The sequence below is a fragment of the Patescibacteria group bacterium genome (genome assembly GCA_040387855.1).
In the GTDB taxonomy this organism is placed as follows: domain Bacteria; phylum Patescibacteriota; class Minisyncoccia; order Phycocordibacterales; family JAKAEA01; genus JAZKCY01.
The window spans coordinates 803,341-861,011 of the sequence record JAZKCY010000001.1 but is presented as its reverse complement, the minus strand read 5'-3'; the positions used below and the strand labels follow the sequence as shown (position 1 = coordinate 861,011).

Sequence of the window (57,671 nt, the reverse complement as noted above, 5' to 3'; positions counted from 1 at the left end):
GATATTTTATCGCGACATCCAGGAATATCTATATTTGTCGTAGATGACAATTCACCCGATGGTACCAGAGATGTAGTTACTGCACTGAAAATAAAATATCCAACTATAGAATTATTAAATCGCTCAGCAAAAGATGGTCTAGGAAATGCTTATAAAGCTGCATATCAGATAATCTTGCAACGACCTCATATACAAAAAATAATTACGATGGATGCAGATGGCTCACATCATCCAATGTATATAAAAGATATATTTGAAAAGGCTTTTACGCATGATCTTGTTGTCGGATCTCGGTATGTGCGTCATGGCGGTATATCCAACTGGAATTGGCGGCGAAAAATGCTTAGTAAGTGGGGGAATGTGTATGTCCGAGCATTGTGCCTTATTGGAATTAAAGACTTAACAGCTGGTTTTATATGTATTTCTACTGATATTGCAAAAAAGATAGATATTGGTTCTATTGCTTCTGCTGGATATTCATATCAAATTGAATTTAAATATAGATGCGTAAAACAACATGCAAAGCATATAGAATTACCTATTATGTTTAGTGAACGAAAAGTTGGTCAATCAAAAATGTCTGGAAAGATAATTAAAGAAGGTCTGATTACACCGATTAAGATTTTTGGAGATAGAGCGCTGATGTTTGTTCGATCATTTTTGAACTACTAAATTCACTTTGTACTTTATGTAAAAGGGCAGATCCGTGCTCTCGAGCTTTTACGGGGTTTTCACTATATGTCTTAAGCGCGTGTACTATTTCAGATGCAGATCGGTGCTGTATGAGTGTGCCTGTTTTTTGATCCTCAATAATTTCAGCAATACCTCCAATATACGTAGCTACTGTTGGTAATTCTGCAAAGCCTGCTTCAATAAGCACATAGGGAAGACCTTCTTTAATTGATGGTAAAAGAAAGATATCAGCTGCGTGTAAATACTGTGCCGCGTTTTTTACAAAGCCTGCTAGAAACACTCTGTTTTCAAGAGTATGCTCGTGAATATAGGCTCTAAACGCTTGCTCGCACTCTCCACCGCCAATAATAATGTAGATATGCTCGGGAAGATCACGCATAGCTTCAAGTGCATAGATAAGCCCTTTATTATGGGTTAGTTCAGCAATGGTAAGTACAACTGGTTTACCATCAAGTGTGTCTTGAGAGATCGCAAGTGTAGATGCCATCAGTGATCGAGCTGTGGTGCGATCATAAAATTCAGGTGTCTCTATACCATTGTAGATAATCTTGCCTTTATGAGACACAAGCGGCCATTTCGCTATTTGGGCATGTTCGGTTTTTGAAATAAAAATTACATCTGTGCATAAAAACATTGTTATCCAACTTATGCATTTTATTACTAATTTTTGCCACTGAGGTCGGTCTTCATTAAATGCAAAACCGTGAACAGTAAAAATGATTTTTGGAATACCAGCAATTCGCGCTGCGAGAGCTCCAAGACCACCAATCTTAGAACTATTAAGGTGAACTATGTCTGGACGTTCTGCTCGTAGTAGAGAAACCAATTTAAAGAATGCCTTAACATCTTCAATAAAGTTGATATCTCGCCACATTTTTTCAAATGAAAGTGTTCGAACTTTTTTCTCAACTAGTTTATCAGCAAGAACCCCATGACCTCCAAAAAGGACAGAGACATCGAAATCAGTAGGGGAAAGTCTAGTCGCAAGATCAAAAACATAGCGTTGCGCACCGCCCCAATTTGATTTTGTTATTATAAAAAGAATCTTCTTTTGGCTCATATAATTCTATAATCGCTACTATACCATATGTTGCCATATGCTCATCGATAATTTCTTGATACACTTTAGGATGTGAAAAAGACAATAATACTATACGCTTCATTACTCATTGGAGGTGCAATCCTTTTATTTTTTCTTAATTTTCAATTATTCGTAACATATATTCGCGTTCCTGTGCCTTCTGGTAATGATTCGTATGGGCACGTTGCTATAGGTGAATATTATGCAAAGAATATATTCCCAAGTACCTGGGGATGGACACAAAAATGGTTTGATGGGATGCCATTTCCTCAGTTTTATCCTCCAATGTTTTATTTTGTGGCAGCTTTTGTATATATGCTTCTGCCGCTTAGTTATGCCGCAGTATTCAAACTATGTATTTTAGTATCAACATTAGCAATCCCTGGATTATTAGGATTTATATTATATAAATATACCAAGAATATATGGGCTGCTTCTTCTACAGTTGCTACTGCAGCAGTATTACTTTCAATGTTTTATCCCAAATACGGAAATATGGGGGTAACACTTCAGGGAACTTTTCATGTTGGATTAGCCCCGCACTTGTTTGGTTTCATATGTCTCATTATATGGCTCTATTTCTTTTTAAATGCCACTAAATCGATACGAGACTATTATCTTTCGATAGTTGCATTGTTTTTCACATTGCTTGCTAGTGTTCATGTGTTACCGGTAGCTCTTGTTGTCTATATCGTTCAGTTTGTAGCACTTGAGCGTCGAGCTTTCACTCATCCGAAAAAATGGTTACAAGACCCGCATCTTACCAAAAGACTTGTTCGATTTTTTGCTTTAGGTGCACTGCCACTGGGTGCTTCCTTGTTTTGGTATTTACCAATGCTCGCATATTTTGGAAATATGGCGGGTAGATCACTGGGAATTGATACTGGCCCTGGTGCATCAGGAATAGGATTATTTTTGTTGAGATGGTCACATCTTGTTGTATTTACTGTAGGTGCCGGCCTTCTTGCATATCGGAAAAGACATATGCCTATACTTGTATTGAGTATTTCGTCATTGCTTCTATTTATTCCAGTTGCATTCCATGTAGAACGGTTGTTTCCACGATTTCCAATACACATTTACCGGGCCTTGCCATGCTTTTATATGTTGAGTGCGATATGTGTGGGCTATTGTCTCTATAGAATAATATTTTACCTTCCAAGTATATTTTATAAAGTGTTTTTCACGCTTATATTTTCAACCCCATTTATCTTGGCTTGGGTTCCAATTATGAATAGCAATAAAATTTCCGATTTTTATTTTGGCTATAATCGTGACCGAGCAGAAGACATAGCTGACTATTTAAAAGATAAGAAGGGGACCTTTAATGTGGAAGTTACATCTGGTGCCCGTGCATTAGAATATGTAATATCACGCAAAGCAGGGGACTCTATGAAAAGTACTTACAATATTCTTGTAGAATCAGCTATTCAATCACCATTTATGGTGCCTGTACGAGGCGCATATTCGACTCGAGATGAACGAATGTCGGTAGATGCATATCTCAGATCAAATTCTGTATTTCGTAACCAAGGATTCGATAAAGATGCAGTTCGTGCACAAATACTTGGTATCAATTTCTTTATTGTTTCTTCAGGACAAATGAAAGCTCAGATGGAAAAGGATCCTCATATGGAGCTTGAAAAAGATTTTGGTCATTGGAGAATATATCATCTAAAGGATCCAGTACGTAAAGAAGTACACGCTTTGGAATATGAGCCAACAATTGTATTTGCACCAGCAGATTTTAAAAAGAGAACCACGACTACATTTGATTTTGTCAGATTTCAGGAAGAATTGTTCCTTCGAGCAGATCCTACGATGGTCTTAGCACGTGGGGAAGACCAATATCTTGATACTACACCTGATTTAGATCGTTTTAAGAGTGCTATTATCGTAGATTATACATATAAAAATTATGATAAAGCTTTAGCTCGCATCACTGAGTTTGCTAAGACACATCCGCTAGTACTCATTCAAGATAAAAGTGAATTATTTGTTGGGTTAGAAAAGAAACTAAGAGGTTCTAAGAATGTAAGGTTTGTAGCAGAGCAAATAACCCGAGATGGAGATCAAAAGGTAATCCGAACCGCTATGGGGTTTATATTTGAATTTCTTAAAGAGACTCAACAACCAATTAAAAACATTCCTACAATTGATTCTTATTTAATTACTGATTCAAAAATAGAGGTAAAATTTGCCTCATCTACACCGCAGGCAGTACCAGTTCTTATTACATCCACATATTTTCCAGCTTGGAAAAGAACGGATGGGGAATCAACCTACATGGCTAGTCCTGTATATACACTTACATACATAAAAGACTCAGCAACAATAACGTTTGCTAAGCCTTTATCATTAATTATAGGGTATATTCTTTCTCTACTGGCTTTAGGAGCTGCTGTATATTCTCTTAGAAGAGATCTAAAGAAGTAATATTACCACCACCACCAACCTCCGCCAGAATCAGATCCAGAATCACTTTGTGACTCTGATTCGCTTGGACTCTCTGATTCACTAGGTGAGCCAGAATCAGAATAACTTTCAGAATATGACTCTGAGTAGCTTTCAGATTCTGAAGATGATGAAGCTGGATTTTCGTTGTAGCACATATCCATAGAGCTATAACGACCGGTTTCACATGCGTACACGTATGTATCATAGCATCGAGATGATGGATCATATGTATCATAGTAAGGGTTGTAGGTAATATATCCGCATGAACCAGATGGTTCTTCAGTTGGGCAATCTTCTAGTGTTGGTGCTGTAGATAAATCACTACAGTACACAAAACCACCTCCACCACCGCCACTACCAGAATCACTAGGACTACCAGAGTCACTTGGTGAACCTGAATCACTAGGACTACCAGAGTCGCTTGGTGAACCTGAATCACTAGGGCTACCTGAGTCGCTTGGTGAGCCAGAATCACTAGGACTACCAGAGTCACTTGGTGAACCTGAATCACTTGGAGAGTCAGATTCGCTTGGACTACCTGAATCACTCGGAGAATCAGAGTCACTAGGTGTTACTGATACATCACATAATGGATTATCACCAACGCCATCAAAGTTACATAAGAATCCTGTTACACATGAATTTGATACGGTGTAATTGGTTTCAGCACAGGGTCCAAATCCACGTTCCCAGCCAATACTATAATCATACGTTGAAGCTGATCCAGATGTTGATCCGCTTGGATCATATGGAGTTGCAAACCAAGGATATCCACAACCTCCGATAGCAAACCACATAAAATTGAAGAGGGCATTGTACTGACCACAACTTACTTCAAATTGAGATCCTTCAGGTACGGTGCCACCAGCATTTGGATCTTGAATAGTTTCTCCCGCAGGGCTACTTATGAGAGTATCCGTCTCAGCCCAAATAACTTCCTCTGTTTCTGTATCATAAATATATCCCCAAAAATTTTGACCTCCAACTGTGCGAACCGGTCTTATATTTAGATCAATTGTTGGAATAAGTTTAAACGCTCCCAAAGCTTGTGCCATAAGAGTTTCTACTCCTGCAGGATTTGTTTTTGGCTTTATTGCATAGAGGGTTGGATCACCATATTTTATTTCGTCAGCAAATATACAGGTATCAGTTTGAGCAATACCAATACAATAGTATCGTTCTGGAGTTCTACTTATAGGCTTGGGATAGTGACCATTTTGATTGTAATAGAGTTCAAGACCAAGCTGAATCTCAGCAACATCACTTCGAGCTTGTCGATCTTGTGCACTTGCTTTAGCTGATTGAATGGATGTAAGAACAATAGATACAAGCAATGTAATCACCGATAAAACAACTATAAGTTCTACCAATGTAAAGCCTCGTGAGAATTTTTTAAACATAGTTATGGTTTATTCTGAATATCTTTAAGTATCTCAGGAGAGACTTTATAGGTAGCCTGATTTTTTGGACGAACAACGAGAAGTAACACAACTCCGAATGCCATAACAAAACAAGCAATTGCAATTACTATAAGTATTTTTTCAGCTTGCTCATTATTTTTGGCAAGATGCATTTTCTTTACAAGAAAAATGAGTCCCTGCTCTTCTCTAAGGGGAACCGCACGGGCAGTGAGATCGACATCTAATCTATTTTCTTCATTAAATTCTATCTCTGCCATAGTAAGCTAATTATATACTAGAGTACGCTTAACTGAAATAGGTTTATGAACCTGATCCTGAACCATTACCACAATTTGATCCATTACTCCAACCGTATCCGTTACTTGGATACCCTTGGTAAGAACAGTAATAGTATGTACAATCATTTCCATCACTCCAACCATATCCATCACCTGTAGCTCCTCCTTGATATTCGCAGAAATAATATAAATTATTATTAGTTGAGCCAGAATCACTTGGACTTTCAGATTCACTAGGTGATTCAGATTCGCTTGGAGATTCTGATACACTACCGCTTCCACTTCCATTTTCGTTAGAAGATGTTGTATATACTGTAGTACTAGTATTGCCAGGATTTTGAGCGAACCATGTTGTAGTGTTTCCTTCAACTTCTGGAAATAATACATATGATTCATCACTACTACCTTCATAGTAAATTACCCCGGCATTCTGCTCGTTATCAATAGGCACTACGAATTTTGAGAATTCGCCTGCAGCATGTGCTGTAGCAGGTGAAAACCAGAATGAGTTGGTTTCAGATGTAAGTATTGGGGGGATTTTATTGAGAGTATCTAACGTAAGAACCTGAGTATAGATTTGTCCATTGATATAGCAGCGATCGCTACCAATACAATAAAACCCATCGCCATTGTCTGGATATTCGCCATAATCATCATAGTAAAGTGCCATAGCGATTTGTATTTGGTGAACAATAACAAGTGCCGCTGCATTTTTTGCCTTTACTCGTGCTGTATTAAGGCTTACGAGTACAATAGACGAAAGTACACCAATAATGGCAACTACCACTAATAACTCAATAAGCGTAAAACCGGATTTTTTATGCGATGGGAAGAACTTCATATGAAAATGTCATTAGTTTGTACCTTGTAATTTTTGCAATATTTCAGGAGGCAACTGCAATTTTGTTTCTTGTGGTCTGCCAATATTAAATACAAAGTACCCAATAATAAATACTGACGCGAGGAGAGAAACAAGTGCTACAATCAAAAAAACTTTATGAGCTTGCTGCTCACTTTTAAACACCCCTTTTTTTACGAGCACCAATGTGAGACTTGAGTGCTGTTTTTGAGATGCATGTATTCGTGCCATTGTTGGGTCTATTGTATTAAATTGATCTTCTTCAAATTCTACAGCCATACGACAAAAGGATACTAGAATTTTATTCTATCAGATTTAGTAATAAAAAAGTACCACTCATGTGTACAACTCACCTCAACAGCTAGCAATTTTATGGCTTTTTGCTATAGTGAAGCCACAAAACATTCATGAACGCACTCAATAAACGGGTTCCATTTCTCTTGTTTTTTACAGATATACTAATATTCTATGCATCGTTGTGGGTAACGTTGCTCATTAGATATCAAAAGATTCCTGATGACAGTATTTTATATAGTCACTTAGTGCCGTTTTCTATTCTTTTCATAGTGTGGCTACTTGTATTTTTTATTGGAGGACTGTATGAAAAGAGAGCAATTATTTTACGTAATGGTTTGTCGAGCAATATTTTAAAGGCTCATATTACAAACAGTATCATTGCTGTATTGTTTTTCTATTTTATTCCATTTTATGAAATTACTCCAAAAACAAATCTGTTTATTTATTTAAGTGTCTCATTGCTACTCATATATATATGGAGAATTTGGGGGTATTCATTATTTGGTGGCGCAAAAAAGCAGCAAGCTGTGCTTATTGCCCGAGGCAAAGAAATGAAAGAGCTGTATGACGAAGTAAATAAACATGAACGATATAGTATCCATTTTACTCATCAAATAGATCTTGATCATATTCATGCCAATGAAGCAGCTGAACTTATTTCAAAAGAGATAGCTGCTGGAAAGGTATCTCTTCTTGTTGTTGATTTTAAGCATCCAAAGATTGATCCATTAATTCCAGTCTTGTATGACCGTATATTCTCGCAGATTATGTTTGTAGATATGCATAAAATGTATGAAACTGTTTTTGATCGTATTCCGTTATCACTTATCACTCAAGATTGGTTCTTAGAAAATATTTCTTTTATACCAACACGAGCGTACGATACTCTTAAGCGAATTATGGATATTGCAATTGCTTTACCGTTAGGACTTATCTCTTTTATCGTGTATCCGTTTATATATATTGCTATAAAGATAGAAGATAAGGGCCCGCTTTTCTTTTTCACAGAACGAATAGGTAAAGATGGAGAATCAATGTGGATTATAAAATTCCGAACCATGACCACTGCTGGTGCAGGAAAATATGATGAGCAGGGTAGGGCCTATAATAAAGTTACAAAAATTGGAACTTTCCTTAGAAAAACAAGACTTGATGAGCTTCCTCAGCTTATTAATGTAATACAAGGTGATATATCACTTATTGGTCCACGCCCAGAATTACCAGTACTCGTTGCTGAGTATCAAAAACAAATTCCTTTTTATGGGATTCGCCATACAATTAAACCGGGACTTTCAGGATGGGCACAAATCTATCACGACAATCATGCTCACCATGGTGTGGGAGTAATTGAAACCAAGGAGAAGCTTTCATATGACTTGTATTATCTTAAAAACAGATCATTCTTACTGGATATAACTATTGCACTTAAAACTGTAAAGAAATTATTATCTATCGCTGGTAAATAAGTCTTGTAACAAAATAAGATAAAACTGGGTTATCATAGATATATTATGAATAAAGTTGTCGTTACTGGAGGAGCAGGATTTATTGGTTCACACCTCGTGCATGCCCTTGTAGAAAAGGGTTTTAATGTTCATATCATTGATGATTTATCAGGAGGTAAAAAAGAAAATATTCACCCTGATGCTACATTTCATCATCTTAGTATCATAGATAAAACAGGAGTAACTGCTGTCATTTCAGGTGCAGACTATGTATTTCATTTAGCTGCAGTGCCAAGTATTCAAGAATCACTCGAACATCCAGATCGCACGCATGACATAAATGTTACAGGCATGCTCAATGTGCTTATTGCTTCACATGAAGCAAAAGTAAAAAAAGTTATATATTCAGGGTCATCTGCGGCATATGGTGATCAAGCCGTTTTACCATGGGAAGAATCTATGATTCCTCAGCCAAAGAGTCCTTATGGACTTCACAAATATATTGGTGAAGAATATTGCAAAGTGTGGAGCATGGTATATCAATTGCCGACAGTTTCATTTAGATATTTTAATGTGTATGGACCTCGACAAAGCGCTGGTGGAGCATATCCATCAGTAATTGCTCATTTTATTAAGCTAAAAAAAGAAGGTAAACCACTCACTATTACTGGTAGTGGTGAACAAACAAGAGATTTTACGCATGTTTATGATGTTGTCCGGGCAAATATCCTAGCAATGGAAAATAATAATATTGGAAAAGGAGAAGTTATAAATATTGGAACAGGTAAAAATCATACTATAAATATGTTTGCTCAATTAATTGGTGGTGACATTGTTTATGTACCAGCTCGTCTTGAAGCACAAAATAGTCGTGCAGATGCAACAAAAGCAAAAAAATTACTTAACTGGGAGCCGCAAATATCTTTAGAACAGGGGATAGCTGAATTGAAGAGTATAGAAAACATTGTATAATTGATTCATGTTAACTGAGTCTCAAGTAGAAGAAATTAAAGAACTAGAAAGAGAATTTCTGGAGAAAATTGAAGGACTTAAAAACGAATATCGTGAAGAGTTGAAAAAAGCGATGGCAAAGTTAGAACAAAGTAAGGTTGATCAATTAAGAAAAGAACTCTCACAAATATGACTTCAACAATGGATGGCCCTGATAAAATTCTCAAACCAGCTCCTGGCGATCTCGAAGGTCAATTAAATGCAGGAGATCCTACTAGAGTCGAGGGAGGTGAAGGTGAATCTACCCTGGATGCTAGTGAAACAGGGCCGGAAGCTCAAACTTTTACACCAGAAGCACTTAGAACTCATGTTGATCTAACAGCAGAAGCTGCTGTTGATGATGTTGATGAATTAGCTCAGCAAGGTATGAATAGATTTATAGATAAAGGTGGAACAGCTGAACAGGCGGCTGCTATTATGCCTGATGCTCATGACCGTGCAGAGGCGATAGCTACGGATTTTACAGGTAACGTAGAAGCTACGTTAAAAAAGGGTGAATCTCCAGAAGGGTTAAATGAAGCGCCTGTTGATTTGAGTGAATTAAATGCTCTTACATTGGATAGTCTTAAGGAAGATCCTTATCGATTGAATGTTTTTTTTGATAGTGTAGATCAGCTCGAAAGAATGGTTGATAAGATTTTGGCTACTACAAAAACGATTGATAGTTCTCAAGATGTATTTATAGAGAAAGCTTTAGACAAGATTAATTCGTGCTTACAAAGATTTGAATCGCAATCACTCGCAGCGGCAGAAGTTCGGTCTCACGTTATTGAAGCAAGAGGGGAATTGAATTTACTTACATTTGCCAAAGGTGATAATCATCAACAGGAACTGGAAGGAATCAAGGAATCTTTAACAAAAGTGAGAACTAAATTAGATGCTTTAATGACAGAAGTTTCAGTGCCTACTGTAGCTGAAGTACAGCCCGAAGCAGAGCCAGTACTAGCTGAAGCTCCGGCTGAGATTCCTGCTGAATCAACAGTTGCTGAAGGAGATACTGTTGTAGAACCCGTAGTTGCAGAAGCAGCTGCTGAAAGTACTGAACAACCAGCACGAAGATTTGATTATAATAAAGATGATTTAATTGATTTTACTACTTTATCCGTAGAAGATCTAAAACAAAACCCTACTGATCTAATTATCTTTTCAGCGCAGTTCAATTCATATGGGGATGCTGTCGATAAGGCTATAACCGGACAACAAGATTTACGAGACGAAGATATTGATCTCATTCGGGAGCAGCTTATGTATAGTGATGTAGTTTTACATAATGAATCAAAGTTTGCAGATTTTAAAAGTGTAACTAATTGTTCGGAACATATAATAAACGCTCTGACTGCCCTCAAAGAAGTTAAAGAAAATAAACATGATCCTAGAGAAAAGGGTAAGAGTTTGCACGCCGCACTTACAGCTCTCAATGCTGCTTATCGTGATATTGAAAATTTTGGAAAGGAGCTCGCAGCAAAGAAAGCTGAAACTGCAGCAGAAACGAGTGCTGAGGTAAAAGATAATGCAGAAAAAATTCCTGACGCTCCAGAAATGATTCCTCTTACGCTCGATTTTATTAAAGATCATCCAGGAACATTAGAGTCATATCAAGAGCATTTTAATTTGTATGTTGAGGTTTTGAAAAATCTTGAAGAGTCTAAAGCATATAATGAGGAGATTATAAGCGATGTCTTTCAAGGTCTTACTGATTCACTTAACCAATTTAAAACTCTTGAGGGATCACATCAGTCTGAAACTGTAACAAATATTATTACAACTTTAGACCGTGCTCACCGATGGCTTAATCATTTAATAAATGATGATGTTAAAACAGTAGGGCGTATAACGAGTAGTACACATTTTGCAATTAGTGGTTTGAAAGATGCAGATAAAGAAATCTCAAAACTTATAACCGAAATCAATCCACCAGAACCAGCAGCTGAGGCTGAGCCCGTACCAGTTAACACTGATGCAGAAAATCTGCCCCCACCAGAAGCACCACTAGATGACGCTGCTATTGATGAAGCTTTAGGAATGAACAGCAAAAAGCCTGAACCTACTCCTGAAGTAAAAGATACTAAAGACCAGGATCTCCCTAAAGAAGAATCAGGAAAGCTTACTCCTGAAATTATCGATGAAGAGTTAAAGTTGAAACCTGATTCAGAAGTAATACCACCATTTAAGCCAGATAGTAAAATAGAAACAACGCCATCTTCAAAGAAAAATAGAAGAGGTCTCTTTCAAGGTAAGTTTGGAGAGTTTATAGGAAAAACTCGAGATGCTATAGCTGAAAGAATTAATGCAATCAGAGATCCAAAGCGTGCAGAAAAATTAGAAGATAAAGTAGAGGAGCACTATTCAAAGTTGAGAATCTTTAAACAAGAAATACCCCGACTTACACAACAACGAGATTCAATTCTAAGTAAAATTGCATATCTTGAAGAGCAGGCTGCTCAGGGGATTTCTGAAAAGAAGCAAAATGAGATTCAAAAATCTTTGCGTGATCTACGAGTAAAAAAGCGAGAGTGCGAAACTAAGTTGGATAAGCTTGAAACAAAATACGAAACTGCACAAGATACATTGAAAGCATTTGAGGCGCAACGCGAAGCGATAATTGGTGATATAACTCGAAGAATAGATGAAAAGGCAGCTCCTTATGAAAAGAAATATGGTGCACTCAAAGATCGTGAAAATGAACTTGAAAAAGATATTGAAAAATTTACAGGATTAATCAGTAAAATAGAAGAAAAGCTACGAGATAAAAGTCTTAGAAAACATGAGGTTAAACATTGGAAAGCAAAGATTGCTGAAGCTCGTAAATTGTTGAGTGATCGAAGACGAAAGTTGGGTGACTTGTTTGCTCACATGACAGGACCTCGAGAAAAACTTAAGACATTCGTGGATAATAAAAGATATTTCCAGCGTTTTGGACAAAAGAGAAAAGTTGATACACTTCCAAATCGCGGTGGTGAATATGATATTGACTCAAATAAGTCCGAAGATTCAGCAGAGGATGAAGATGATGATTTGGCTGAGGATCTAGGGTTAAACAATAATAGTGATTCAACCGTTGAAGAAGGTGATATGGAAGAAGTGGATCCAAGTAGATATGATAGATTCGATACTACTGAGAGTAATACAGCTCCTGAAGCATTAAAGATTCGACCTGAAAATTTGGCAAAGTATGGTGACGCATGGAATGATTTCATTAGGGCAAATAAACTTGTTATTCCTGATTTTAAACCGGGGAAAAATTTCTTAGCAGTTGCTGAGGAGTATCTTAAAAAACAAGCAGAAACTTTATTAGTTAAAGATGCCCTCAAGGTAATCACAAGTGCTAAATCAATAGAAGAGTTAAAATTAGATAAACCAAGTGATTTTGCGTGGATATATCAAACCTATGTTGCAATAAATAGAATGATTATTGATTCTCCCCAGCAGAGTCTCGTTAATGATTCACTTAGAAAATTCCAAAACAGTTTTATTAAGTAATAATAATTTATGTCAACACAACATACTCAAGATGATACAAATGACATTGATCCAGAATTAGCAGATTTTGATGCTCAGATGGCAGCCTTTGCTCAAAAATCTCAAAGTGATATGGATTCACTTGCTGCAGATGTTGATGCATTCGATGCTGATATATCTAAAGCTCAAGAAGAAGTTGTAGGTGATCTAGAAGAAGGAATGAACACACTTGAAAAAGCTGTTAAAGATTTAGGATAGCATTGATTTCTACGCTTATTTGAGCTAGGATACCTCTACATATATACGAAATTTATGAATAAATACCGCATCTGGGCTCTTATATTATTGGTTGTTATGGTCGTTTTGGGGTGGGTTGTATACACTAAGTCATCATACAAACTTGGTCTCGATTTGGCAGGAGGTACCGAGCTTGTCTATAAGGCAAATACTGCAGACGTACCAAAAGAAGATCTTGATGATCGACTTAATTCTCTTCGAACACTTATCGAAAAGAGAATTAATCCTTTCGGTGTGGGTGAGCAGCTCGTACAGCTTGAAGGTGCAAATGCATTTAACAATGAGCCAAAGCTTGTTGTTGAATTGCCAGGTGTAACAAATACAGAGGAGGCAATTAATATTATCGGCAAAACTCCACGTCTAGATTTCCGTCTTCTTACCGCTGAGGGAGAAGCCGCTTTAACAGCAGGAACAACAACAAAGACTATTGGTGAATTGTTTACTGATACTGGGCTTACAGGTCAGTATCTTGAAACAGCACAGCTTACCTTCGATCAATTTGGAGGACCTACAGTATCACTAGTTTTTAACGATGAAGGTTCAACGCTTTTTGCAAAGATCACACGAGAAAACTTGGGAAGAGTACTCGCGATCTTTTTAGATGATCAAATTATTTCTCAGCCAGTAATTCAAAGTGAAATTGCTAATGGTGAAGCACAAATTACTGGAGGATTTTCAAATGCTGAAGCAAAAGCTTTGGTAGATAATCTTAAAAACGGTGCACTTCCAATTCCTATTGAGCATGTAGGAACCCAAACCATTGGTCCATCACTCGGCGCTTCAGCATTAAATGCTGGAATTCGAGCGGGAATTTGGGGCTTTGCAATCATTGCTCTATTTTTGATTCTTTGGTACCGGTTACCAGGATTTGTCGCTACTGTCGCTTTGGTGATGTATGTAATTCTTTCATTGCTTGCATTTAAGTTTATTCCTGTAACTCTTACTGCTGCAGGTATTGCTGGATTTATTCTTTCTATAGGTATGGCCGTTGATGCCAATGTTCTTATCTTTGAACGAATGAAAGAAGAATTGCGAAAAGGCAAGAATCTACATGATGCAATGCATGAAGGATTCCATCGAGCTTGGCTATCAATTCGAGATTCAAACGTTTCAAGTCTTATCACATCAGTAGTGCTCTTCTGGCTTGGAACATCATCAGTAAAAGGTTTTGCGCTCACACTTGGTCTTGGAGTACTCATAAGTATGTTTACTGCAATTACTGTATCTCGAACATTCTTGTTTGCACTAAGCACAAAGAATCCAGGAAAGGTCAGTGGATTCCTCTTTGGTTCAGGTTTACGAGCACGCAATCTAACCACCCCTAATTCAAAATAATATGTTTGTTGTAACCTACAGAAAAATATTCTTCGCGCTCTCAGCTATACTTCTTTTGGTATCTGCATGGGCAATGTACCAGTATGGATTTAATATCGGTATTGACTTTAAGGGAGGAACAATCACCGAGGTTTCATACTCAAACGGCCGACCTGAACAGTCAGCGCTCAATAGTAATGTAGAGAAACTGAATCTCGGTAACTTCATTCTGCAACCAACAGGCGATACTTCATATGTCGTTAAAACTAAAGAGTTGAATGATACAGAAAAGCAGGCATTACTTTCAACACTTTCGTTAAACAATACTGCATCAACCACCGTAGAGCGATATGACTCAATTGGCCCAGTGGTAGGAAATGAACTCAAAAACAAAGCATTTGCAGCTATTGCAGTTGTGATTCTATGTATCGTGTTGTTTATTACCTATGCATTCCGAAAAGTATCAGAACCTGTAGCAAGTTGGAAGTTCGGTTTTGCAACAATTATCTCACTCATTCACGATGTGATTATTCCAACTGGAATTTTTGTGATTTATTCTCATTACACAGGCGGGGAAATCGACGTGCTCTTCGTATCGGCATTGCTCGCGGTTCTTGGATATTCTGTTCACGATACTATTGTGGTATTCGATCGAATTCGAGAACATCTTCGAGATAACAAAGAAGCAAATAGAAAAGAAAGCTTTGATATTACAGTAGGTAAGAGTGTATCAGAAACTTTTGGCCGTTCTATCAATACTTCACTTACTATTTTTCTCGTGCTTGTGGTGCTCTACTATGTTGGAGGATCTACAACAAAAGACTTCGCATTCGTGTTGCTCATGGGAGTAGTTGCCGGAACATATTCTTCTATCTTCGTAGCATCACCATTACTCGTTACTCTTGAAAAACTTCAGAATCGAAAGGCAAAGAAATAATGTCCGTGTGGAAAAAGATAATTGACTCATCAAAAAGAATTTAGTATCGTAAAATAATCATGAATTTCATTAAGCGAAACCTTCAGACCCTCATTAAGACCATTACAACAACGGTCGAGGTTTCGCTTGTGTCTAGATAGAAGAATTCATTCTCTCAATATAGCCAAAAGCGAGCCCTCGATGAATCGGGGCTCGTTTTTCGTTTACAGTTCTTACTCGCACGGAGGTCTGTTATGCGGCAAGATAGAATTGACATGTTTGGTGGGTCTCATGGTCGGCAACCTCGTTATCGCGGGGCTACGCGTGAAGAAGGTCCGGCTTGTGGGCTCAATGGAGCGCTGTCTGCGGCTTCGATGCATGATCAGCCTGTGCCTGCCACGATGCATCTTCATCCGCATCGGAGGGCTCGTGCGACGGTACTGGTACCTCGTACGGTAGATGCCCGTGGTCGGAAAGAGGGTGACGAGAGAATCGACTGATGTTCTTTGGGATAACGTCTTGCACGCCTTGTGCAAGACGATTTTTTATTTACATAGTATAATGATGAGCATATTATTATATATTTTTATGGAACCTACTCAACCTACACCTGTGCCACAAACTCCAGCAGTTGAATCAAATTCAACTCCAGTACAAAATACTCCTCCAGTACAATCATACGATTCAGCACCATCACCAAAATCTCCAGCATCAAAATGGATTGCAATAATTGTGCTCTTACTTCTCGTTGCTGGAGTTGCTGCAGCTGCATATAAATTTGCAGAACAAAAGCTTGAGCCAAAGCAGGTGTTATTGAAAGCATACGAAAAAGCACAGACAACAAAATCTGCTTATTTTTCTGCAAATGCAAAATTTAATGTCCAAGCAGAGAAGGATACTGCAAATAATATAATTGCAGCTGAGAGTGCCGAATTCACCCTAAAAATGGAAGGTTCATCTGATGTAACAAATCCCGACAGTCCAAAAGTAGATTTAACTATGGGAGGTGATATTAGTGCAAAAACAGAAAAAGGTGACATATCAGGAAAGATTGATCTTTCAGCTCGAGGGATAGATGATCAGATTTATATCAAGCTTAATGATTTTTCTGTTTCATATACTCCAGTAACTCCTGATCCATTAACAGCAGGAATCATTGGATTTGTGGAAGGTATGGTTTCTGGATTTAAAGGAAAGTGGATTATTACAGAAGAGGCCACATCAACAGTAACAACAAATGATATTCCTCAAGAAGTAAAAGATGAACTCAATAAATTTGAATATATCGAATCTATTGAAAACATGGGAGATGAAAAAATAAATGGAGTGAATTCGTATCACTACAAAATTCGAGTAAATACTGATATGCTTTTCAAAATTTTAGCAAAGGCAGAAAAAGATGCTGAAGTGCAAAAGAAAATGGAAGAGTATATTGTGCGAGGAACAGATAAGCAAAATCCTGTAGTAGAAGTGTGGATTGGAAAAAGTGATTTTAATATTTATAAAGTAGTATTAAATCCCGCTGTTGTTGATGATATTGAAACAAAGACAACTATAACTATGCAGGGAGAAATGGTTATTAAGGATTACAATAAGCCAGTAACTGTAGAGGCTCCAAAAGATGCAGTAGAGCTTGAAACTATTATTGAAGAGGCATTTGGTGGCTTGCTAGGACCAAGTGTGTCTGCACCAGCTACTCCTTCAAAAACTCCAACTCCTATTAAAACTCGATAAAAAGAGTACAATTTAGGTATGAAGAAGAGGAATAAGGATAAGAAGAATATAAGGATACTCATAACTTTAATTGTAGTTATTATTGTAGCTGTTGGTTTTGTCGTTTTCACAAGAGGATCGAATAGTCCTGATGGAAATTCACTCCAAAGTACGATACTCAATACAGATAGCTGGAAAACATTTCAAGCCGGTGAGGGGACTATTACATTTAAGGCACCTACTGACTTTATACCCGAAGATGGGGAAGAAGTTTTCAGTCTCAACATTCCTGAAACAAAACCATACTTTGAAACTCACTTAATTAAAGAGGCTCGAATAGATGTGGTCTTTCATGACAAATGTACTGCTATTCCAAGCAATCCTGAAAACCGAGCTGTATCAACAACAGACGTAGTTCTAAATGGCACAGCTTTTACTAAAAGTATCTTTGAAGATGCTGGGGCTGGTAATGCCTATAAAACTACTGAGTATGCAGTGTTAAAAGATGCAAAATGTTATGAAATAAGCTTATTTCTTCATAGTACTAATGGGGAGGCACTTTATACAGATAAGGTCTCACAAATCAAAAAAGTGGATGCTCAGCACTCTAAAGATATAGAAAATATGGAGAAGTTGTTTGAATCTGTAGTCGGTTCCAGTATCTTTGTAAAATAGGCTCATATTTAGAGCCATATTTTGGGTTTAAAGGCATAATTATAATTTCGTCTTGACTTCCTTTTATATATCCGTATACTGGTACTTACCTCACTAGAAATAGCAATGTTTCAAGCGGGGCAGGTACTTTGAAATATGAATACTTGAGAACAGCAAGTTCCAAGAAAATTCTTTTATAAATAATTCCAGAAGCCTCTCAAATAGCAATGCGAGAGGCACATTACTGAGTTAAGATTGACGAGCGTATAAATGCGAGAGTATATTATTCTTTATTTTGTTCCGTTCGACTCCAAACATTTCTCTACAGACTTCGGTCAGTAGAGAACTTATGAGTATAATCTTATAATTAGAGTTTGATCCTAGCTCAGGATGAACGCTGGCGGCGTGGATAAGGCATGCAAGTCAAGGGGGCCGCAAGGCAACCGGCAGACGAGGTAGTAACACGTAGGTACGCACCCTTTAGTCAGGAATAACTAGTCGAAAGATTAGCTAATACTTGATAGTCTCTTCGGAGTAAAGATTTATCGCTAAAGGAGCGGCCTGCGGAATATCAGCTAGTTGGTGAGGTAACGGCTCACCAAGGCTATGACGTTTAGGGGACCTGAGAGGGTGACCCCCACCGATGGAACTGAGATACGGTCCATACACCTACGGGTGGCCGCAGTCGAGAATCTTCCACAATGGGCGAAAGCCTGATGGAGCGACGCCGCGTGATTGATGAAGTCCTTCGGGATGTAAAGATCTTTTGTAGACTAGGAAGTCATTGACCAGTCTAAGAATAAGGAGTTGCTAAACTCGTGCCAGCAGCAGCGGTAATACGAGTGCTCCAAGCGTTATCCGGAATTATTGGGCGTAAAGGGTGTGTAGGTTGTTGTGTTAGTCTTTCGTTAAATTCTTCGGCTTAACCGGGGGCATGCGAGAGAAACGGCACAACTAGAGGATGCGAGAGGTGAACAGAACTCATGGAGTAGGGGTGAAATCCGTTGATATCATGGGGAATACCAAATGCGAAGGCAGTTCACTGGCGCACTCCTGACGCTGAAACACGAAAGCGTAGGTAGCGAATGGGATTAGATACCCCAGTAGTCTACGCCCTAAACGATGATCACTAGTTCTTCGGAGTATCGACCCTCTGAGGGACGTAGCTAACGCGTTAAGTGATCCGCCTGGGTAGTACGGCCGCAAGGCTAAAACTCAAAGGAATAGACGGGGACTTGCACAAGCAGTGGATTATGTGGTTTAATTCGACGGTAAACGAAGAACCTCACCCGGGTTTGAAACCTAGCTGAATGTACCGGAAACCGCTACAGCCGCAAGGCAGTTAGGCAGGTGATGCATGGCCGTCGTCAGTTCGTGGTTTGAATTGTTCCCTTAAGTGGGGTAACGAACGCAACCCTCGTTGCCAGTTACAAGTGTCTGGCGAGACTGCCCCCGCATAAGTTCGGAAACGAACTTTGCGCGAGGTGCGAACAAAAACGTACTCGTACAAGTTTCTTAATTTGTGCGGGGGAGGAAGGCGAGGATGACGCCAGGTCAGCATGTCCCTCTGATATCTGGGGCTACACACATAATACAATCGCTGGGACAACGCGACGCAAAGAGGCGACTCAGAGCAAATCGTAAGAAACCCAGCGCCAGTTCGGATTGAAGTCTGCAACTCGACTTCATGAAGCCGGAATTGCTAGTAATCGCAGGTCAGCTATACTGCGGTGAATACGTTCTCAAGTCTTGTACTCACCGCCCGTCAACTCAAGGGAGTTGGGAATACCCGAAGTCCATCCACGGATGGCCTACGGTAAGCTCAATGACAGGGAGTAAGTCGTAACAAGGCACGGGTAGCGGAAGCTGCTCGTGGAACATTTCAAATTGATACAACGTTGACATCCCTTCTTCGGAAGTATGTTAGCTTATTGAGTCGATATTGTGGGCTCCTTAAGGGTTCGCAATGGAACGATGATTTCCTAAAGCATCAGACGGTGTGAAAGAACACAACTGAACGGAACAAAATAAAGAATGATACGTCGCAAAGGCCACTCGAAAGAGTGGCTTTTGTGTTGCTCATATTTTTTATGGGGAAAACAAAAAAAAGTATATAGTAGAGCCGTGATATTATAGAGAGTGTGAAAGATTATCAAATACTCGCAACAGCAGCTATAGTTTTTATAGTAAGTTTTTTTTCTACTTTTGAAGTTAATAGTTTGCTTCAGCATAGAGAGAATAATATTGCAGGTATAGCGGGAGTAAGCGGCGTTCCAAATAAAGATTCTCCTCAGTTAAAAACCTTAACAATACCGATGTCTTTTTCGGATATAAAGTTATCAGATACAGATGCTGCGAGTATAACGAATACTGTAAGTAAGTTGGAGTTCTTTATAAATTCGAATTCATTTACTGAACCGATCCAGGTTAAGAATAAAAAGATACCAGCAACTGATACGGGGAGTATTTTAGAAGATAAAACTATAGATTATTCAACCATTAAAAGATGGATGAGTGATGCTTATAAAGGTGTTTACAAATATGACCCACTATTAAACTCCAGTGATTATGACATTGTGTTTTTTGTATCTCCACCAGCAAAGCAATATGGAATATTGTGTGAGATAAGTGGTTGTGCATTCATAAATCAGCCAGAACTGATCAATGAAAATGAGGTATATGTCTCGGGTAGCAGTATCAGTTCATTTGAAACCTATATGCATGAAGCTTATCATGTATTGGGATTGGGCCATTTTGGGAGTGTTGATTGTGGTACGGAAGACATTGTATATCCAGTTACAAGTTGTAATGGGCAAAATTATGGTTCCACAATAATGGGTATAGAAGATGGGAAATTGTCACTTATTCATAAGTTAAAAATTAGTGATATTTTAAGTAAAAAATTTAAGATAGATAATCCAGGCCCTACAAAAGTTGAAACAGTAAAAAAAACAGGTACATATTCCATAGCAAGTATGACCTTTCAAGCAGATAATTCAGATAAGGTTGGCCTTGATATTGTGGGGGATAATGATACTCATCTTTTTGTCGAACTACGAAGTCAGAGTAACAATGGTTTTCCTGTAGTAGATCAGTCTAAAGTATTGGAATTTCCAATGGAAACTGGTGGCTCCCATTTTAAATATAATGTTTGGGTTTCAACTGATTATTCAGGATTTGGTTTTGATGCTGAAACAAAGAAGTCGTTTGCAAAACAAGAAAATGGCGCTAATCCTGATGCGGTGTTACTTAAAGTTTTGGACAGTAACAATAGTTTCATTGATAAAGCAAACAACATTAGAATAAAAGTATTACCATCAAGTGATGAATTTCATGCTGATATTTGCGTAACTTTTGAACAAGATAAAAATGAATTGGATTGTCCCGAACCACGTTTGTTTATATCTATTTTAAATAAGTTTGTTTCTATTTTTAAACAAATATTAGATGTAATAGAATCATTTTTTACACCTTCATCTGATATTCCAGAATACAAGCCATACGTACCACCACCTGTACATCAGCCAGAACTACCTTCTAACTTAGGTACTGGTAGCTATGATCCTACTCCTGCAACTGAGGTACCTCTAAATAAATTAGAAGGTGCAATGGGTGAAAAGGGTACACTGGGAGAAAAAGGTGTCCCAGGTACCGCTGCGCAATTAGTTTCTTCTATTTGCAATGATTGTCCAGTAGATATAATTTTTGTTGGAGGATGGAGTAGTGCTGGAGATGATAAAGATCAGTATAAAGCATGGGTAGATAAAACCTTTGCCAATGATCCTGCTTATACTAAATACATTCCATTGGAGAATGGAAGAGGCACCGTATCAGCTGCTAAGATACAAGAAATCAAGGCTGTCATACAAGCATCTCGAGCAAAGAATCATAAAGTACTTGTGGTATCCACTTCACTTGGGGCAGTGATTTCACATAACATTGTAAAAGAGCTTAACGATAAGTGTGTTGAACTTATTCCCGTTGATCCACCTCTATGGAGCGCTTTAAAGGGGGGAGCGATTAATGATCCTATAATCCGGGCTTTTAGTGCGCTCTTTAGTGGTGATGCTCAACAAATTATTGCTGCCGAAGATTCAATTACCAACAATTCAAATTATATCGATTGGACAGGAGGTGAAGTAAACGGTACTCCAGAATTAGTCCGAGCCCACAGTCCATTTGGATATACTGATGATAAAAGTCTTGCTCAACTTTCAAGTCTTAAAGATCGTATAAATCAACGAGCCGACGTATGTACGACATTGCAAGTCACCGTAACAAACACTAAGGGAGAAAAGTTAGAAAGTGCGTATGTTGATGTTCGACAAAAGAGTACTCCTTCAGTTATGACGACTTTAAGTACTGATGCTTCTGGAAATGCATTGTTTAACAAAAATGCAGTAGTTCTCAAAACAAAAAGTACTGTAGTCGTTAATGCGTCAAAGATTTCTTATGATTTTGGTTCGAAAGAGACATCACTTATTCGAGGGGCAAATTTTCTTACTATACAACTCACGCGTGATGGTATGGATTCAACTTCTGAATCAGGAGGGCTTATCGATTTCATTATTAAAATTATAGAAAAGATCCTTGATTGGATTGATGACCTTTTTGGGGGATCTGATAATCCAACACCACCTCCTACAACACCTTTAGATTTTCCAGTGTCATATCCAATTGATCCTAATGTTACTACTATAGATGCTCCAAAGGTTCCTTTGATTACCCAGAAAATTCCAACAATAAATCAAGTCGTAAAACCGGCATTTCTTGAAATTATTTTAACAGATAAAGATACTGGACAGATTCTTACCAAAGGTGCATTTACAATAAGTTATGTTCCAACTAATAACGCTCAGAAAAGCTACACAGTAGTTGGTGAAAAAACTACCATAGGCCCATTTATAACGAATGTACCTGGGACGCTTCAAGTTCTTATAAGTAATATTACTTCTCCTGGTTATGCAAATCCTTCTAAGAGAATTCAGATAGTAGAGACTTATACTGGAGGAGTCTATAAACAATCAATTCCATTAGTAAAAGCCTCAATATCTGACGTGCCTCAAAAACCTACTGAAATTACTCCACTAGAGACACCTACTACTCCAATATCTCCTAACAAATCACTAAATTCAACGTCTAATATTACACCATTGAAAACTCAGACAGTGCCTACAACTCCTACAACTCCTACAACTCCTACAACTCCTACAACTCCTACAACTCCTACAAATCCTTCTAATCAAAGTAATCCCACTTCACCTATATATCAAAGTCCAACATACAATCAACCAGAACCAGAAACGGGAAGCGGAAGTGGTTCGGGTTCTGATTCAGATGATACTACCGACGATAATTCTGGTAGTGGTAGTGGTTCAGATGATACTACTGACGATAGTTCTGGTAGTGGTAACGGAAGCGGAAGCGGAAGCGGAAGTGGATCTTACTAAGTGCAGATAACCTTTATGAACCATCACAAAAAAGGGATTTGCTTCAATACTAATAGTATCTTAATGTAAAACTATATGGACTTTCGTTCTAAAATAATAGTTGGTGGAATTTTAGCTTCAGCTATTGTATTAAGCATTGTTTCCAATAGTATTATTAATCTTGACACTAGTGCTTCAACACAAAAAAATAGTGCAACAGGATATTTAGCCTTGGGTAGTGGAAGTGGTACATCATATGAGCCTTCAGTCAGTGATTCACAATCAGTAATAGAAGAATCAAATGGGTCTGATAGTCCATCTGAACAACAAGAACCATCCGAAAGTGAATCAGAAAATAATAATCCTATTGATTCTGATTCATCAGGTTCTGACACTTCACCTATAGACACTAATCCAGATTCAGAATCACAATCTGAAGTGCCTGCCCAGAACATAAGCAATTTTCCTGTAACTTCTACACCTAATCCTACCTATACTGCACCTCAAACAATTCGGGAACCATCACCTACACAGTCTTCACAACAACAGCAAACAACTGCACCTAAGCATATACCAACGTCAGGGAATACAACACCAACATCAAATCCATCTCCATCACGAGTGAATAGTTCTATAACGTCTGAAGGTTCACAGCCTGTTGGACAACAAGAATCAAATAATCGCGATGATATTGCTATTGTTGGATATACTGAAGGTGATACAACACCTCCAGCAGAATCTCAATCATTATTTGAATATATTATTGAAAAAATTGAAGATTTCTTAGACTTAATTTTTGGTGGATTTACCTATGTCCTCACAACATTAAATGTTATTGATGAAGAGTTTGATTATGAAATGTATATTCCAGCCCAAGTCATTGGTCTTGTTCGAGGACAAGCATTTACGGATACTATAATAATAGAACTTCTTGAAGGTAAGCCAAGTCCTATTAGCGTTAATGTATCGGCACTTACTACTCCACCAAAGGGAGTAACAGTTACATATCCTGGAGGTAATACATGCACTCCTGATTCAAAATGCACTATTCCCGTAACATTTACAGCTGATAATTCTGTATTACCCCAAGATTTCACTCTTGAATTTAATGCAACTACAAATCCAAGTAGTCAAAATACGAAAAGTGGAAAGGTTAAATTTTATATTTTTGATAGAGATGATGCATTCACTATACATTTTCCAACTCCAATGCCGCTCTATATAATTAAATCGTCTGAGCCAAGTCTGTGCCTTTCTATAGAAGCCGAGGTTCGAGCCATCGATGTAAACCAATCAGCTACTAGTATCGGTGGTCCTGTTCCATTAACTTATTCTGCACTATGTCCAAACTCGAATAAGGCAGACTTTGTAACTGTAACAACAGAAAGACGAGTTTTAACCTCTCCAATTTGTACATTTACAAAAGCTGGTCCGCAAAAGGTGAAGACACTTGTAGCTTACAATAAAAATGATACTGAAAAAGAGGCTGGAAAAGAAACATTGGTGCATGTTATTGATCCAAACAATCCTGTGTTCCCAGATGGTCTTCCTGAGTACTACAAGATTTTGCTTGAATATGCTATGAAGAAAAAGCACTACGATAAAGGTGGAGTAAATACAGATAAGCTTTGGGATGATATGAAGAAGTTTGACCAGAATAGTAATGGTGCACTTTCAGAAAATGAATTTGATGCATTTGCTAAATCCAATGGTACTTCAGGGACACAATTAAGTAAGATGCGTAATGAAATGAGTGCCTCTGCAAGTGCTCAGAAACAAAAACAAGCTGAAACTGCGGCAAAAAGTCCTAAAGGTGTTCCTAAAAAAACGATTAATCCTCTAGATTGGTATAATGCCACAAAAAATTCTTATACTAAGAATGATCTCGAAGGAAGTATGGCAGGATTTTTCTCAAGTAGTCTCACAGATGGATTTAATTGCTCTGGAACAATAAGAGATACTGAATCTGATCTACTTAAACAAATGCGAGAATTTGACGGATATTAATATCTCTGGGGATAACTCTTCAGTGAGAATGAGAAAATAAAGGTATACTTACTTCATTAAGAATTAATTACTTTTATGAAACACCAGAAGAAGGGATTTGCTCCCATACTAATAGTTTTGGTTATCGCAGCACTTATTATTGGAGGATTGTATCTTGCAAAAATTGGTCCATTCAAATTAGATGGTGATTCAACTGCTGCTGCAGTCTATGGTCCTGTACAAAATAGTGCAACACCGGCTCCAACAAACTTGGATGTAATTGATGGTAGTACAAGTTCAGTACCAAGTAGTAGTGATAAAATTTGTCTTACTTGGAACAGTGTCGCTTTAGTGAACGGAGGATTTGATATTGAGAGATCAACTGACGGTGGAGCAACATGGAGTGTCATAAAGCGAGTTACCTATGATCAATATAAACCAAAGAAAGGGTATTGTGATACTGAAGCACATACTCCAGATCAGCAGAAATGGTATCGAGTGCGAGCATATGTTATGTCAACATTCTCAACATACTCAAATGTAGATTCTGCATGGGTATCAAAAGGAACCCCTCCACGAGTTACAAGTATCACTGCTCGAGTCGCAAATGGTGGAGTGCTCGTACAATTTACAAGTCCTTCTAGAAATGAAACAGGATTTGAAATCGAACGAACTGGTGGAACGGGAACAAAGAAATTTACACTTAATGCAACTGATGCTGTTGGTACCATTGATTATAACGACAAGGAAGTTGTAGCTGGAAAAACATATACCTATAAAGCACGAGTAAAGAACAGCAGGGGATTTTCACGATATAGTGATCCTGTTTCTGTAACCTTTACAGCTACTGCTGTAACAGCTCCTTCAACTCCAACTACTCCTACACCAAGTAGCAATCTCGCTCTCAATTGGAAAATCAGTCATTCATGGCTTGGTGCACCTCGATTTGAGCTCACATGGACTGATAACAATGCTACACAAGTGCCAGCTAAGTCATACTTGATCCGCCGAGCCGTTTCAACAGGTCCAAGTAGTGAAGCTGGTCGCGCAGCTAATGAGCAGTTATTAAGAGATATGTCAAAAACCAACCTAACACTAGCAAAGGTAAACCACAGTGTTAAGACATATAAAGATGCAAAGATTGCTAAAAGCCCTAGTGTAGATACTCATTATCATTATATGATTATGGCACTCGATAGTAGTGGAAACGTAATTAAGACTTCAAATGTTATTGATCTCTTAAGAGAGAAAAAATAGTAAAACAAAAAAACCACCTTCGGGTGGTTTTTGTTTGGGGATAAAAGGTGAGCAGTCTAATCAATTCAGGTGTAAAATAGAATAACAATTAATTTCAATTATGAAGAAACGAATTTACCACGATAGATATATTAAAATTGGAATTTCTATTGGCATTATCCTACTCGTAATTGTTGTCATTGAGACGACTCGTTGTGGTATTTCAAATGTAAAAGAATACATTAGTGCTTCACCATATTCACTGTCACTCGATATGTCACAGAAAGTACTTACTGCAAATGCTCTTGATGGATTTGATGATTCCTCAGGTGGAGAACCTTCAGAAGGAGAATATGGGGAATATTACCAACCAGAATCTTTTAGTGAAGAAGGATGGATGACTTTTGGTGAGGCGGGAAGTCAGCAAACACCAGCTCAACAACCTGTTTCAAATAATACTGAGACTCCAGCACAATCTACAAATATTGTTCCAACACCAGATGTTCCTACACCTACACAATATGTACCAGTACCACAAGTCCCACAATCAAATAATTCTACTCCAGTAGTTAGACCCACAACTCCAAAACCTGCTGCTCCCGCGATCTTAACGTCACTCAATGTAATAGTTAAAGAAGAAGTATCTGGAGCAAACTTGGCAGCGCATGTAATCGTGAGATCTTTAAACGGTTCACTTCTTGGAGAAGGTGATACGGATCCTAAAACTGGTATTGCACGAGTGAATGTATTATCGAAAGAAGTTCATACAATTGGTTCTATAGATGCAATCCAAGGACGAATGCGTAAAGTTGTGCCATTTCGACATGGCAAAGTAACCGGGACTACATCAATTAAAGGACCTACTATTTCTCTCGCTCCGTCAAAAGTAGATGAAACATATGATCCTTCATTAACAGAAACTGTTCTCATTCCGTTTGGATTTACCTCTGATCATGCTATTGATTATCAAAACGTTACTAAAAATTCTGAGAGTATTGAGGTTACAAAACGACCATTTGTAAGTACTGTTGCCGGCTGCCCATTAGCTATACAAGCTCTCTCAAGTGCATATGTTACATGGCCGTTAGAAAAAACAAGTAGTCGAATGAAAGTTAGCACAACTGTATCTGTGCCATCTGATGCGCGAACTCTCATCGTTAAATCCGCTATTGATAATAGAGTAAATGAGATTTTACTTAACGGTAGTGTAGTGTGGACCAATAGTGCTTCTAAAGAAGAAAGTATCAATCATGGATGCGCAACGCCTCGTGATCATATACTTACACTTGCTGCAGGAACATTTACCCCAGGTGGTAAAAATACAATAGAATTTAGTATCGAAGATTATGGAGTAGAAAATTATTTTGATTTTCAGATTTCTGCACATGTACCTACTCCTGAGATTGTTATTCCACCAAAGGAAACCTTTTTCCAATATATTTACAGAAGTGTTACCGATATATTTACGTTTTAATTAAAATTAATTATTAGCCTGTGGATAAATACTAAGCAGTCTAAGCAATAAAAGACTATACTAGTACTATGAAGAATAGTATTACTATAGCTGCTGTTTCTATCGCTGTTGCATGGGGAGGATATACCTTGAGTGATTTTGCTGGGTTGGTACCACACAGTACTACCGCTGCTGTTATCACAAGTACATCAGTTGCAACACCCGAACCACGTGCAAAAGCGCCATCTCCACAAGAGTATCTAACTCGCGAGGGATCAAAAGTATTTGCAACCGATACATCGCTTATTGTTTCTTGGCTTGATCGGACAGGGGATGAGCTTGGATTTGAAATTCATCGATCAACTACATTTGATTTTATTCCTGATACAACCTATGTAGTAAGAGTTGGCACTGACGTTACTTCATATGAAGATGTTACTGTCGTTCCTGATCTTGTGTATTACTATAAAGTACGAGCAATTTTACCTGGTAATCCACCTGCACTTTCAAAGTTTTCTAAGTCAGCTTACGGATGGGTAGAAAAGGACGGAAAGAGCTTGTCACAAGATGTAAACACATCTTTAGAAACAGAAACGAGTGAGGAAGAGATGGCTTCCGAGGAAATTTTCTAGCCTAAATTTCGAATAAATAGCCATTAAAAAGCCCTTACCTAAAGGGTTTTTTAGTATGCATAGTTACTTGACTTTTGTTGTTATATATGCTATTATTATACACAGTTCATACTGTACGCGACTTGACCCTCGCGTTTTGTGTTCGATCACTCGTACCTCGCCGTGAATGGATTTACGGATATGTCGAAGCATGCTCCACTCGTTGAAGGCGGCCAAGGACGGACGCCAAAAGATAATTGGAACACTGTCGATGACCTTTGTGAGGTCATTGCCTGTGTAATGATTTTCTTTGTTTCCATCACTACGTTTATCGCTCGACGGAAACTTCCTGTTGTGATGACCCTGCTCGCAGGGTTGCTGCTCGGGACGTGCATTGCATCGTGTTTGCTGTAATAGCCACTGACCCTGGCTAGACTCGGAAAACCTTACTATTTCGCCGAAAAGGAGATTGTTAGATGATCGAGAGAGACATGTCGGCTGGCAACCCCAAGCCGACCACGCAGACGCCGGGCACCATGTCCATCGCAGATAGGCTCAAGGAGAGCTCTGCAAGGTTGGCTCTGATCAACCAGATGGTAGTGGCAATGCAGGTTCGAGCAGGGAAGTACGACAAGCCGTCGGATCCCGTCATGGACACGGTCGTCGACCGAGTCCTGCTCGTCATCGGCATCAAGAACATCGAGGCCCAGTCCGACAAGGACTACCTCGGCGATCTCGGCCTCAACGAAGCCGCCTGATCAAGCCCACGCGTCATACAGTACCGTTCCCATCCTCTGGACCCCAGCACACTGTGCCTGGGGTCCTCATTATTATATATTGCCTGTTTTGCTGTTTTCTGATATATTCCACTTACATTTCAGGGAAATGTAAATGCGCTAGTAGCTCAGTTGGTAGAGCACATCACTGATACTGATGGGGTCCCAGGTTCGAATCCTGGCTGGCGCACACAAGTCGGGACTTAATACATGGGTTGACACATTATATATTCGTAGTACCATTTAGTCTGGTCTCATTTTGCATATATGTATGTAGAAGGGAGGTTTTTTAACCAGTATCTGAGTTCATGTTAGTTCGTAGGTCAAAGTACCTACCGTCGTAAGGGATTACGATGTTTTCATCTCGAGGTGTTTGCATGTCTCTATCAACTACCGAAAGGGCCCAGGCCCAAGCCGATGGTCCACGGACCCGAACGAGCAGTGTCAACTATCGGGGGCGTCCTCATCTGCTCACGTGTCCAAGTGCTCGAGGATTCACGGCCCGAGAGTGGGCTGGAGTCCAGACGTTGAAGCTCGAAGAGCTCCGCGCCGCTGAGCGAGCGGCAAATAAGCAGTCCTAGCACCACGATCGGTGTTAAGGACTTTTTTTATATCTCTAACAATAGTGCCGGCGGTTCGTTGCCTCATTTATTGCATTTTGGCTAAAAATGAGTATGATTGTCTACATTGTCTCTCTAAAAGGACTAATTATTATTCACAAAATATATGATCGAAAACAAGAAAACAAAGATTGTTGCCACCATCGGACCGGTTACAGAATCGGAAGAAATGTTGAGCAAGCTTCTTAAAGAAGGTTTAAATATTATGCGACTCAACTTCTCTCATGGAGATTTTGCTGAGCACCAAAAGAAAGTAGATAATCTCCGAAAGGCGATGAAGAAGACTGGAATTCAGGCTGCAATCTTGCAGGACCTTGGAGGACCAAAAATTCGAATTGGAGATTTTGAAAATGGAGTAATCACTCTTAAGGAAGGTCAGCTCTTTACTCTTACAACAGACAAATCAGTAGTAGGAAACGAAGAACGAGTATCAGTAAACTACGAACCACTTCCACGTGAATTGCAGGTTGGTTCACCGGTACTTCTCCATGACGGAAAGAAGCGACTTGAAGTTGTTGAAATCAAAGGCAATGAACTTATTTGTAAAGTAATTGTTGGAGGTGAAATTAAGAATCGACGAGGGATCAATCTTCCTGGAGCACATCTTTCAATCAGTTCTCTTACTGACAAGGATAAGAAAGATATCGCTTTTGGAATTAAGAACAAAGTAGACTTTGTTGCGTTTTCATTCGTACGACGAGCAGATGATGTACGAGAATTACGAGCAATCTTGGAGAAAGCAAAGCTTCCTGATACCAAGATTATTGCAAAGATCGAAGATGTTGAAGGACTTGAAAACTTTGATGAACTTCTCGAAGTAGTTGACGGTGTGATGGTCGCTCGAGGAGATATGGCAATTGAAATTGGAGCAGAAAATGTACCTATGGTGCAAAAGGATCTTATTCGAAAATGTAATGAAGTGGGTAAGATGGTTATTACCGCTACACACATGCTCGAATCTATGATTAAGAGCCCAGTACCTACACGAGCTGAAGTTTCAGACATTGCAAATGCAATTATCGATGGAACAGACGCAATCATGCTTTCAGAAGAAACAACTCTTGGAGATTATCCTGTTGAATCAGTACAGTTGATGACTCGAGTTGCGCTTAAAATTGAAAATGATTCTCTCTATCAGAGTCAGGTTCTCGATTGGCAGCAGTACAAGCACGAATCAATGGATGCTCGAGTAGCAGATGCAATTACAAATGAAGTAGTTGATATTGCAAATTCTCTTGATGCAACTCTTATCGTCGCTCTTACTCAGACAGGCTTTACCGCTCGAATGATTTCACGATACAAGCCAATCCAGCCTATTCTTGCATTTACTCCAAGTGAGCGAACAGAAAAGCAGCTTCTTATGAGCTACGGTGTTACACCAGTTCTTATGAAGAAGACAATGATGCTTAATGATGCATTAAAGGCAGTGAAAGCTCATATCGCAAAGAACAAATTGGCAGAGAAGGGAGATAAGATTGTTATCGCTCTAGGAATGCCATTTGGAAAGAAAGTAGATACAAATATGTTGATGGTTGAGACTATCTAAGCTCTCGCTATTATCTAGATCAAAAAACACCCCAAGCATTGCAAAGGGTGTTTTTTGTTGGGTTTTGTACTACTATGCACATATGCACGCAGATATTGGCATTGGCATTTTAATCTCTATTTTCGTCACATGGCTTTTCGGAGTTGATCTTACCGCCTGGCATATTGCTGCCGGAATATTTTTTGCCTTATTACCTGACATTGATTTAATTCCTGGATTATCAAAACTCTTTGGTGGGCACAGGGGATTAACTCACCAGCCTTTAGTGTATGTACCTATTATCTTAACCGCATTTCTCATTGGAGGACTGGTATGGACGCTTATGCTTGCATTAGGAGTTGCTACACATCTTATTCACGATACTTTTTGGATAGGACACGGTATTGCGTGGCTATGGCCGCATTCTGATAAACGATACAAATTTTATGCTCAAGATTACAAAATGATTCCTGGTATGGGATGGATTAAATTCTTTTACGGAAGAGCAACTATTGTCTCCGTATCTGAAGCAGCAGTGTTTATCTTTTCTTTAAGTATTCTTTATCTTTATACTTTATAATTATTTATGAAATTTATTGGCCAAGGGTGGGAATACAAAGTATATGATCTCGGCAACGGCAGAGTTCTTAAGCGCGAGCAAACATACCTGAGTCAGCTTTATTATATTGGTTGGGTATGTAAATTATATTTCAAAGCTTTTAAACAAATTAGATCTACTCGTTCTGCCGGCAAAAGCGCCTATGATCAGTTTAAAACAATTAAAGATAAAGTTGATCTCACAAAATTTGGGAATCCAGATTTTACTAATCAACAAGGAATTAACTATACTCAAGATAAAGTATTTGTATTTGAAGATTATTTTCCTAAGCATAGCTTGGAAGAAAATAAAAAGCTTATAGATAGCTACATTGATTTGCTGCTGTATATGTGGCAGTTTGGATTCTCAGATGTTGTATTTAATCTCACACGAAATAATGGTGTGCGAGAGAATGGACAAGTAATACAAATAGACTTTGGAGGAGAGCTTTCATATGATTATGAAAAGATTTTAAACTATGTAAAAACAAAACGCTGGCTTGAGAAATATTCGTATACACATGTATTAAAAGGCGAGATCAAAGACTATTTTGCTCAGCAGATGGAATTGCGACTTACCGAAGCGCAACTTACGAAGCTTTGGTGTTCGGCTATTAGTTAATTAATTTTATGCTAGTATAACCACATGTATACTCCGGGATATTTCAAAGGAAAGAAGATTACTGTAATGGGGCTCGGACTCTTGGGCCGGGGTGTTGGAGATATAAGATTCTTTGCAGAAGAGGGTGCAGAACTTATTGTTACCGATCTTAAACCTGAATCAGAGTTGCGAGCAAGTTTGATCGAACTCAAGCATTTCAAAAATATTACATATGTATTGGGTGAACACCGGCTCGAAGATTTTCGCAATCGGGATTTTATTTTGAAGGCTGCAAGTGTACCTCTTGATTCTGAATATATAACCGAAGCGCGAAAAAATAATATTCCAATTGAGATGAGTACAGCTTTGTTTGCTGCTCTTACCCCAGCTACAATTATTGGTATCACAGGTACACGAGGTAAATCAACGGTTACCCATTTATTGTACGAAGTACTACAAAAGGCAAACACTTCAAAAGTCTTTTTGGGAGGCAATGTTAAAGGTGTTTCAACACTTCAGTTCCTACGGGAAGCTAAAGAAGGGGATATAGCAGTACTTGAATTGGATTCATGGCAGCTGCAAGGATTTGGAGAGCGAAAGATTAGTCCACATCTCGCAATATTTACTACATTTTATGCTGATCATCTCAATTATTACAAAGGCGATATGGTTGCATATCTCAATGATAAGTCATACATTTTTAAGTATCAAACTGAGAAAGATATTTTTATTATGGGCGATCGTGTGTCAGATATACTTACACAAAAATACAAAGAAGATATCCATGCACAAACTATCATTGCACGTGTAGACGATATTCCACAAGATTGGCAAATATATATGCCAGGGGAGCATAATAAATATAATGCAGCTATAGTTGTAGCAGCCGCGCGTGCATTACAAATTCCTAATGATGTTATAAAAAAAGCGATTGAGGATTTTAAAGGTATTTCTGGACGACTAGAATTTATACGTGAATATAATGGTGTAAAGATTTACAATGATACTACTGCTACCACTCCTGATGCCACCATTGTAGGGCTTCAAGCATTACGGTCATCAACTAATGATCCATCTACAATTTTAATTATGGGTGGTGCAGATAAAAATCTGGATATGAGTAAGCTCGTTCAAGAAATTTCAGCGCTCACAAAAAAAGTAATACTTTTATCAGGCACTGGGAGTTCACGAATAGCTGAAGATCTTAAAAATGCTTTGGGTGACAAGCTTGTGTCATCAGATTCACTTCAGCATGCTGTGAAATTAGCCGTTCAATGTGCGCAACCAGGCAATACTATTCTTTTAAGCCCAGCATTCGCTTCATTTGGTATGTTTACAAACGAATTTGAACGAGGGGAAAGCTTCAACAAACTTATTCGGTTTTTATAGTTGCATTGTGAGCAAAATATAGTAAGGTAATCGCGGGGGATAGTTCGTTTGGAGATTTTATATGGTTGTAGAGACAGTGGCACCTCCTGCCACACCTGATCGTGTTCTTGATCTACATCAGGTCGTGACGGTGGTCATTGATAGCTCGGTGATCGCTCTCGAGCCTGGTGTGGCGGCCGCACTAAAGTATGCCACAAAGGACGGGAGGATGACTTTGGAATCGCTCACCGATGCGATCGACCGCAAAATCTGATGCTGCCTATTTGGGCGGTTTTTTATTTTTTATATAGCATCAAAATTAATTTCTCGGTATACTAGTACTATGAATTTAAAATCTAGTGAACATTGGTATCACGAACATATCATTTGGGTACGCCAAACATTAGCATTTATTATGTTGGGATTGGCACTTTTTGCTGGATATATTTATTTTATTAAAATTCCACATATAGCACGTCAAATAAAAGAAGCTGAAGCTCGAGTTATTAGCCCCGATTTACCTAAAGAGGCATATGAATGGGATATGCATAAGAGTAAGGCCTACGGTATTATGTTTTCTTCACCACGATTATTTACAGTAATTGGTGCTTCAACATCTCCTGAAGCTTCTAATAAACAAACAACAGTTGGGACTTTTGTTCGTAAAACAGACAATGCTGAAAGAGCTGGTTTGTTGAGGTTGTCTACGTATCCAGGAACATGGAACAGTCTTGATGATATTGAGGTTTCAAATATGAAAGCTGATGTTGAGGCAATTAATAAGTTTGGTGCCTCTGTACAGCCTCGTGAGTATCAAGTGGTGTATGAAAATAGTAAAAGCCAGAAATTACTTTCTGTATATGATCCAAATTTAAAGACTGTAGAGTATATTTTCCTAAAGGGAAATCAAGCATTTGTATTCTCATATGACCAAGTAAATTATTCATATGCTGAAATGCAAGTAATCGCACAATTAGTTATGAGTATCAGCTTTGAACAATAATGATATCTGATTTTTCAAAAATAAAAAAAGTCCACTTTATAGGTATTGGAGGTATCGGAATTTCTGCCGTGGCACGAATGATGAGTCTCGAAGGAAAAGAAATAACCGGTTCAGATCGCGATGAATCAGAAGTAACTCAGGAACTTAAAAAAGAAAGGATTTCAGTCACTATAGGTCAAAAAGCTGAAAATATTGTTGCAGGGATAGATCTTGTTATTTACACAGTGGCTATTCCAGAAAATAATGCAGAGTTGATGAAAGCACGAGAATTGGGTATAGAATGCATTACATATCCGCAGGCACTTGCAATCATTTCAAAAGATAAATTTACAATTGCTGTATCCGGGACTCATGGAAAGACTACAACAACAGCGATGATAGCGAAGATGCTCATTGATGCTGGAATGGATCCAACTGTTATTGTGGGAAGTATTTTGAAAGATCAAAAAAGTAATTTTATTGCAGGGAAAAGTAAGTATCTTGTTGTTGAAGCTTGTGAATATAAAAGATCATTTTTAAATTTACATCCAAATATTTTAGTAATTACAAATATAGATGATGATCATCTTGATTACTATAAAGATATAGAAGATATTAAATCTGCTTTTATTGAGCTAATTGGTCAAGTAGACTCACAAGGACAGGTAATATGCGATTTGGAACTTCCTCACATTGGTGATGTTGCAAAAAAAGCAAAGGCTGAAGTTATCGATTATGAACTTTTTGGTGATATCAATTTAGAGCTCAAAGTGCCAGGAGAACACAATCTTGCAAATGCTGCGGCAGTACTTGCAGTAGCAGATGTGTTGAAGATCCCACGTGCTGATGCTAAAAAATCTCTCGAAGGATTTTCAGGTACATGGCGACGATTCGAATTTAAAGGAGAGACTAAAAATGGTGCTTTAGTCTATGATGATTATGGTCATCATCCTACAGAGGTAGAAGCTACACTTTCAGGAGCCCGAGATTTATTTCCTGATAAAAATATAACAGTTGTTTTTCAGCCCCACCTCTATAGCAGAACAAAGCAACATCTCACTCACTTTGGCACATCGTTTAAGAATGTAACAAATGTAATCATAGCTCCTATCTATGCAGCTCGTGAACCAGTGGACCCAAGTATTTCTTCAGAACTTTTAGCTCAAGAGATTTCTAAGAGTGGAGTATCGGCACAAGCTATGAACTCATTTGATGAAATTGAGAAGCATCTTAATACGTTAAAAAAAGGTGATGTTATTATGACTATGGGTGCAGGAGATATCTACAAGGTTGGAGAAAAAATCCTAGCGCATTAATGTTGAGTTCGGTATACTACCATTATGTCTCGAAATAAATTACATCTTTTTTTAGGTATACTTATTTTAATTACGCCTTTTACTGGATTACCTACTATATATAAAACTAGTATCTTTTGTGCAATTGGTGGTCTACTCATCCTTATATCAATCATTGGACACATGCATCGTCGGACCCACACCATTACATCTACAATAGATAAAGATAGTATTTCATGAATGGCTCGGGGAAAAGAAATTATGCAGTCATTGGACTCATTGCTTTAGGTCTAAGTTTCTTTATGCTCGTATACATAATTGTGCCTTTCTTTGCACGTGATACATACAACATAGGAGGTGTTGCTGCTACAAATTCTGTAGAAGCTGAGACTCTTAAAAAACTACCGGAACCAGAAGTTGTTGATGAGGTTGAAGTAGAGAAAGTATCACATGTGTCAATTCCAAAAGCTGTAAAAACTATCTATATGTCGAGTTGTGTGGCTGGTACACGAAACTTTCGAAATGATTTAGTAAAGATTGCTGATGAAACTGAAATTAATTCTATTATTATAGATATCAAAGATTACACAGGCTTACTTTCCTTCAAACCTGAAGATCCTATGCTTGCAGATTTTGTATCAGATCGATGCAGTGTCTCTGATATGAAAGAGTTTATTAAAACACTGCATGATAAAAATATTTATGTTATCGGCAGAATCACAGTGTTTCAAGATCCTCATTATGCAAAGCTTTATCCTGAGCTTGCCGTAAAGCGAGCGAGTGATGGGGGAATCTGGGCTGATCAAAAGGGAATTCACTATCTTGATCCAGGGTCTCAAAAAGCATGGGATCATATTGTTGCAATTAGTAATGCATCATATGCTATTGGATTTGATGAATTAAATTATGATTACATTCGTTTCCCCTCAGATGGAAACATGAAAGATATTGCATTTCCGTTTAGCCAGAATAAACCAAAGCAAGAAGTACTTGAGAGTTTTTTCTCGTATTTGCATGACAAAATGAAGCCAACGGGAGTTGTAACATCTGCTGATCTTTTTGGGATGACTACCAACAATACTGATGATTTAAATATTGGCCAGATTTTAGAACGAGCGATGCCCTATTTTGATTATATTGCACCTATGGTCTATCCATCACATTATCCAGCAACATTTAATGGCTGGAAAAACCCCAATGATTATCCCGGTGAACTTATTAAATACGTAATGGATGCTGCCGTACAAAGAACAATTGCCACTTCAAGTATCTTTAATATAAAAGGTTCAACTCCAATAGCTTCAACATCACCACAGCTCTATACAAAGCCTGCTTATGATAAGAACAAAATGCGTCCTTGGCTTCAGGATTTCGATTATGGAGGGGATTATGATGTAAAAGAGGTAAAGGCTCAAATAGAAGCCACCTATGCAGCTGGGCTCAATTCTTGGATGCTCTGGGCACCTTCAAATCGCTACACTCAAGGCGCACTTCTCCCAGAATAGTTGTGTAGTAGGTTATCCACTTCCTAATGCAATTTTAATAAGATACATTAATGCCTGGGCTTGGTGAGTTGGAAACTTGCCAAACGTTTTATGGAGGAATGCACGTGGATCAACCACAACAAGGCGGAGTGCGGATGGTGCAGTGTGGCACAAACGAGATCGGCCTTGATGGCCGCGTAATCGTGCCGAGCCACACTGTGTCGCTCGCGGTTCCCTCGGATGCTGATCGGGAAAGGATGATGGAGATGATTAAAGCAGCAGCAAACAGCGGCTAATGACAGTCGCTAAAGCAATGCTTTCAATCTCTTCACGGCTGGCGCATGCGTCAGCTTTTTTATTACTTTTATTTTAACAGAGTTCAACGTATACTATATACATACATAGCTCTATGAACCCTGATCCAATCACATATTTTGCAGAAACAGATATGCGCAATAAGCGAGTTCCGTTTGGTATCAAAGCCAGCGATAGAACTCGTCATGTGTATACCATTGGAAAAACTGGTATGGGTAAATCTACGCTTCTTGAAAACATGGCTATTCAAGATATTAAGAATGGTGAAGGTATTGCTTTCATTGATCCTCACGGTAAAACTGCAGATTTGCTTTTGGAATATATTCCTCAAGAACGTATAAAAGATATTATTTACTTTGCGCCGTTTGATTTAGAACACCCAATTTCTTTTAATGTAATGGAAGATGTTGGGCATGATCGTCGACATCTTGTTGCCAACGGTCTCATGAGTGCCTTCAAAAAGATTTGGGTGGATGCATGGAGTGCTCGTATGGAATATATTTTGAACAATATTATTCTTGCTCTGTTGGAATATCCTGATTCTACACTTATTGGAGTTAACCGAATGCTTGCCGACAAAGACTATCGAAAGAAGGTAGTTGAAAATGTATCTGACCCATCAGTAAAGGCATTTTGGCTTGATGAGTTTGCAAAATACGGTGAACGATACATGCAAGAAGCAGGAGCTGCAATTCAGAATAAAATTGGTCAGTTTATTTCAAATCCAGTGGTGCGAAATATTATTGGTCAGTCTAAATCAACTTTTGATATTCGAAAGTGTATGGATGATAAGAAAATTCTTATCGTTAACCTTTCAAAGGGTAGAGTGGGAGAAGCAAATGCAAATCTTCTTGGTAGTATGCTTATTACCAAGATTTATCTTGCAGCAATGAGCCGCGCTGATGCATCGCCATCAATGCTCAAACGAATGCCAAATTTCTATTTGTATGTTGATGAATTTCAATCTTTTGCCAACGAGTCATTTGCAGATATTCTATCCGAAGCTCGAAAATATAAATTGAATCTTACTATTGCTCACCAATACATAGAACAAATGAGTGAGGAAGTACGAGCCGCAGTAATTGGTAACGTGGGTACCATGATCGTCTTTCGAATTGGATCATTTGATGCTGAAGTCTTAGAAAAAGAATTCTTTCCGACGTTTACAAAAGAGGATTTGGTGAGCATTGGTCAATTCCAAATGTACTTAAAACTTATGATTGATGGAGTATCATCGCAGCCATTTTCAGCTACCGGTCTGCCTCCCATAGAAAAGCCAGTTATTACGTTTAAGGAAGATATTATCAAATATTCACGTACTACCTTTGCTCGGCCACGAGCTGAAGTTGAAGAGGCAATTAGGAAATGGCATGAACCAATTATTGCTGATGATCGTAAAAAACTTTCTACCGCAGAAATTAAAACCAATGAGCTAAAGCGTCTTGATAATGCACCTAAAGCTCAATCTCAACCTAAATCTTCAAATCCAAATTCTGTTACAGCTATAAATTCTCGAGAAACAGAATTGCGAAATGCTATTCGGTTAAATTATCTCAAGAACGAACCTAAGCCTGAGAAAAAAGAAAAGCCAAAGAAGGGTCCAACTCCTCAAAATATGTCAGCACTTCGAGATGCGCTTTCATCAGTTCTTGGCACTACTATAACAGTGCAAACTCAGCCTGCTGAAGCTCCTGCACCTACTCCTGCGCCTATCAGAATAGTAGAAGAACGTAAAGAACAACCAAAGCCAGTCTCACAACAACCTGAGCAAAAGCGAGAGGCGCCTAAGGAAGTACCAAAAGAAATACCCAAAGAACAACCAAAAGCTGAACGAAAACCAGAGCCAACACCGTTTGTTTCTGCAAAACCAAAAGAGATTCCAGAAGATGTATTGCGACGAATTCTAGAACTCGATAAATAGTCTTACTCATGAAAAAGAAAATTCTGATTTTTTCAGTTGCATATCATCCATTTATTGGGGGAGCAGAAGTTGCTGTTAAAGAGATTACCGACAGACTTCACGAATATGAGTTTGATATGGTTACTCTCAATCTTGATGGTAAACAATTGCCGTATGAACGAATAGGCAACATCGATGTCTTTAGAGTGGGAATGAAAGGTAGATTATCAAAATTATTATTTCCTTTTACTGCATACTATTTTGCAAATAGGCGTCATAGAACTGAAAAGTATGATGCCACGTGGAGTATCATGGCTAGTTTTAGTGGATTTGCAGCACTTTTTTTTAAACTAATTCATCCTAAAATACCATTCTTTTTAACACTTCAAGAAGGTGATTCACTGCAGCATATAAAAAGACAAGTAGGAATCTTGTACTTTTTGTTTAAGAAAATTTTTAAGAAAGCAGATCGTATTCATGCTATATCACAGTTCTTAGCTACATTTGGAAAAGATATGGGGGCAACATGTCCGATAGTAGTTATTCCAAATGGTGTTGATACCACAGTTTTCATGAAAACATTTTCCGATGCACAGTTAGAGTTAGTTTTTAAAGAATTGGGAAAAGAAAAAGGGGAAAGGCTGCTCATTACAACATCACGTCTTGTTGCCAAAAATGGCATTGGTGATGTTATAGCGGCGATGGCTTTACTACCACACTCAATAAAATTTGCTGTTATTGGTATCGGTCCACTTGAAGATACACTGCGCAAGCAAGTTGCAGATCTAAAACTTACAGAAAGAGTATTATTTTTAGGTCAAAAAGAAAATGTAGATCTTCCAAAATATCTTGCTGTTTCAGATATTTTTATACGACCTTCACTATCAGAAGGACAGGGGATATCGTTTATTGAAGCAATGGCAGCTGGTATTCCTGTGATTGCTACACCAGTAGGAGGAATCCCAGATTTCTTGGAAGATAGAAAAACAGGATTATTCTGTAGAGTAAATGATCCTCAAAGTATAGTTGAGTCTGTTACTGAGATTTTGGATAATCATGAGTTAAAAGAACAAATAGTACAAAATGCTCAAGATATGGCCAAAAATAAGTACAGCTGGCCACTCATAGTAAAGCGAATTGATAAGGAATTTCTTTCTTCATAATTGTTGGTAAGTAAGCTATTATAGAGGGTAATGAGAATTCTTATTACAACCGGAATTTTTAAACCAGAACCAGGAGGTCCTGCAACGTATACGGTTGAGCTAGCTCGACGTCTTTCTTCTGCAGGGCATACCGTGCGTGTAATCACATATTCTGATCAGTCGGAATATGTTTTTGATAAAGAATTTCAATTTCATCTCACGCGAGTTGTGCGGAGAAAAAATAAATTGCTCAACTATATAGCATATTTCAGTGCTGTATTTAAAGAAGCTCGAGCATATAACTTTATATACTCAATGGACTGGTTTTCTGCAGGAGTACCAGTAATGTTTGTGTCGTGGCTTACCCGTAAGAAATATGCTGTGCGAGTTGGGGGTGGATATATTTGGGAGAAATATCTTTCAGAAGGGCGTCCTCCTATGACACTTAAAAAGTTTTATGAAGATCGTTTGTACAAAGAATATAAAGTTCTCTATTTCTTTATTAAACGAGTGCTAAAATCTGCAAGCTTTGTAGTATTCAATTCTGATCAACAACGGGAATTATATCAAAAACACTACGGCCTAAAACCAGAAAAGATAACCACGATAAATAATCCAGTTCCTGAAAACAGATTTGCTAATCTCGTGCAAACATATAAAACGTCATATGCCGATAGAGATAAAGAAATAGTATTTGTTGGAAGATTTATTCGTATGAAGAATATTGATTCTGCACTCAAAGCATTTGCATTGCTTAAAGATAAAAGTTTTGTCTTTACACTTATCGGAAGTGGCCCAATAGAAAATGAATTAAGAGAACTAGTTCGATCATTACATCTTGAATCAAGAGTGCAATTCCTTCCTACTATGGGACAAGCTGATTTATACCGAAGAATTGCGAATTGCTATTATGTGATATTACCAAGTTGGACAGATATTTCACCCAATCAAATTTATGAATGTATGTCTCTGGGTATACCGTTTTTGCTAACAAAAGAGCATTATTTAAAACTCAATAAAAACGACTTCCTTAAAGTAGATCCAGCATCAGTGGATGACATTGCTGAAAAAATGAACAAGCTTACTATTCCTCACGAATATGAAAGATTCGTTGCTTCTTTGAGTGAGTTGCATGTAGATAATACATGGAATCATGTCCTTGTTGAACATTTACGACTCTATAAAAAATACTTTTAATCATACATATATGAATGTTATATCAATAGGTACTGATAGAAAGATATTTGAAGAAGGAAGCGCTGTGCGACAGCGAATGATCGAGTACGGTGCATTGTTTGATCAACTACATATCATTGTTTTTGCTCAGTCATCGTTGGGATTAGAAGCATGGAGAATCTCAAATAATGTATGGGTGTATCCGACAAATTCGTTTACTAAATTGTTGTACATGCGTGATGCTGGAGGTCTAGCGCAAACAATTGTCAAACAGCGAAATCTAACTGCTCACAATACTGTAGTAACAGCTCAAGACCCATTTGAGACAGGAAGTGTGGCATTTGGATTAAGAAAAAAATTTGGTTTTCCAATGCAACTGCAGGTTCATACAGAATTGTTTAACCCACAGTTTCTAAAGCAGTCTTTTCTCAATAAACATAGAGTAAAAATGGCTCGAAGTATTTTACCTTATGCTCAGGAAATTAGAGTGGTTTCAAATAAGATCAAGCAGTCTATTATAAAAGAACTCAAGATTCCCGAACAAATTATTGATGTTTTGCCAATATACGTTGATAAGACAAAATATATGCCAGTCGTCTCACGTGAGCTCATTCAAAAGTATCCTCAATATAATTTTATTATTTTGATGGCATCACGTTTAGCTCCTGAGAAAAATATATCTTTTGCATTGGATGTGTTTAAAGATGTTGTTATTCGATTTCCACAGTGTGGTCTTGTGATTGTGGGAGAGGGTCCAGAAGAAGCTGCCTTAAAAAAGAAAATTGCAAAACTTGGAATTAGCGATTCTGTAGTTTTTGAACCATGGCAATCAAATTTGGCACCGTACTACAAATCAGCACAAGCTTTTTTCCAGGTTTCGTCGTTTGAAGGTTATGGCATGACTCTTGTAGAAGCGGGACTTTCTGACTTACCAATTGTAACGTCCGATGTGGGAATAGCGGGAGATGTTTTAATTGATAATAAAAACGCTATGGTGTGTCCAGTAGGTGATCATTCATGCTTTGTGCAAAAGCTATCCGCATTGGTTGAAGATCCCTTATTACGAGACCGAATCAGAAAAAATGTGGCGCAAGATGTTGCCGCATCACTTCCACAAAGTCATGAAGATTATGTTGCAAAGTATAAAGCATACTTAGAGAAAGCTTTTCCGCCAAATGCATAGGATTCTAAAATTTTGTTTGGCAGGTAGTATTGGGGCGGGAACACAGCTTTTCTTTTTATATCTGTTTACCGATGTTTTCCATATATGGTACCTACAGTCTGGTATCTATGCGTTTGCTCTATCAATTGTAGTGAGTTTTATACTTCAAAAGTGGTGGACATTCTCACATGATCCTCTAAACAAAATTAATGTTGAGATTGGGCTGTATCTAGCTAATGCACTTATTAATGTAGTTTTAAATACGCTCATCCTTTACATTTTAGTTGATATACTTCATGCTTATTATTTAGTAGCCCAAATTATTGCTAGTTTACTTATAGCTGTACTTAGTTACTTCATCTATAAACATTTTATTTTCCGTTCATGAAACTTCTTATTTATACTCAAAAGGTAGATAGTAATGATCCAATATTGGGGTTTTTTCATCGATGGATTGAAGTTTTTTCACACAAGTATGAACACATTACTGTAGTCTGTCTATATAAAGGGTCCGTAAATCTTCCTTCTAATGTAACAGTTGTATCTTTGGGTAAAGAAATAGGCCCATCACGGTTTAAATATATACGTAATTTTTATATATATCTTTTTAAGTTTAGAAAAAATTATGATGCTGTCTTTGTTCATATGAATCAAGAGTATATCCTTATGGGGGGATTACTGTGGAAGCTTTTTGGTAAGAAGATTTACATGTGGAGAAATCATCATGCAGGATCTATGCTCACAGATATAGCTGCAGCTTTTTGCACCAATGTCTTTTGTACTTCAAAATTTTCTTATACTGCAAAATACAAAAAAGTAAAATTTATGCCAGTGGGTATTGATGTGGATATTTTCAAAAGAGATTCAAATATTCAAAAAGAAAAAACATTATTATTTCTTGCTCGTATTGCTCCTGCGAAAAAGCCGCATATACTTCTTGAGGCCGTTAAACAGCTCAAAGATAGAAATATAAGTGCTACAGTTAGTTTTTATGGTGATCCTTTAGTTAAAGATAAAGAGTATTATACAAGTCTGGTGGAAAAAACAGATGCATATAATTTAAAGCACAATGTTTCATTTCATAAGGGAATACCAAATACTGACACAGTTCCTGTATACAATAAACATGAAATATTTGTGAATTTAAGCTCAAGTGGTATGTATGATAAAACCATTTTTGAAGCAATGGCATGTGAGAGTCTATCTATTGCTTCAAATGATAATTTAAAGGGAGAAGTTGATGACTCCTTTATTTTTAGGGAAGGTGATAGCACTGATCTTGCACGAAAGTTAGAGTGGCTTATTAATTTAAGTAATGATCAAAAAGCACAATACGGAACAGTCTTACGAAACTATGTGTGTGATAATCACAGTCTCACAAAATTGTCAGAAAAATTATATGCATCTATATGAAATCAATTCCATCACTTTTACGAATTGAAGAGGATAAAGTATTAGCCGGACTCACACTTAACGGCAGTATTGTAGATATTGGTGGTGATAAAAATTCAAAGTATGCATCAGTTATAAAAGGATCTCATACGATTACAACTATTAACCTTAATGACAAGGTCGCTCCTGATATTTTTCATGATTTAGAAAAAAGCTTGCCCTGTAAAGATGCTCAGTATGATCATGCTATTCTCATAAATGTGTTAGAACATATTTTTGCTTATAAAGAGCTCTTGAAAGAATCTGTTCGAATAATAAAACCTAAAGGAATGCTCGTAATCGTGGTTCCATTTCTATTTCCAGTTCATCCCTCACCGTTAGATTTTAGGAGATTTACACAAATGACATTGAAAGCAGAGCTGGAGCTTCTGTCATTAAAAAATATCAAAATAAAATCTTTGGGTACCGGAGTTTTTAGTGCACAATACCTTTTTATTGATCGCTTGATGCCATGGCCTATTCGATTTATTAATTTTTACACAGGAAGATACATAACATATCTATTGGATAGCCTATTTAATGTAGTCTCAAAAATACTCCGAAAGCAGTACAGTACTGAAGACTATGCATTAGGATATTATGTGACAGCACAAAAATAATATGGAAGGATCATCTCAGAAAATTACTGTGTGCTATTTTGGGATTTATAAATCCCAGTTTTCTCGTAATAAAATCTATCAAGACGGTCTGCGTGCACAGGGAATTCATATTATTGAATGCCAAGATGATAGTAGAGGCATACTTAAATTTTTCAGGTTATTTAAAAAACATTGGAAAATAAGAAATGACTATGATGTGTTGATCGTGGGGTACACAGGATACATAACCGTGCCCTTTGCACGACTCATAAGCTCAAAACCTATCATATTTGATGCGTTGTGCAGCTTGTATGAAGCTGAAGTACTCTCACGTACTGCACGTCCAATGTCGTGGTTTAAAAAGACTAGTATTAAATGTATAGATTGGCTTGCCGTAAAATGTGCTCATAAAGTTTTAGTTGAAAGTAATCCTCAAAAAGATTTCTTTGTTAAGCGATTTAATCTTGATCAGAAAAAAGTTATTAGAGTATTAACTGGAGTTGATACTTCTGTTTTCTATCCAATTGAAACTTCAAAAAGAAAAAAGTTTACAGCAGTTTTTAGAGGAACAGTTATGGAAGAAGCGGGGATTGCTCATATCGTTGATGCTGCGCGAATTTTAGAAGCTCATGATGTTGATGTAATTATTGCAACTTCCAATAGTGATGCTCGTGCTACAGGGATTGAAGAATATATAAAATCTCAAAATATTTCTACTATTACATTCATCGCTAAGTACCTTTCTTTTGAAGAGTTGCGAATGCTTATGCAGAGTTGTCATGTGAGCTTGGGTCAATTTGCTGATCATGTGCGACTTGAAAGAACCATACCTCATAAATCGTATGAGTCTCTTGCGATGAGATTGCCGTATATAACAGCTCAAGCTACTGGAGTACAAGATGTATTTACAGATAAAGAAAATGTACTGTTTTGTAACAAGGCTGATCCTAATGATCTTGCTAATAAGATCCTCGATTTGAAATCGGATGCACAATTACAGGCATCATTAGCCGAAAATGGGTATGCTCTATGCCAATCAACGTTTACACCGGATGTACTGGGAAAAGAGCTTTCGCAGTTAGTGGCTGAGTGTTATAATCAAGCAAAATAATATTATGAAAACACTTAAATTAATTGCCCGAATTGTCCGAAATACAAAGAAATCAGTATTGAGAAAATATCACTATCTTTATCGAAGACTTATAAGTCCAAAATTGCCTAAGAATGCAGATGGTAAAGTATATGTAAACTTGGGAGCAGGAATCAACACAAGTGAAGAATATATAAATGTTGATGCGATTTATTTACCTCATATTCACCACATAGCAAATATTCAGGACTTAGGAATGCTGCCAAATAACTCAGTAGATCTTCTCTATGCAAGTCATGTTGTTGAACATCTTCCACGAAAAAATCTTAAGAAGACACTTTTAGAATGGAAGCGTGTATTAAAACCTGGAGGAATATTACGATTTGGAGTGCCAAATTTTGATGCCTTAGTAGAAGTGTATACCTTGTCAGGTAAAAATACGGAATCAATTGTAAATCAATTATTGGGCCAAGATGGAGAGTATGATGATCATCATACTATTTGGAATGAAGCATATGCGCGATCGTTGCTTAAAGAACTAGGATATAAAGATGTTTCACTTTGGGATTACACAAAAGTAGAGCATCGAGATTTTGATGATAAAGCATCACGTGTAATGAAAGCAGGTGGAAAAGATATCCTAATCAGTCTCAATATTCAGGCTGTTAAATAATCACTAAAACACTCTCGACTAGTGTATGTCCCGGATATTCTTAAACAGATCATGCGGGGCTTTTTTTGGAAGACGGATCATCATCAGAGTTGTACTATCAGTAAATCGCATTACGTGATAGACCACATGATTAGGAAAAAGATCAACAATTTCTTGTCGTACAAAATCATGCATATGATGGGTATTGTAGTGCATGGTCTTTTTGTCGGGGAATGAGATTATAAGATTATCTATTTTGCATCGCTCAACAAGAGTTGGGATTGTACTTGAATCTTTGATGTGTTCAATTGTTTCAATGGTTACGAGGGTATCAAATTTGCCTTTCACTGTGTCAGCAGATGCAGCAATAAATTTATTTTTCTTGTCACCATATTCTTTTTGTGCCCACACAACTGCTTCTGCATTAATATCAGCACCAGTTACGTGTTCTACGTCAGGATTTCCAGAAATAAGAAATGAACCATACCCTGATCCACATGCGCAATCTAGTACTTTTCCGTAGCAGAAACGTCTGATAGACGCATACCGTTTGATATGCTCTTGTCGAATCATACTCAGTTCAATTTCTCTCAACTGTTCTTTACTTACCAACTGTCTTTCAAGGGCTAGGGATTTCTTTTCCATTGTATTATTTTAAATTCATAAAATCTGAAATTGTTGTAACGTAGGTATTCCATGTATGGAATTTTTGTATCACTTTTAAGTTTTCATCTACGAGTGCCTTTAATTCAGGCTCACTCATGTTTTTTAACATGGTAAGTGCCTTAATATTAGCTTCAGTATTGGTTGTGTCAAGCTTCACAATTGATGGGTATTCATATCCTGTTTCTGGAGTGCAAGCAATAGGGAAGCCAAAACACATATTTTCCATAATAGTAGTAGCTTGAGCGTCTGCTGAGCTCGTTGTCACGAATATATCATATTCCTCTGCGATCTTTGTCATGAACTCTGGAGTGAGATCTGCAAAGTCTGCAATTTTTTTCCAGCCTTTTACATTACCTAGACCAATGTGTCCTCCCACAAATCCAGGCATTTGTTCTGCTATACGTTCAAGTTCTTTAGTATTCTTATAAAATGCAGTATGTCCAATATATAAGAACTTTCTGTTTTCAGGTTTGTTGAATGACTTTTTAATTATGGGATATTCTAATGGATCAATTCCGTTATCTATGCGCACAACATTTTTTAGATCAAGACTTGGATATACTCCATCTTTCCAATTGCGAGTCCAAATTTCCCCAGCAATGAGTACTACTTTATCAGCATGGTTTTCTACTATATCTTTTGACCATCCCCAGAGTGCTTTATCATTTGCAAAAGGAATTATGAGATATTTATTGTGGTTGTCCGGATTTTCTCTTAATGTGCGAGAAGTAATAGATGCGTGATCATCTGTCTGTGGTCGTGAATCATAGGTAAATCCGCCATCGGGCACTATTTGTCCTAGAAAAATATCATCAGGTGCAAGCTTGATAACTCCTTTTTCATACAGACTATAATATTTTACTTTTCCAAGCTTTTTAAAATGATGCAAAAGATTTCGAGATGATGCATGAGGAGAGCGCAGTGGTTTTTTCCAAGGAATCAAAGCATCAATCCCATATCGATGAAGCGGAGGTATAATTCCTGTAATTCGAATTGCTTTGTCTAAAGCTCTACGAAAAAGTGAATTACCCTGGGGAACAGTAGATACAATGTGAATAATCATATTATGACTTTTTTAGAATCTCTAGGATTTTTTCTAATTCGTTATTAATAGTATCACTTTCTATAAAGATTTCTGTACAGCCTGCTTTTCGGGCTGCTTCCATATCTGTAATAGTGTCTCCAATCATAAAGCTCTTTTCAAGATTGATACCATGTTGCTCTGCTGCACGAAAAAGCATTCCTGGCTGCGGTTTCCGACATGTGCATCCATCTGATCGTAAGTGCCCACAAAAATAGAAGCCATCTATTGAAGTTCCATATTCTACTAGATCTTGCTGCATCTTTTGATGAAGCTCGTTCACAAATTGAGCAGACATTTTTCCACGTCCCACGCCTTGTTGATTGCTAATGACTACAGCTAAAAAACCAAGCTCTTTTATCTGCTTAACAAGTTCTTTCGCTCCAGGATTCCATTCAAATTCTTCAAAGCTTTTCACATAATCATATACTGCAGGTTTTTTATTTAATACTCCATCGCGGTCAAGAAATACTGCTTTGTGTGGATATATTTTTTGTATATCTTCTCGAGCCTCTTGTAATGCTTCATGCGTACCAATATCTTTGTGATACGTAGAAAGTACATATCCATAGATATGTTTATTTTTTTCTAATAGAGAAGGGAAGGTATGCATACCAAAGTCTACTTCTCCTGTATCTGGAATATGTGAAAATAATTCGGGTTCGAGAATATAAATAGCAGCATTGCCAATAGTACTCGTTACTTCTTCAGGCTTTGGTTTTTCTTTAAACCATAGAATTTTCTGCTCGTTATCTAATCCAACGATACCTTTCGATGTGGGATCTTCCCATTCACGCAGGGCAATTGTTGCTGTTCCTTTTTTTGCTTCGTGAAATTCTTTGAAATGATTCAGGTCTAAAGAAAATAAATTATCACCATAAATCACAAGACACTGTTGATCACCCACAAAATCTTTAAAAGCTCGAAAGTCTCCAGCTGTTCCTGAGAGTGTATCTTGATGAGAGTAATGAATTCGTGCTCCCCACTGAGATCCATCTTTCACATGATCTTTTACAACTTGAGGTAAATAAAAAAGATTAATACCAATATCTTGAATGCCATTCCCCACAAGCCATTCTATATGACGTTGAATAAGCGGTTTGCCGCCTATAGGTACCATGACTTTTGGAATTGTATCGGTAAGAGGTCGTAGTCGTGTACCCAATCCTCCACACAGAATAACTGCTTTCATATTATTTCATTCTGCTTTTGTAAAACGCTATTGCTTCTTGAAGACCTTCAGTAAGAGAAACTTTGGGTTTCCATCCAACAGCTTTATGTATTGCTGACGTATCAGCTACAAGCTTTGCAGGGTCTCCCAAGCGCTCTCCAAGATCTTTTATTTCAGAGGTACTGCCTGTGAGTTTTACGATTTCTTCCAAAAGATCGCGCATTATAATTCCAGAGCCGGATCCAATATTAAATGCATTGCAACCTGGCAGATTCATAACATCACTGTGAGCTTGAGCTACATCGCGCACAAAAATATAATCACGAAGTTGATCACCGTTCCAGTAGACTCCAACTGGCTCATTCCTAAGAATTGCTTTAATCCATAGTGGTACTGCACGTGTAGCCGGCTGTTGCTCATCGCGAGGCCCATACACATTAAAAAATCTAAGTGAAACGCTCTCAATGCCAAAGCTGTGATGATAGCCACTCAAAATATCTTCAAATGCCATCTTACTTGCGCCATAAGGTTGCAGAGGCTTTTTTTGATGACTTTCAGTAATAGGAATTTCTAAAGGTTCACCATAGACAGATGCAGAAGAAGAGAATACAATCTTTTTTACATTATTTCGTCGCATACCTTCAAGAAGTTTTGTGCTGTTTACAATATTATTTTCAATATAGGTGAGGGGATTATCTATAGAAAATTTAATAATACTTGATGCTGCAAAGTGCATAACCACATCCACACCCGACAATGCTTTATCAAGCACATCATTATTAGCAAGTGAACCTTTGAAAAAAGTAGCTCGTGGGTCTAAGAATTCTTCGTATCCAAAAGAGAGGTCATCAATTACTCTAACAGCATGACCTTGATCACATAAAAGATTTACGGTATTTGAACCAATAAAACCTGCACCACCTGTTACAAGGATTGTTTTTTTATCAGATGTCATATGAATTATATGGCTAATGTAGCACATCTACCCCTAAAATACTAAGTGTGGTAATGTGTAATCCACTATGATACTCAGCCGAACACCCTATAGAATTAGTTTTGCTGGTGGGGGATCTGATCTACCAGATTTTTACAAAAAATATGGTGGAGCTGTTGTGAGTACTTCTATTGATAAATTCATTCATATAACTGCGCATCAAAACTTTGAGCAGGATAAAATTTTGCTTAAGTATAGTAAAACCGAGAACGTAAAGAATGTTTTAAAAATAAAGAATAGTATAGCTCGATCAATTATTACTGATTTAAAGATCACAGGAATTGGGATAGAAACAATGGGTGATATTCCTGGTAAAACTGGGCTAGGTTCTTCAAGTGCCTTTGCTGTAGGACTTCACAATATTTTGCATACATACAAATTTGGAAAGCATCTAACTCCAGAACAGCTTGCACAAAAAGCGTGCGAGACTGAAATTAAAAAGCTTGGTTCACCTATTGGTAAGCAAGACCAATATGCTGCAGCGTATGGAGGGCTAAATCTCTACAAGTTTTTAAAGAACGGGAAAGTAACTGTTGAACCCGTAAGGATACAGCCTAAAATAAAAAAAGAATTAGAAGAGAATCTCTTATTATTTTATACAGGAATTACTCGTTCTGCTAATACCATATTAGAAAAACAAAAAGAAAATTTACAGACAAGTTTTCATGCAATAGATGCTACAAAACGAATGGTGGAAATTGCATATGAAACCAAAGCTGTCCTTGAAGCTGGAAATCTGCATGCTTTTGGAAAGCTGCTTCATACTGGTTGGGAACTTAAGCAGTCATTAGCAAATACAATTTCCAATAAACTTATAAATAAATATTATTCTCTTGGTATAAACAACGGAGCGATAGGTGGAAAACTTTTAGGTGCAGGTGGTGGAGGGTTCCTCTTATTCTATTCTGAAAAGAAAAATCATAAAAAACTACGAGCTGCACTTTCTAAGCTTCGTGAGATTCCATTTACCTTTACTGATACAGGGTCAGAAATTCTATTTGAGAGTTAGATCTTGTGATTTGTGAGGAATCAAAAACAACACAAGGGCAAATAGTACATAGAAGATACTAAAGATTATCTTTGCATAGACAGCTCCCCAAATTCCAAAGGGAACGATAAGGACAAAGAGAACACTGATTTGAACGATCGTATTTATTATATTGAATATATAGAGTCGAGATTGCAAACGGTGAGCGATAAGTGCTGACACTGGAAGGTTTGCTGCTGCAATTAAAATAGTAAGTGAGAATACTTGGGTATATACGATCGCATCTACATAGTTTGGTAGAAATGTTCTAAATACAAATGGGGCAATAAGTATATAGAAAAGACATGAGACAAAGATAAAAATAGCAAACAGAATGGTCTTAGGAAGGACTGTCGCTCGTATTTCTTGTTCATTCCTTTGTGCGAATTTTGGCAATGCAACTGAGCCTACAGATTTAAACAATCCGGTAACTCGCTCTGGAATGATTTTTGCAAAGGTATAGATAGCGAGATCAACGGCACCCGTATAATGGAAAACAAGAACACTATCTATTTTACTAGCAATCATTCCAAATCCTCCCATCACACTCATATGCTTACCATAGGTAATACTTTTTTCATCAACAAGATTGTTGGGTTTATATTTAATAAAGGTAAGAATATATGAAACTACATTTCCTAAAGTTGTAGCAATAAAGAATGCAAGCGAAATAAGGAGAACATTGTTGGTAAAGAGAATAGTAATAAAAAGAATTCCGTAATAGATAGCATTAATGATTAACCCATAGTAGAAACTAGATCGGAAATCTTTTTTTCCATGGAGAAAGGCAGAGTAAGTATTTGCAACAGAAGAAATAGGCACTAGTACAGAAATAATAATTAAAGAGATGGCAAGAATAGTATTATTGTTATAAAAATAATACCCACTCATACAGAGTGCTACTATAAATGGAACAACACTCCATTTTGCTTGAGCAATTATTGAGCGTTTAAAAGTACCTTCATTATTTTGTGCAACAGCAAGTACAACTGCAGAGTTCATCCCTGAAAGGGTGAGGGCAGTGATGATTCCTCCAAGAGAAATAATGTAATGAAACGTACCGTACACATCTTTTGGAACAAAGTGTGCAAAGGCTATTGAAAGTAAAAATGAGAAGAGCGAAGTTATAACAAAATTGAGGTTGAGCCAAAAGCTACCTGAAGCAAGGTATCGTACATCAGTTTTGAGTCTTCGTTGGAGCCAATCGAGAAAAGTATTCATGATCATACTATATAGTAAATAGTGTTGTTATTCCATTATTTGAAGTAGCTCTGTATAGTGTTATCTGATATAGTCTCACTATTATGACTATTAATACAATACTTCGGAATAGCATTATTGGTGGTATCTTTTTGGTGTTGATTATTCCATTCATAGTTACTAACTCATTATTCTTCCCATTTATTACAGGGAAAGGTTTCGTATTTAGAATTCTCGTAGAAATTCTTTTTGGAGCATGGCTTATTCTAGCGGTAACAGATAAACGGTATCGCCCACAAAAATCATTTACACTTATTGCAGTGGGAGCACTTCTCGGAGTAATGGCTATTGCTGATGCAACCGGGCTGAATCCATTTAAAAGTTTTTGGTCAAACTTTGAACGAATGGAAGGATTGATTGGACTTCTCCATCTTGGGGCCTATTTTCTTGTTGTAAGTACTGTAATTCAGAGCGAGAAAATTTGGAATTGGTTTTGGAATACGACTATAGCTGCAAGTGTTCTGATGTGTTTTTACGGCGTAATGCAGCTTACTGGTATGTATGAGACTCACCAAGGTGATCGACTTGATGCAACACTTGGTAATGCTTCATATCTAGCCGTATATCTTTTAATTCATATTTTTATAACCGCGTACCTTGTAGTATCAAGACGATATAATCTTTTTGGTATAACATGGATCAATCGTCAGGCTAAGATACTTGTTGGAGCAGCAATTATTCTCGTGCAAAGTTTTATTCTTTATAGAACTGAGACTCGAGGTGCGTTGATTGGTCTTGTTGTAGGAGTGTTATTTACCTGTATATTGCTCCTTATCTTAGGTGCACGAAAATCACTACTCCGAAGAACTGCTGGAGGTATTCTCATTGCAACAATAGTTATTGTCGGTGGATTTATTCTCGTTCGTAATACTTCATTTGTTCAAAATAACCCACAGCTTCAGCGTTTTGCCTCAATTTCACTCAGTGACACTACGACAAAATCTCGACTGTTACTTTGGAATATGGCGATCGAGGGCTTTAAAGAACGACCAGTTTTTGGATGGGGTCAAGAAAATTTTAATTATGTGTTCAACACAAATTACAATCCGGAACTCTACGGTCAGGAACAGTGGTTTGATCGTACTCACAATGTGATTTTTGATTGGCTTATTGCTGGAGGTATATTGGGACTTCTATCATACTTAGGAATATATGCAGCCTTACTATGGTACATATGGCGAAAAGAATCAGTGTTTACTGTTGCTGAGAAGAGTGTGCTTACAGGATTGCTTACCGCATACTTTATTCACAATATTGCTGTATTCGATAATTTGATTAGTTATATTTTCTTTTTCACTCTTGCTGCATATATAACTCAAAAGAGTCTACCAAAGCAGACACATGATGTATTTGAGAAAAATAGAATTATTGCTCCAGTAGCTCTTGTTGCAACAATTGCAATGATTTACTTTGTGAATGTTCCATCTATTAGAACAAACCTTAATTTAATTCAAGCTATTTCACAGCAAGGAGCAACCGTACGTAATGGAAATGATGTTGTGCCATTTAACGGTGATGTAGCACCAAACATTGAATATTTTAGGAAAGCACTCGCATATCGTTCAATTGGTACTCAAGAAGTACGAGAACAATTGTTAACTACTGCAGAACGGATTCATATGTCTCCTTATCAAATAAAAGGAAATACTGATATTTTTGCACTAGCCTTTGCAGAAGGAAAGAATCAGATTGCTGAAACACCAAAGGATGCACGAGCATATGTAATTATGGGAGGCTTTAGTGATCGTGTAGCTCGACATGATGATGCGATTGTATACCTCACAGAAGCACAAAAACTATCTCCACGTAAACAAGTAATATTATTCCAGCTTGGAGCTACATATATTGCAAAAAAAGATTACGAGAAAGCATTACCTCTTTTCAAACAGGCATACGAATTGGCACCGCAATTTGATGATGCTCGACTAACATACGCAGCTGCAGCAATATATGCAGGCGAAGAAAAATTGACACAAGAACTGATTAGCACATTCACACCAGAATTTATTGCAGGGAATGATACCTTACTTCAAGCTTATTTTGAAAAACAGAAATTCGATAAGATCTTAGAAATATGGAAGACACGTGTTGCAAAAGACCCAATGAATGCAAAAGCTCGTCTTTCATTAGCAGCTGCACATCTCTACTTAAATGATACAAAGAGTGCTGTTATTGAAATTCAAAAAGCCGTAGAACTTGATCCTACATTTAAAGAACAAGGTGATCTCTACATTAAAGATATTCGGGCAGGAAAAAATCCTGTGAAGCCATAATTTTCTTGACTGAAAATATCCGAGTGCTATACTACATGGGTGAGTGCTAACAAGTGTTAGCTCTGATAAACAAATGTCACATTGTCCTGCTTCGGCAGGATTTTGTGTTTTTGGGGAAATACATATTGTACATTTCCATATGATCAGATACAATACTGAGAGTTGTTTCTAGGAATGGCTGATGGCCGCACTCACAATACATTTGTTTATATGGAGCTAGCCCCGTCGGCCATTCGTGGACGCAACCAAAACTATACAAACTTAAAGCAGGAATAAAATCCTGCTTTTTGCTATCATGTAAATATATGACAATTCAAGAAAACATTCTGCTTAAAGAACATACAACTTTTCATATTGGAGGTGCCGCAACATATTTTGTTGAAGTTTCTACTATAGACGAACTACAAAAAGCAGTTTCTTTTGCTAAAGAAAAAAAACTTAAAATATTTATCCTTGGAGGAGGATCAAACGTTTTAGTATCAGATTCAGGATTCGAAGGACTTGTAATTAAAATTGTAATTAAGGGAAGAGAACTTAAAGAATTGGGTGAAGGAAAAGTAGAAGTTGTTGCAGGTGCTGGAGAAGAGTGGGACGCGTTTGTTGGTTTTGTTGTTGATCAAAATTTATTTGGTTTAGAAAATTTATCATACATACCTGGAAGTGTGGGAGCAACACCAGTTCAAAATATTGGCGCATATGGTAGTGAAGTGAAAGATACTATTTCTTGGGTTGAAGTTTTTAATTCTGAATCAAATGAGTTAGAAAAGTTTACTAATGAACAATGCAAGTTTGCATATCGTGATAGTTATTTTAAAAAGTCAGAAGGGAAAAAATATATAATCATTCGCGTTGCATTTTTACTTTCTAGAAATGGAAAATTAAGCACTGATTATAAAGATGTAAAGGATTATATAGCTACAAACAATATATTTGATCTCACATTACAGAAAGTTCGTGAAATAATTACAGCTATTCGAATTAAAAAACTTCCTGATGTAAAGCTTATAGGAACAGCGGGATCATTTTTTAAAAACCCGATAGTTCCAATTCAGCACTATAAAGATTTGCTAGAACTCTATCCTACAATGCCACATTACGTCTTAGATACTGAGACTGTTAAAGTGCCAGCTGCTTGGATTTTAGATAACCTTTGCGGCTTTAAAGGCTATCGTGATGGGGAAGTAGGAGTGTATCAAAATCAAGCATTAGTGCTTGTTAATTTTGGAGGTGGGAATGCAGATCAAGTTGCAGAACTTGCTGAAAAGATGATTGCTTGTGTAAAAGAAAAAACAAAAATAGTTTTAGAAAAAGAAGTGCAGTATATATAAAAAAGTTTTTTAAAAACTAAAAAATAAAAATAAATTAATAGTTTTTTAATAAAAATATAAAATAATTAATTTAGAAAAATATTTTTGCAAAACTTTTTGAAAAAAATAAATAAAAATAAAAAAAGTTATCCACAAAATAAATAAAAAAATCATTGTGAAAATATTTTTTGTGTATGATAATTACTCATGTACTCATTCATCAATTATTTTTTTAAATAATATTTTACAAAAAGTATTTTAAAAATAATTTTTGTAAAAATAAAAGTCGGTAATTGTTTGAATGATGATGGTGAAAGTTTATTACTCATAACATCTTATACTATTATGGCAGCAAAAAAGAAGGCAACAAAGAAGAAGGTTGCAAAAAAGACTACTAAGAAAGTAGCAAAGAAGAAGACAGCTAAGCGAGCATAGTCTATTCGCAAAAGCCCCTCTCACTAAAATGGTGAAGGGGTTTTTGTATGTCTTATTTTGTGATAGTATGAGGCCTATGTTTGGATTAAAAACCCTCTTCGGAGATGAAAATACACGTGCGGTAAAGCCCTT

Annotated in this window: 48 protein-coding genes, 1 tRNA gene and 1 rRNA gene (2 of these 50 only partly in view); 40 read left to right on the top strand and 10 right to left on the bottom strand. The window is 37.4% G+C overall.

The window, feature by feature from the left end; all coding sequences use genetic code 11:
* Positions 1 to 672, top strand: the 3' portion of a protein-coding gene (locus tag V4519_04730) for a polyprenol monophosphomannose synthase (GenBank protein ID MES2437284.1). 78 nt of this gene lie to the left of the window's left edge; 672 of the gene's 750 nt are visible here — the last part of the coding sequence; its start codon lies beyond the left edge, outside the window; the stop codon is at positions 670 to 672.
* Here V4519_04730 and V4519_04725 read toward each other — a convergent pair.
* Positions 617 to 1,753, bottom strand: coding sequence for a glycosyltransferase (locus V4519_04725; GenBank protein ID MES2437283.1), 1,137 nt, complete (start codon positions 1,751 to 1,753; stop codon positions 617 to 619). The two genes, V4519_04730 and V4519_04725, sit on opposite strands and share 56 nt — an antisense overlap.
* 72 nt (positions 1,754 to 1,825) lie before the next feature.
* Here V4519_04725 and V4519_04720 point away from each other — a divergent pair, with 72 nt between their 5' ends.
* Complete coding sequence (locus V4519_04720) at positions 1,826 to 4,210, top strand: hypothetical protein (GenBank protein MES2437282.1); 2,385 nt, start codon at positions 1,826 to 1,828, stop codon at positions 4,208 to 4,210.
* Positions 4,211 to 4,212: 2 nt separating this feature from the next.
* Here the strand turns inward: V4519_04720 and V4519_04715 are convergent, their stop codons facing one another.
* From V4519_04715 to V4519_04700, 4 genes are read right to left on the bottom strand one after another with little or no spacing between them, the layout of a single operon-like run.
* Positions 4,213 to 5,631: a type II secretion system protein gene (locus V4519_04715; protein MES2437281.1), complete on the bottom strand. Its 1,419-nt coding sequence runs from the start codon at positions 5,629 to 5,631 to the stop codon at positions 4,213 to 4,215.
* Positions 5,632 to 5,633: 2 nt separating this feature from the next.
* Entirely contained in the window at positions 5,634 to 5,909 is a 276-nt protein-coding gene (locus V4519_04710) for a hypothetical protein (GenBank protein MES2437280.1), read from the bottom strand.
* Between the two features lie 43 nt (positions 5,910 to 5,952).
* Positions 5,953 to 6,771, bottom strand: coding sequence for a type II secretion system protein (locus tag V4519_04705; GenBank protein ID MES2437279.1), 819 nt, complete (start codon positions 6,769 to 6,771; stop codon positions 5,953 to 5,955).
* Positions 6,772 to 6,783: 12 nt separating this feature from the next.
* Positions 6,784 to 7,068, bottom strand: coding sequence for a hypothetical protein (locus V4519_04700; GenBank protein MES2437278.1), 285 nt, complete (start codon positions 7,066 to 7,068; stop codon positions 6,784 to 6,786).
* Between the two features lie 128 nt (positions 7,069 to 7,196).
* Here V4519_04700 and V4519_04695 point away from each other — a divergent pair, with 128 nt between their 5' ends.
* The 34 genes from V4519_04695 (at position 7,197) to V4519_04530 (ending at position 47,346) form a co-directional block, all read left to right on the top strand.
* Positions 7,197 to 8,552, top strand: coding sequence for a sugar transferase (locus V4519_04695; protein MES2437277.1), 1,356 nt, complete (start codon positions 7,197 to 7,199; stop codon positions 8,550 to 8,552).
* A gap of 45 nt (positions 8,553 to 8,597) precedes the next feature.
* Positions 8,598 to 9,503 (top strand): NAD-dependent epimerase/dehydratase family protein, encoded by a 906-nt coding sequence (locus V4519_04690; GenBank protein ID MES2437276.1) that lies wholly within the window; start codon positions 8,598 to 8,600, stop codon positions 9,501 to 9,503.
* Between the two features lie 7 nt (positions 9,504 to 9,510).
* Positions 9,511 to 9,675, top strand: a complete 165-nt coding sequence (locus V4519_04685; protein MES2437275.1) for a hypothetical protein — start codon at positions 9,511 to 9,513, stop codon at positions 9,673 to 9,675.
* Positions 9,672 to 13,022 (top strand): hypothetical protein, encoded by a 3,351-nt coding sequence (locus V4519_04680; GenBank protein ID MES2437274.1) that lies wholly within the window; start codon positions 9,672 to 9,674, stop codon positions 13,020 to 13,022. The genes V4519_04685 and V4519_04680 overlap by 4 nt, the downstream gene beginning before the upstream one ends.
* A gap of 9 nt (positions 13,023 to 13,031) precedes the next feature.
* Positions 13,032 to 13,259: a hypothetical protein gene (locus V4519_04675; GenBank protein MES2437273.1), complete on the top strand. Its 228-nt coding sequence runs from the start codon at positions 13,032 to 13,034 to the stop codon at positions 13,257 to 13,259.
* A gap of 54 nt (positions 13,260 to 13,313) precedes the next feature.
* Complete coding sequence (gene secD, locus V4519_04670) at positions 13,314 to 14,633, top strand: protein translocase subunit SecD (protein ID MES2437272.1); 1,320 nt, start codon at positions 13,314 to 13,316, stop codon at positions 14,631 to 14,633.
* 1 nt (position 14,634) lies between these two features.
* The gene (secF, locus tag V4519_04665) at positions 14,635 to 15,549 is read left to right on the top strand and encodes a protein translocase subunit SecF (protein MES2437271.1); all 915 of its coding nucleotides are present in this window, start codon (positions 14,635 to 14,637) and stop codon (positions 15,547 to 15,549) included.
* 567 nt (positions 15,550 to 16,116) lie between these two features.
* The gene (locus tag V4519_04660; GenBank protein ID MES2437270.1) at positions 16,117 to 17,262 is read left to right on the top strand and encodes a hypothetical protein; all 1,146 of its coding nucleotides are present in this window, start codon (positions 16,117 to 16,119) and stop codon (positions 17,260 to 17,262) included.
* 18 nt (positions 17,263 to 17,280) lie between these two features.
* Entirely contained in the window at positions 17,281 to 17,916 is a 636-nt protein-coding gene (locus V4519_04655) for a hypothetical protein (GenBank protein ID MES2437269.1), read from the top strand.
* Positions 17,917 to 18,257: 341 nt separating this feature from the next.
* Positions 18,258 to 19,783, top strand: a 16S ribosomal RNA gene (locus V4519_04650).
* Between the two features lie 253 nt (positions 19,784 to 20,036).
* Complete coding sequence (locus V4519_04645; GenBank protein ID MES2437268.1) at positions 20,037 to 23,345, top strand: hypothetical protein; 3,309 nt, start codon at positions 20,037 to 20,039, stop codon at positions 23,343 to 23,345.
* A gap of 75 nt (positions 23,346 to 23,420) precedes the next feature.
* Positions 23,421 to 25,331 (top strand): hypothetical protein, encoded by a 1,911-nt coding sequence (locus tag V4519_04640; GenBank protein ID MES2437267.1) that lies wholly within the window; start codon positions 23,421 to 23,423, stop codon positions 25,329 to 25,331.
* Positions 25,332 to 25,406: 75 nt separating this feature from the next.
* Positions 25,407 to 26,567, top strand: a complete 1,161-nt coding sequence (locus tag V4519_04635) for a hypothetical protein (protein ID MES2437266.1) — start codon at positions 25,407 to 25,409, stop codon at positions 26,565 to 26,567.
* Positions 26,568 to 26,667: 100 nt separating this feature from the next.
* Positions 26,668 to 28,020: a hypothetical protein gene (locus V4519_04630; GenBank protein ID MES2437265.1), complete on the top strand. Its 1,353-nt coding sequence runs from the start codon at positions 26,668 to 26,670 to the stop codon at positions 28,018 to 28,020.
* 68 nt (positions 28,021 to 28,088) lie between these two features.
* Complete coding sequence (locus tag V4519_04625) at positions 28,089 to 28,631, top strand: hypothetical protein (protein ID MES2437264.1); 543 nt, start codon at positions 28,089 to 28,091, stop codon at positions 28,629 to 28,631.
* Between the two features lie 455 nt (positions 28,632 to 29,086).
* On the top strand, positions 29,087 to 29,368 hold the full coding sequence (locus V4519_04620; GenBank protein ID MES2437263.1) for a hypothetical protein: 282 nt from the start codon (positions 29,087 to 29,089) through the stop codon (positions 29,366 to 29,368).
* A gap of 135 nt (positions 29,369 to 29,503) precedes the next feature.
* A tRNA-Ile gene (locus tag V4519_04615) sits at positions 29,504 to 29,576 on the top strand.
* A gap of 536 nt (positions 29,577 to 30,112) precedes the next feature.
* The gene (gene pyk, locus V4519_04610; protein MES2437262.1) at positions 30,113 to 31,552 is read left to right on the top strand and encodes a pyruvate kinase; all 1,440 of its coding nucleotides are present in this window, start codon (positions 30,113 to 30,115) and stop codon (positions 31,550 to 31,552) included.
* 82 nt (positions 31,553 to 31,634) lie between these two features.
* A complete protein-coding gene (locus tag V4519_04605) occupies positions 31,635 to 32,111 on the top strand; it encodes a metal-dependent hydrolase (protein MES2437261.1) in 477 nt (158 codons plus the stop codon).
* A gap of 6 nt (positions 32,112 to 32,117) precedes the next feature.
* A complete protein-coding gene (locus tag V4519_04600) occupies positions 32,118 to 32,750 on the top strand; it encodes a hypothetical protein (protein MES2437260.1) in 633 nt (210 codons plus the stop codon).
* Positions 32,751 to 32,774: 24 nt separating this feature from the next.
* Positions 32,775 to 34,118: a UDP-N-acetylmuramoyl-L-alanine--D-glutamate ligase gene (gene murD, locus V4519_04595; protein MES2437259.1), complete on the top strand. Its 1,344-nt coding sequence runs from the start codon at positions 32,775 to 32,777 to the stop codon at positions 34,116 to 34,118.
* Between the two features lie 322 nt (positions 34,119 to 34,440).
* Positions 34,441 to 35,100 carry a hypothetical protein gene (locus tag V4519_04590; GenBank protein ID MES2437258.1) on the top strand — a complete coding sequence of 220 codons (660 nt, stop codon included), beginning with the start codon at positions 34,441 to 34,443 and terminating at the stop codon, positions 35,098 to 35,100.
* Positions 35,100 to 36,395: a Mur ligase family protein gene (locus V4519_04585; GenBank protein ID MES2437257.1), complete on the top strand. Its 1,296-nt coding sequence runs from the start codon at positions 35,100 to 35,102 to the stop codon at positions 36,393 to 36,395. The genes V4519_04590 and V4519_04585 overlap by 1 nt, the downstream gene beginning before the upstream one ends.
* 24 nt (positions 36,396 to 36,419) lie before the next feature.
* Positions 36,420 to 36,614: a hypothetical protein gene (locus V4519_04580; protein ID MES2437256.1), complete on the top strand. Its 195-nt coding sequence runs from the start codon at positions 36,420 to 36,422 to the stop codon at positions 36,612 to 36,614.
* A complete protein-coding gene (locus tag V4519_04575; GenBank protein MES2437255.1) occupies positions 36,611 to 37,879 on the top strand; it encodes a putative glycoside hydrolase in 1,269 nt (422 codons plus the stop codon). The genes V4519_04580 and V4519_04575 overlap by 4 nt, the downstream gene beginning before the upstream one ends.
* Before the next feature lie 388 nt (positions 37,880 to 38,267).
* Complete coding sequence (locus V4519_04570) at positions 38,268 to 40,094, top strand: type IV secretory system conjugative DNA transfer family protein (GenBank protein ID MES2437254.1); 1,827 nt, start codon at positions 38,268 to 38,270, stop codon at positions 40,092 to 40,094.
* 8 nt (positions 40,095 to 40,102) lie between these two features.
* Positions 40,103 to 41,236: a glycosyltransferase family 4 protein gene (locus tag V4519_04565; protein ID MES2437253.1), complete on the top strand. Its 1,134-nt coding sequence runs from the start codon at positions 40,103 to 40,105 to the stop codon at positions 41,234 to 41,236.
* A 30-nt stretch (positions 41,237 to 41,266) separates the two neighbouring features.
* Positions 41,267 to 42,412, top strand: a complete 1,146-nt coding sequence (locus V4519_04560) for a glycosyltransferase family 4 protein (protein ID MES2437252.1) — start codon at positions 41,267 to 41,269, stop codon at positions 42,410 to 42,412.
* A gap of 10 nt (positions 42,413 to 42,422) precedes the next feature.
* Positions 42,423 to 43,574, top strand: a complete 1,152-nt coding sequence (locus tag V4519_04555) for a glycosyltransferase (GenBank protein MES2437251.1) — start codon at positions 42,423 to 42,425, stop codon at positions 43,572 to 43,574.
* The gene (locus V4519_04550; GenBank protein ID MES2437250.1) at positions 43,567 to 43,941 is read left to right on the top strand and encodes a GtrA family protein; all 375 of its coding nucleotides are present in this window, start codon (positions 43,567 to 43,569) and stop codon (positions 43,939 to 43,941) included. The genes V4519_04555 and V4519_04550 overlap by 8 nt, the downstream gene beginning before the upstream one ends.
* Entirely contained in the window at positions 43,938 to 44,966 is a 1,029-nt protein-coding gene (locus V4519_04545; GenBank protein ID MES2437249.1) for a glycosyltransferase family 4 protein, read from the top strand. Before V4519_04550 ends, V4519_04545 begins: the two co-directional genes overlap by 4 nt.
* Positions 44,963 to 45,604: a methyltransferase domain-containing protein gene (locus V4519_04540; GenBank protein ID MES2437248.1), complete on the top strand. Its 642-nt coding sequence runs from the start codon at positions 44,963 to 44,965 to the stop codon at positions 45,602 to 45,604. The genes V4519_04545 and V4519_04540 overlap by 4 nt, the downstream gene beginning before the upstream one ends.
* A gap of 1 nt (position 45,605) precedes the next feature.
* A complete protein-coding gene (locus V4519_04535; protein MES2437247.1) occupies positions 45,606 to 46,694 on the top strand; it encodes a glycosyltransferase in 1,089 nt (362 codons plus the stop codon).
* A 4-nt stretch (positions 46,695 to 46,698) separates the two neighbouring features.
* Positions 46,699 to 47,346 carry a methyltransferase domain-containing protein gene (locus V4519_04530; protein MES2437246.1) on the top strand — a complete coding sequence of 216 codons (648 nt, stop codon included), beginning with the start codon at positions 46,699 to 46,701 and terminating at the stop codon, positions 47,344 to 47,346.
* An 18-nt stretch (positions 47,347 to 47,364) separates the two neighbouring features.
* Here the strand turns inward: V4519_04530 and V4519_04525 are convergent, their stop codons facing one another.
* From V4519_04525 to V4519_04510, 4 genes are read right to left on the bottom strand one after another with little or no spacing between them, the layout of a single operon-like run.
* Positions 47,365 to 47,970 (bottom strand): methyltransferase domain-containing protein, encoded by a 606-nt coding sequence (locus V4519_04525; protein MES2437245.1) that lies wholly within the window; start codon positions 47,968 to 47,970, stop codon positions 47,365 to 47,367.
* Between the two features lie 4 nt (positions 47,971 to 47,974).
* Positions 47,975 to 49,054, bottom strand: a complete 1,080-nt coding sequence (locus tag V4519_04520; GenBank protein ID MES2437244.1) for a hypothetical protein — start codon at positions 49,052 to 49,054, stop codon at positions 47,975 to 47,977.
* Between the two features lies 1 nt (position 49,055).
* Positions 49,056 to 50,264, bottom strand: a complete 1,209-nt coding sequence (locus V4519_04515) for an HAD-IIIA family hydrolase (protein ID MES2437243.1) — start codon at positions 50,262 to 50,264, stop codon at positions 49,056 to 49,058.
* 1 nt (position 50,265) lies between these two features.
* The gene (locus tag V4519_04510; GenBank protein ID MES2437242.1) at positions 50,266 to 51,198 is read right to left on the bottom strand and encodes an NAD-dependent epimerase/dehydratase family protein; all 933 of its coding nucleotides are present in this window, start codon (positions 51,196 to 51,198) and stop codon (positions 50,266 to 50,268) included.
* A 67-nt stretch (positions 51,199 to 51,265) separates the two neighbouring features.
* Between V4519_04510 and V4519_04505 the strand changes: the two genes are divergently transcribed.
* Positions 51,266 to 52,246, top strand: a complete 981-nt coding sequence (locus V4519_04505; GenBank protein ID MES2437241.1) for a GHMP kinase — start codon at positions 51,266 to 51,268, stop codon at positions 52,244 to 52,246.
* On the opposite strand, the gene V4519_04500 is transcribed toward V4519_04505, so the two are convergent.
* Positions 52,232 to 53,485 carry an oligosaccharide flippase family protein gene (locus tag V4519_04500; GenBank protein MES2437240.1) on the bottom strand — a complete coding sequence of 418 codons (1,254 nt, stop codon included), beginning with the start codon at positions 53,483 to 53,485 and terminating at the stop codon, positions 52,232 to 52,234. The two genes, V4519_04505 and V4519_04500, sit on opposite strands and share 15 nt — an antisense overlap.
* Positions 53,486 to 53,568: 83 nt before the next feature.
* On the opposite strand from V4519_04500, the gene V4519_04495 reads away from it, so the two are divergent.
* The 3 genes from V4519_04495 to secA all read left to right on the top strand — a co-directional run.
* The gene (locus tag V4519_04495; protein ID MES2437239.1) at positions 53,569 to 55,797 is read left to right on the top strand and encodes an O-antigen ligase family protein; all 2,229 of its coding nucleotides are present in this window, start codon (positions 53,569 to 53,571) and stop codon (positions 55,795 to 55,797) included.
* A 305-nt stretch (positions 55,798 to 56,102) separates the two neighbouring features.
* A complete protein-coding gene (gene murB / locus V4519_04490) occupies positions 56,103 to 57,125 on the top strand; it encodes a UDP-N-acetylmuramate dehydrogenase (protein MES2437238.1) in 1,023 nt (340 codons plus the stop codon).
* Positions 57,126 to 57,615: 490 nt separating this feature from the next.
* Positions 57,616 to 57,671 carry the beginning of a preprotein translocase subunit SecA gene (gene secA, locus V4519_04485; GenBank protein MES2437237.1) on the top strand. 2,479 nt of this gene lie beyond the right edge of the window, so only the first 56 of its 2,535 coding nucleotides appear in the window; it begins with the start codon at positions 57,616 to 57,618; the stop codon falls past the right edge of the window.

What these genes read in the sequence shown, in the direction of transcription:
- V4519_04725 (MES2437283.1), bottom strand. Translation starts at nt 1,753, where the DNA reads ATGAGCCAAAAGAAGATTCTTTTTATAATAACAAAATCAAATTGGGGC.
- V4519_04715 (MES2437281.1), bottom strand. Translation starts at nt 5,631, where the DNA reads ATGTTTAAAAAATTCTCACGAGGCTTTACATTGGTAGAACTTATAGTT.
- V4519_04710 (MES2437280.1), bottom strand. Translation starts at nt 5,909, where the DNA reads ATGGCAGAGATAGAATTTAATGAAGAAAATAGATTAGATGTCGATCTC.
- V4519_04705 (MES2437279.1), bottom strand. Translation starts at nt 6,771, where the DNA reads ATGAAGTTCTTCCCATCGCATAAAAAATCCGGTTTTACGCTTATTGAG.
- V4519_04700 (MES2437278.1), bottom strand. Translation starts at nt 7,068, where the DNA reads ATGGCTGTAGAATTTGAAGAAGATCAATTTAATACAATAGACCCAACA.
- V4519_04695 (MES2437277.1), top strand. Translation starts at nt 7,197, where the DNA reads ATGAACGCACTCAATAAACGGGTTCCATTTCTCTTGTTTTTTACAGAT.
- V4519_04690 (MES2437276.1), top strand. Translation starts at nt 8,598, where the DNA reads ATGAATAAAGTTGTCGTTACTGGAGGAGCAGGATTTATTGGTTCACAC.
- V4519_04685 (MES2437275.1), top strand. Translation starts at nt 9,511, where the DNA reads ATGTTAACTGAGTCTCAAGTAGAAGAAATTAAAGAACTAGAAAGAGAA.
- V4519_04680 (MES2437274.1), top strand. Translation starts at nt 9,672, where the DNA reads ATGACTTCAACAATGGATGGCCCTGATAAAATTCTCAAACCAGCTCCT.
- V4519_04675 (MES2437273.1), top strand. Translation starts at nt 13,032, where the DNA reads ATGTCAACACAACATACTCAAGATGATACAAATGACATTGATCCAGAA.
- secD (MES2437272.1), top strand. Translation starts at nt 13,314, where the DNA reads ATGAATAAATACCGCATCTGGGCTCTTATATTATTGGTTGTTATGGTC.
- secF (MES2437271.1), top strand. Translation starts at nt 14,635, where the DNA reads ATGTTTGTTGTAACCTACAGAAAAATATTCTTCGCGCTCTCAGCTATA.
- V4519_04660 (MES2437270.1), top strand. Translation starts at nt 16,117, where the DNA reads ATGGAACCTACTCAACCTACACCTGTGCCACAAACTCCAGCAGTTGAA.
- V4519_04655 (MES2437269.1), top strand. Translation starts at nt 17,281, where the DNA reads ATGAAGAAGAGGAATAAGGATAAGAAGAATATAAGGATACTCATAACT.
- V4519_04640 (MES2437267.1), top strand. Translation starts at nt 23,421, where the DNA reads ATGGACTTTCGTTCTAAAATAATAGTTGGTGGAATTTTAGCTTCAGCT.
- V4519_04635 (MES2437266.1), top strand. Translation starts at nt 25,407, where the DNA reads ATGAAACACCAGAAGAAGGGATTTGCTCCCATACTAATAGTTTTGGTT.
- V4519_04630 (MES2437265.1), top strand. Translation starts at nt 26,668, where the DNA reads ATGAAGAAACGAATTTACCACGATAGATATATTAAAATTGGAATTTCT.
- V4519_04625 (MES2437264.1), top strand. Translation starts at nt 28,089, where the DNA reads ATGAAGAATAGTATTACTATAGCTGCTGTTTCTATCGCTGTTGCATGG.
- V4519_04620 (MES2437263.1), top strand. Translation starts at nt 29,087, where the DNA reads ATGATCGAGAGAGACATGTCGGCTGGCAACCCCAAGCCGACCACGCAG.
- pyk (MES2437262.1), top strand. Translation starts at nt 30,113, where the DNA reads ATGATCGAAAACAAGAAAACAAAGATTGTTGCCACCATCGGACCGGTT.
- V4519_04605 (MES2437261.1), top strand. Translation starts at nt 31,635, where the DNA reads ATGCACGCAGATATTGGCATTGGCATTTTAATCTCTATTTTCGTCACA.
- V4519_04600 (MES2437260.1), top strand. Translation starts at nt 32,118, where the DNA reads ATGAAATTTATTGGCCAAGGGTGGGAATACAAAGTATATGATCTCGGC.
- murD (MES2437259.1), top strand. Translation starts at nt 32,775, where the DNA reads ATGTATACTCCGGGATATTTCAAAGGAAAGAAGATTACTGTAATGGGG.
- V4519_04590 (MES2437258.1), top strand. Translation starts at nt 34,441, where the DNA reads ATGAATTTAAAATCTAGTGAACATTGGTATCACGAACATATCATTTGG.
- V4519_04585 (MES2437257.1), top strand. Translation starts at nt 35,100, where the DNA reads ATGATATCTGATTTTTCAAAAATAAAAAAAGTCCACTTTATAGGTATT.
- V4519_04580 (MES2437256.1), top strand. Translation starts at nt 36,420, where the DNA reads ATGTCTCGAAATAAATTACATCTTTTTTTAGGTATACTTATTTTAATT.
- V4519_04575 (MES2437255.1), top strand. Translation starts at nt 36,611, where the DNA reads ATGAATGGCTCGGGGAAAAGAAATTATGCAGTCATTGGACTCATTGCT.
- V4519_04570 (MES2437254.1), top strand. Translation starts at nt 38,268, where the DNA reads ATGAACCCTGATCCAATCACATATTTTGCAGAAACAGATATGCGCAAT.
- V4519_04565 (MES2437253.1), top strand. Translation starts at nt 40,103, where the DNA reads ATGAAAAAGAAAATTCTGATTTTTTCAGTTGCATATCATCCATTTATT.
- V4519_04560 (MES2437252.1), top strand. Translation starts at nt 41,267, where the DNA reads ATGAGAATTCTTATTACAACCGGAATTTTTAAACCAGAACCAGGAGGT.
- V4519_04555 (MES2437251.1), top strand. Translation starts at nt 42,423, where the DNA reads ATGAATGTTATATCAATAGGTACTGATAGAAAGATATTTGAAGAAGGA.
- V4519_04550 (MES2437250.1), top strand. Translation starts at nt 43,567, where the DNA reads ATGCATAGGATTCTAAAATTTTGTTTGGCAGGTAGTATTGGGGCGGGA.
- V4519_04545 (MES2437249.1), top strand. Translation starts at nt 43,938, where the DNA reads ATGAAACTTCTTATTTATACTCAAAAGGTAGATAGTAATGATCCAATA.
- V4519_04540 (MES2437248.1), top strand. Translation starts at nt 44,963, where the DNA reads ATGAAATCAATTCCATCACTTTTACGAATTGAAGAGGATAAAGTATTA.
- V4519_04535 (MES2437247.1), top strand. Translation starts at nt 45,606, where the DNA reads ATGGAAGGATCATCTCAGAAAATTACTGTGTGCTATTTTGGGATTTAT.
- V4519_04530 (MES2437246.1), top strand. Translation starts at nt 46,699, where the DNA reads ATGAAAACACTTAAATTAATTGCCCGAATTGTCCGAAATACAAAGAAA.
- V4519_04525 (MES2437245.1), bottom strand. Translation starts at nt 47,970, where the DNA reads ATGGAAAAGAAATCCCTAGCCCTTGAAAGACAGTTGGTAAGTAAAGAA.
- V4519_04520 (MES2437244.1), bottom strand. Translation starts at nt 49,054, where the DNA reads ATGATTATTCACATTGTATCTACTGTTCCCCAGGGTAATTCACTTTTT.
- V4519_04515 (MES2437243.1), bottom strand. Translation starts at nt 50,264, where the DNA reads ATGAAAGCAGTTATTCTGTGTGGAGGATTGGGTACACGACTACGACCT.
- V4519_04510 (MES2437242.1), bottom strand. Translation starts at nt 51,198, where the DNA reads ATGACATCTGATAAAAAAACAATCCTTGTAACAGGTGGTGCAGGTTTT.
- V4519_04505 (MES2437241.1), top strand. Translation starts at nt 51,266, where the DNA reads ATGATACTCAGCCGAACACCCTATAGAATTAGTTTTGCTGGTGGGGGA.
- V4519_04500 (MES2437240.1), bottom strand. Translation starts at nt 53,485, where the DNA reads ATGAATACTTTTCTCGATTGGCTCCAACGAAGACTCAAAACTGATGTA.
- V4519_04495 (MES2437239.1), top strand. Translation starts at nt 53,569, where the DNA reads ATGACTATTAATACAATACTTCGGAATAGCATTATTGGTGGTATCTTT.
- murB (MES2437238.1), top strand. Translation starts at nt 56,103, where the DNA reads ATGACAATTCAAGAAAACATTCTGCTTAAAGAACATACAACTTTTCAT.